The organism is Vreelandella vilamensis (assembly GCF_031451755.1).
Lineage (GTDB): Bacteria > Pseudomonadota > Gammaproteobacteria > Pseudomonadales > Halomonadaceae > Vreelandella > Vreelandella vilamensis.
Map to the genome: position 1 here is coordinate 1 of NZ_JARWAN010000028.1, position 45,551 is coordinate 45,551.

The following is a 45,551-nucleotide window of genomic DNA, read 5'->3' on the forward strand; positions in this document are numbered from 1 at the left end:
CGGTAAGACGTTAGATAGCCTCAACGCATCCACCATGCAGACATAAAGCGCTCAATAATGGCGCTACCACCGCCGCGATGAATGAGGCGGGATGATGTCTTGAATGGATTTAATCGTGGTACTAATCGCCATGATGAATCGTTATCCGTCAACGTGATCGTTGCCACCCATCGCGCAAGGCGGTAGGCAGCAACGGGGAAATAAGCGCCGTATTAGGCGGGAGTTTGGTAAAGCGCGTCTTCTAGTTCGTGAAGGGCGCGCTGATAACCGGGCTTGCCGCCAAATGCCCGAACAAGTTCCATCGGCGCACCCATCTGGCTAAAGGGTGCCAATGTCAGCACTTTGGGGTCTTCTATCGGGGCAATCCCGGCATCGGCGTATTTATCCACTAGCGATTCCAGCACCTGACGGGCTTGGCCTTCGTAGCGGTTGAAAATATCGCGTTTCTTGACCTGTTCGGCACGCTCGCGGCGCGTGAGTGGCGGGCGGTCGAACGCGATATGGCAGATCACATCAAAGGGGTCGGGCGCTTCGCCCCACTTCTGGCCCAGTTCCTCTACCAGCGCATCCCAGAAAATACCTTCCTCGGCCAACTCATCAAGGATTGCCTGCTTGCGATCAGCATCTTGCCAGCGGCGCAGAAAATCGTCCAAGGAAGCAAACTGCGCCTTCACCTGTTTGCGCGTGTAGTCGCGCAGGCTTTCGGTGATCAGGTCGCCGTTCGCGTCGAGATATTGTACCCGCTCAGCGATGACATTCACCTCCACGTCATCCACCACGTATTTGCGCTGTGGCTCCGGCCCCTCAGTGGTGCTGGGGCCATGGGGATCATCTGTTTCCCAGGTCGCATCTTCCTCGACCTCATAGTCACCCCTATCGCTCTCGACGCCCTCAGTGGCCGCTTCATCATCTTCCATGCTCTCGTCTTCTGCGCCATAAGGATCTGACTGCTCATCCTCGGGCGCAATAGGGGCGTCGTCCGAGCGAGGCTGATACACCTGAACCGGCTCCCCGTCGAACTTGGGGTCAGCAAACAGTTCGGTGGCTTTTTTGAAGTCGAGGATGGTGAACCAGTGTTTGTGGTAATCGTCGTTAATGCGCGTGCCACGGCCAATAATCTGCTTGAACTCGGTCATCGACTGGATGCGCTGGTCGAGCACAATCAGCTTGCAGGTTTGGGCATCCACGCCAGTGGTTAGCAGTTTGCTGGTGGTGGCAATCACTGGGTAGCGAGCTTCTGGATTGGTGAAATTATAAATTTCTGCCTTACCTTCCTGCTCGTCACCGGTAATGCGCATCACGTACTTACGGTTTTCGGCCACTCGCTTGGGGTTGAGGTTGACCAACGCTTGGCGCATGCGCTCGGCATGGTCGATATCCTCGCAGAAGACGATGGTTTTTTGAAAAGGATCAGTGCTTTCTAGCAGTTCGGTAATCTTGCGGGCCACCAATATGGTGCGCTTTTCCAGCACCAACTGTTTGTCAAAATCCTTCTGGTTATAGATGCGGTCTTCAATCTCTTGCCCATGCTTGTCGACTTGCCCTTTGCTGGGGCGCCACCCCTGCAGGTCTTTATCAATATCCACCCGCACCACTTTATAAGGCGCGAGAAAGCCGTCTTCGATGCCCTGCTTGAGCGAGTAAGTATAGAGCGGCGCACCGAAGTAATCGATGTTGGAGACCTCTTTGGTCTCCTTCGGCGTAGCGGTCAGGCCGATGTGGGTCGCCGCGCTGAAATAATCCAGAATTTTACGCCAAGCGGAGTCTTCCGCAGCGCTGCCCCGGTGGCACTCATCAATGACCACCAGATCGAAGAAATCCGGCGAAAACTGCTTGTAGATATTTTGCGCTTCTTCGCTGCCGGTCACCGCCTGATAAAGCGATAGATAAATTTCGTAAGACGAGTCCACCGTACGGTTAGTGACCTTGGTCATTGCCTGGCCGAAGGGTTTGAAGTCATTGTTCTTGGTCTGGTCAACCAGGATGTTCCGATCAGCGAGAAACAGGATGCGTTTCTTTTGCTTGGCCTTCCACAGCCGCCAGATTATCTGGAAGGCGGTGAAGGTTTTGCCGGTACCGGTGGCCATCACCAGCAGGATGCGGTTCTGCCCACGAGCCACCGCCTCAACGGTACGGTTGATCGCCACCCGCTGGTAGTAGCGCGGCGAACGGCCACTGCCGTCATCATAGTAGGGCTGCTCAACAACAGGGCGGGCGCTTGGTTGGATGCCTTTGTAATGGCAGTAGCGCTCCCAAAGCGTTTCAGGGGAAGGAAATTCGGCCAGCATGAGCGTGGTTTCGGTTTGTTCACCAAGGCCCGTGCGGTCGTGAAACAAAAACCCATCGCCATTGCTGGAGAACACAAAGGGCACGTCTAATGCATCGCTGTAGGCCAGCGCCTGCTGCATGCCATCCCCAAGGCTGTGGCCGTTATCCTTCGCTTCGATCACGGCAATCGGTTGGTTTTTCTGATAGCTCAGCAGGTAATCTGCCCGGCGCTTTTTTCCCCGCGTATGCAGCCGCCCCCGCACAATGATGCGCCCTGCGGTAAAGGTCACTTCTTCGCGTATCTGGGTCTGAATATCCCACCCCGACCCCTTCAGCGCCGGTGTGATGAACTTGGTGCAAATATCGCGTTCGCTAAGAGCCTTCTTATCCATGGCAGCATCCTGCTTTTCTAGCGGGTTGGGCGTTGATTACCCAAGCTTACGATACTCAGTCAATTTAAGCATCCTGTACTAGGCTGGATTGGGCAGGCTAGCTGATCAAGCCACACCTCTTTTTTGGCAAGGAGCCATTGTGTAAGTCAAATTGAGCCTGATGACAGCAGACGAGACATCTAAGCCGTAATACAGGCGTAAGGGGTCGACTAAGGTGAATGAATATTCTGGAAGCTAGCTTATGGCTACCCAACGTGTGTGCGGATAAGGTGGACACGATATGCCATCAAATGATCAACAAGCCCATGATCACCCCCTCCAACGGCTCAAGGGCTCGGTCCACGAATATAAGGCACCCTTCGAGCCTGTTGGCGTCGACGACTGGGAAGCACTGCAGCAGGAATATCTGACGTACGACACTCCCGGAGATGAAGAGATGAAGCGTCGTACTTAGAGACGCATCACGCATACCATGTAAGCCAGCCGAAACGATTGGCTGTCGAGGGGAAGAGAAACATGAAAGTTACTGAAAAAGTCGAAGTTGATGCGGTCACCGACGTGGTATGCGATGTATGTCTCACCTCAACTGGCGTAGCAGGCGGCGGACTAGAATTCGCCACACTGCAAGCGCATTGGGGCTATGGCAGCCAACACGACGGCGAACGCTACGAATTGCTGCTTCTTCAGCACGTTGGCATACTTCAAACAAGAGCGTCGCGTGCAACACCTATTCAGCGAAGATGGCTGTCCTGGTGATTTGAATGCAGGCGACGAGTTTGGGCTGGTAGCCAAAGACAACTATTTTCGCGACCAAGGTAGCCGTTGACCGTGATAGATATTGCTCCATGCTCTGCCTTAGCCTTTGGCTGCACACGACCCAAAGCAGCCTTTTAGAAGCCCCTTATGTATGTTCAATGCCTTTCTAATAGTTTCTTATAAATAACCCGCTATCTAGGCCCTCAAAACGCGAGAATTGACATACCTACATAAAACGTAACTATTCAGCAGGTTCCAGGCTGTAATCGCCAGCCTGCTGTTTTTTCTGGCATAGTAATGTCATTCGGCAACTGTCTCATCAGGTAGCATGACCATCAGCTATATCAACGTCGACGAGGCCCTGGAACGGGTCAGGCAGCAGCTCAAGGAAGACGACACGGTGTCGACGTTGCCGTCGCTGCGTACTGCTGCTGATGCTGCTGGTCAAGCTGATGGCGGACCGGTGAGCGCAAACTCGGCGTTCAGCCAGGCCATGAAGGGACGACATTGGCGCCCGTCGATGATCCCGACGAGGTCGTTACGCTGTCTGTTGATCGTCGAACGCTGCCCAAGGGGCGCACTAGGCACCATTTCCCGACGGGGTGCAGCACCCGATACAGTACGGTCCGCGTCTCAAGGCCCATGTCGTCTATCTATCTCAGTACCAACTGCTGCCCTATGCTCGTATTCATTCGCTGCTGGCCTCGCAGTGTGACTTCTCGCTGAATCTGAAAAGCACATGCTGTCCTCGTACCACCATGATGAAAACTTGTCTGTGGCGGCGTGCACGCGTCATCCTGCGTCCGGTGGCAGTTGTTTAGCGATGCGCTTTCGTCTGCGCCGCCACTGGTGGGCGAGGGCATTTCTGCTGGTCAATTCGGTCAGGAACTTGATTTCCTCGCCGCTAACCTTTTCTTTCTATTGGTAAATCCACATGGAAGGTTGTACCCACTTGTTCTTTCGACGTGAAATGCACTTGTCCTCCCATCCCCTCGGAATAGGCTTTCACTAAGGCTAATCCAAGCCCGGTGCCTGGCCTTTTTGAATCATTGCTCTGAGCTTGGCTGAATTTTTCAAAGAGGTAGGGTCTGAATTCTTCAGGAATACCGGGCCCGCGATCAATGACGCTGATCCGCACCCATTCTCCATCGTCATGGCCTTCTTCGAGGTAGTGTGCCTCGAGCCTGACCGCTTCGTCTTCAGGAGAAAACTTGATGGCGTTGGACAATAGGTTAGTTAGCACTTGCTGCAAACGGTCCGGGTCGGCAAGCACGGCCACCGGCGCCACCTCGCCAGGCTCAAGACGAACTCCGTGCTTGTGGGCGAATCCCTGGTTGGTTTCCAGGGCTTCGTTCAGCACCTCGGCGAGATCCAGCGGCTGTAGCTTAAAGTCGACCCGGCCAAGCTCCGCTTTCTCAAGATCGAGAAACTCCGTGACCAGCCGTACCAAGCGCTGGCTGTTGCGCTGGGCAAGCGAGGCCATCTCTGCAACCGGCTCGGGCACAGGTCCCGCCATGCCGGAGGTGATCACCGAAAGCGCGCCGTCGATGGAGCCCAAGGGCGTGCGCAGCTCATGGCTCACTGTAGAGATGAGCTCCCGTTGGGCACGCTCAATGGCCTTGCGCTCACTGATATCGCGCACCACGCTGGCGAAGACGGGTACGCCAGTTTTGATGATTTGAAGGCGAATCTCCACCGGATAGAGAAGCCCTCCTTTGCGTCGGCGCATCTGTTCGCTGATCACGATGTCTTTCTCGCCATTTCGCAAAGGCCTAAGCAGCGACTCAAGTGCTTCTTGGTCGAGTTCTGGCATCATGTCTATAGGTGTCGACTCTTTCAGAGTATTAAGGTCGGTACCAATCTCCTCAAGGGCGCTGGTGTTGGCATAGACATAGCGCAGGCTGTCCATATCAAACAGTGCTACTTCTTCCGACATGGCATCAAGTACCGAGCCTAGCCAAGCGAATTTCGCTTCTTGCCGCCGGGTCTGGAGCAATGTCTCGACCAGTTGAGCCAGCGCATCGATGGCCTCGGTTTGCTCTTGCTCCAGCTGCCGTGGCTTGCGGTCCATCACGCATAGGGTGCCCAGGGCTTGGCCGTCGGCGCTGTGGAGGGGTTTGCCGGCATAGAAGCGGGCATGAAAGTCGCTTTCAACGAAGGGATTGTCGTGAAAGCGTGGGTCCTTTGTAGCATCCGGCACTTCCATGAGTTCTTCACTAAGAATGGCATGGCCACAAAAGCTCTCCTCGCGCGGTGACATTTGAAGGTCCATGCCGTAAGTGGATTTGAACCACTGACGACGGGAGTCAATCAAAGCAATGAAAGCATAAGGAGTATTGCAAATCTTCGCCGCTAGCGTAGTGACGGCATCAAATACCGGCTCACTGGGTGTGTCGAGGATGTAGTGATCGGCAAGGCTGGAAAGCCTTGCAGCTTCATTGGCGGGTAGGGGCGGCGTTTGCATAACAAAATTCCCAAATTGATAGCGTATCAATGATGACCGAACATTGGCAGTCTAACCATTGTAGAAGCTCTAACGTAGACATGGGGTTTTACCCAACAGCCTGGCAAGCATTGCGTTGATGGGCCGGGTATAAAGGCACTTGGTTATAATGCTAAGATCAGTTATTAAATGTGCATTTCCACGCTTTTCATCCATATTTGATGGCAAAGGAGTGCCATAAGCCCCTTAACCCGGTTGTTGATATGCTTCAGGCTCCTTTGAACAGGCGTCTTGCTGGCCCCTGGATAGCTTTAATCACTCTCGCGGCCGTTTGGCTGGCAAGTGCCCTGGGCGTTTTCCAGTTGCCCAATGCTTGGATGCACTGGCAGTTTCACCACCTCAATCTGGGGGAGAGACCCGTGCCCCAGGTGCTATTGGTGGAGGCCGACTTTGCGCAGGGCCAGCCAGCGCAGTGGCGGGCACTGGTTGAGCGTCTTGAGCAGTTTGACCCCGCGAGCATAGGCTTTCTGCACGAACCCGCTGAGCTCTCCAATACACAGCTTGAAAGTCTGCGAGAGTCAGGCGTGGTGATTGGCCAGACGGCGGCACAAACCGCGGGCACTAATCGGGTTCTGACGCTTCCTCCCTCGCAAGCCCTCGATAGCCTGGGTGTTCATCGCCCGCAAGTGATCGACGATGGTGAGCGTTATCACAGTACTGAGGCAGTGGTGGCGAGTAAGGCTAATGATACCATTCTCGTTGAGAATTCCTTTCTGATCGATTTTCGACCGGGGATGAATTACCTGCCGGCGGTTCAGGCTGAACGGGTGTTTCGAGGGGATCTCACACGCGATCTGGTCGGTGGTCGAGTGGTGCTGGTGGGTCGAAGTATTGATCCCACCAACCCTGCGCTGCTCACTCCCTTGCCGGAGGAAGCCAATGTGTCTCGGCTGGTGTATGCCGGTTATGCAGTAGATACCCTGCTCCGAGGGCAGCCCCTTCAAGCCACCAGTTGGTGGCAGAACTTGCTGCTGTCACTTGGTATTTTAGGCATCTCGGTGTTGCTTTATTTTCGTCTGGGGGTGCGCCACTCCCTGAGTGTCTCTATCGGTGGTATTCTTATACTGCTGACCTCCGGCTGGTTCTCTTTACACCTTTTAGGTATCTTTTTGCCGGTTGCCGAGCTAATGGCCTTCCATCTGCTGCTTTGGTTTTTGCTCTCCCGGCGCGAGCGACATCGCGAATCGGCGACTGTGCGTAAGCTTCTACGGGCCAGTAGCAGTCGCCTGCAAGAACGCCTGCTTCCTGAGGAGTTTAACGCCAGCCAGGAACCCTGGGGGCAGATCATCCTGCTTACCACCCAGATACTAAATCTTGACCGCGCCATTCTGCTTGAGCGCCAGGGCAGCGCTAAGCATCTACGAGAGGTGAAGGCCTACCGCTGTTCCATTGAGGATATCGACGAGCGTCGCCGTGACTTCGAGCGTACGCCTTACTCGACCGCCCTTGAAGAAGGTGGACCCATCGTGCTCTCCAATACGTTTTTGAAGAATCCGGCATCGGGCAGCCGTCAGTTTATGGTGCCTTTGGAGTTTAATGGTCAGCTCTTGGGTTTTTTGAGCGGGGAAGTGGCCGAGGAAACCCTCAAGAATAACCCGCTGTTTCTCTCTCTGTTGCGAGACTTTAGCAATCAGATCGGCGAGCTTCTGTATCAGCGCCAGCTGTGGCAAGCTCGCCAGCACAGTGAGGCCAGCCCATGGAAGCGGCTGGTGCGTCTCGAGTCGTTGGAGTCCGAGTACGAATCCCTAAGCGAGGTATCGAAGCTATTCGAGCGAAGGCTTGCGCTTTTAGAGAACGTATTCAACTCGCTTCACACTAGCACTATTCTCTATGACCTTTTTGGCCAGGTGATGCAGGTTAATCGCAAGATGGAGGAACTGGTTAGGCGTTCGGGCCTCTCCGTCTTTACCATGACCGCCGCCGATGCCATCGCAACCCTCGGCGGAATGCCTCTTGCGACTGCACGGGAACATCTTCAGCATATGGTGCTGACCGATGAGAGCCTGACTTTTGCTGCTAATCTGCCTGGCGTAAAAGGAGCTTTTTCGCTTAACGTGCGGCCACTGAAGAGTGCTGAGGCGGAAGCATCAAGCACGCCCACATCACCCTTTCGGATATACGGTTTTCTGCTTGAACTTGTGGATGTCACCCATCTTGTACGCCTGGAACGGCTGAAAGACGAGCTCAACAATAAAGTCAGCGCGGAGCTGCGCAATCAGCTAGAGGCTGCACTTTTGGCCGCCGAACTTGGCCGCCAAGAGGATGTGGCTATGGCAGATAAAAAGGCTTTTAGTGAGCTTATCGAGAGCAAGCTGCAGCAGATGTCGCACACACTGACACGTTCCCAGAGTATTACCAACGCAGTGCGGGATATCAGCCGGTTATCTGATTTTCCGGTCAACGTCACCGCACTGGCCGAAGACCTGGCTCAGCGCTGGGAGCGTCACCTGGCTAATCGCGAACTAACCTTTGAACTCGAGCGGCCCCCCTTTAACGCCTTTGTGCGGGTGGATGTGACCCAGATCGAGAATACGCTGGATGCCGTTGTCGCCGTGCTTGCCGATGACACAACCGCCGATGGGGTAGTGCGCTTAAAACTTGAAGAGCGCCACGAAGGCAACGTCTTCTGGACGTCCTTTATCTTCGAAAATACCGGCTATGGTATGCCAAAAGAACGGCTACGGGCCGCCATGGTGGGGTCAGCACATGACACTACCCTCTCCATGCATCGGTTAAAGCAGGCCGTGAATCAGGTGACTCTCTGGGGCGGTGAGCTGAGTGCGACGACTGCCATCGGCGAGGGCATACGTTTTGAATTACGACTACCGGGGTTTTCGCTAGATGACTAATTCAAAGACGATAAATAAATACATTCTCCTCGTTGATGACGATGCCGATGTGGCGCAGCTTCTTGGTTTTGTGCTGAAGCGGGCTGGCTTTGACGTTAGGCATGCCCCCAGTACCAAGAAAGCCATGGACGAAGTCACAACCGGGTCGCTACCCGATCTCTTTATCCTTGATTTATGGATGCCGGAACTCGACGGCGAATACCTGCTGCGCTGGCTTCGAGAGGAGCAGAAAATCGATCGGCCAATCATGATGCTCACGGGTACCGTCCGGCCAGGACTCGAAGAAGAACTCAAGGCCGCCGGCGCCGATGCAGTGGCCCACAAACCCCTCGATATCCAGGCCCTTGACGCCTTGGTGCGGGGGCTTTTGGAAAAATGAGTTGGGATTTACTGCCTTTTCAAATCTTTACACGAGGGCATGCGTTTAAGCTACTACTACCGGGGTTTTCGCTAGATGACTAATTCACAGACGATAAATAAATACATTCTCCTCGTCGATGACGATCCCATTGTGGCGCAGATTCTCGTTTTTGTGCTGAAACGGGCTGGTTTTGATGTTAGGCATTTCCTCAGCGCCAAGAAAGCCATGGACGAAGTCACAACCGGGCCGTTACCCGATCTCTTTATTCTTGATTTATGGATGCCGGAACTCGACGGCGAATACCTGCTGCGCTGGCTTCGCGACGAACAGAAGATCACAAATCCCATTATGATGCTCACAGGTACTGTGCGGCCGGAACTCGAAGAAGAGCTCAAGGCCGCCGGTGCCGATGCCGTGGCCCATAAACCCCTCAATATCCAGGCCCTTGACGCCTTGGTGCGGGGGCTTTTGGGAGAATGAGTTGGGATTTACTGCCTTTTCACATCTTTCCCGAGGGCAGTCTTGCAAGCTCGGTCATTACCACCGTTTGGGTGGGAATGGCTGTTGTCGCCTTCTTGAACCTGCGCTTTGGTTGGAGCCTGGCGGGCCTTGTGGTGCCCGGTTATCTGGTACCGCTTTTGCTGATAAAACCCTGGAGCGTAGCGGTAATCATCGGCGAGGGCATGGTGACCTATCTCGTAGTTCAAGCTTTCTCGACGCTTGGCGCACGCTATCTGGGCCTTGCCGACTTCTTTGGTCGTGATCGCTTCTTTGCCTTGGTGCTGACAAGCGTCATTGTACGGGTGGTTTTCGATGCCTATTGGCTGCCAGGACTTGGAGCCTTTCTCGATTCGAATTTTGGTCTCGAGTTCGACTACGCCAACAACCTGCACAGCTTTGGCCTGATCATTGTCGCCCTGATCGCCAACAACTTCTGGAAGCCCGGGATTGTGCGCGGCACCTTCTGGCTGTTGGTCACCCTCGCCGCGACTTTCGGCTTGGTGCGCTTTGGCCTAATGGAGTTGACCAACTTCTCGGTCGCGAACCTGAACTACCTTTACGAGGACGTGGCAAGCTCGATTCTCGCCAGCCCCAAAGCTTACATTATATTGCTGACCACGGCCTTCATCGCCTCACGCATGAACTTGCACTACGCTTGGGAATTCAACGGTATTTTAATTCCCTCGCTGTTGGCGCTGCAGTGGTATCAGCCGACCAAACTGCTGCTTACCTTCGCTGAAGTGGCTGTGATTTTGACCGCCGTGCACCTGCTGCTCAAACTACCGTTTTTTGCCAATATCAACCTCTCGGGCGCGCGCAAGCTGTTTTTCTTTTTCAGCGTTGGCTTCGTCTACAAGCTCCTGCTCGGTTACGGTTTTGAGTTTTTCGCGCCCTGGGTCAAAGTCACCGATTTCTTTGCCTTTGGCTATCTTATCTCGACGCTGCTTGCGCTCAAGATCCACGACAAGGACATTGGCATTCGGGTAACGCGTGCTACCCTGCAAACTTCGCTCACTGCCGTGGTAGTGGCGAGTTTTGTGGGGTTTGCACTGAGCTTTATTCCGGCAAAACTGATCGACGAGGCCGTCGTCGATAGTGAGCCCCTAGTGATGGCGCCGCCCACCGAGGCAACGATTGGCGATTTACTCCTGCGCCAGCGAGTGATCGACTATGGCGTAGTTGGACGTGAAAATCTGCCGCAGCCCAGCGGCGCCGAGCTCGCTCGCTTTCAGGCGGCTCTTGTGGCTCTCAAACGTTACCGCGACGTGGGCGATGCGGAACAGCTGGAGCAGGCTCAGCGCGGACTACAAGAGCTTGGTTACACCATTTCAAGAGCCGAAGGGCGCTACCTCGTTTTGAGCGAAATAGGCACCCCGCGTGGGTGGGGAATCTTCGTCATCGATACCCAACCCGAAAGTCGCCTGGTGGTGGAAATACCCGCGGCCATTGGCGAACGAGGCATCACTGAAGCGGGCCTTGCGCTTTTTCGCGAACAAAAGGCCGCCGCCCTTGCCTTGAGTAGTCTGCGCCCGCGTGAAAGCACCGCTAATAACATCGATGTGACGCGCAATCCCGGCAGTTTCTTTCATCAGTTTCATCAAACCTTTGGCCCGCGCAATGTTCTTCAGGTGCGGCTGATTACTCGGACAGCGGCCCGCGAATTGCTGGGTGGCCGCACACCAGGAACGTCGAACCTGCTCGCCATGCCAAGCCAGTTGCTGGTGAAGCAGCAACTCCCCGAAGGTCTAGGGCTGCAGCCTCTCGAGGCCATGCTCGGCGAGCTTGTCGTACGCTGGGACGAGCCCACTATCCCCAATGTCCAGCGTGAGCGCACCCGCTCAGGGTTTGCCGAGCTCTACCTCAACCCGGACTCACTACGCCCCTTGCTGGCTCGTAGTCACAGTCAAGGAGTCTCGCCGACACCTCTGGTGAGTCGCGAGGGCGCTTTGAGTGACTACCTGCTGGAAAGGACCGCCCTGATCCGCGATGCGACGGGCTTAGATTTTCGCCAGCCAAGTCTCGATGAGTTGCTGTTTTTTGATCTCGAAGTGCTAAGCCCTCTGATTGAACTTGCGGCGAGCGGTGCCCAGCGAACATGGACCGAAGAAGTGCTGAATGAATTGCGCTACCTCAATGACTTGGCCCGAGGGCTTGGCTATCGCATTACTCGTTTTCACGACCGCTCGCGCAATCAACATTATCTGATTCTGGAAAATACCCAGGATGCTACGCCTTCTCAGTCTTGGGGCACTATCGTCATCCCTATCGCAAGGGCATCCTCTCAGTTTGTCCAAGTGCCACGACCGCGTTACGAGCGTAATACCTTGGAGGTCGGCACCATGCTGTTCCAGAACCTCGAGGCTCGCGCACTTTTGATCGCTGGCAGCCACCCTTTTCTCGACCCAGCAGGGGGAGCGGATGTGCTGAATCCGCGCAACCAGCGCAGCTTGTTCAATCTCATGCATCAGGTACTGGTGCGTGAAGCGGGCAGCGCGCCGCTACTTGTCACTCAGGTGCGTGGTATGGGGGAGAAAGCGAGCATACAGGCGCAAAGCCTTTTGGCCTTTACGGATGGTCTGCGCCCCGAAGCCGTGCCGATGCCATTACGTGAACGGTTGCGCAGCACACTCAAGGTTATGGGACTTGCCCCTGAGGAGGTTCTTGGAGGAGAGGCCACTGCTGGCTACGAGGTGGGCAGTAGTGCCCAGACCCGTTATCTGGCGGCCACTCGCAACACAGATTTTGCAACTGTCTGGATCGCACCTTCAAGTCGGCGCGCTTTCGAACTTGCCGCCGATGACCGCCAGCAAAACCTGCAGTTTCAGGCCCTAGAAATCGATACTCTCGATAGCCCGTTAGCTGAACAAATCGAACGGTATGCACTTTCGCCGGCGCCGTTGCCGAAGAGTATCGCGTCACTTTTGCAACATCACGTGGAAACCGGCGATATTGTCGCCCTGCGCTCACTGCAGCGCCGGGGTTATCACCTCGTTCGTGTGATGGATCCCGAATCCCGCCAGGCATTTTTGTTGGTGACTGACGTGGATGAAGCTCGCTCGATTTTAGCGATTGCTAACCTGAACCCTCTGAGCCAGGAGATCATCGATCTGGCGCCGAATAGCCTGCAGGCTGCAGAACTCGAACGCTTCATAGACCAAAGGGCTTTTCTACTGCGTGCGGGGAGCGAGCAATGAGGCTACTTGGCCGTCTGCTGCTATTGTTGCTATTTGCTATTGTAGCAGCGTTTTTTTACCAGCCCCTGCGTTCGCTGTTTCAGGTGCCAGCCTCCGCACCGGATATCATCCAACAGCTTGATTTGGAAGCGCGACCCTCGCCGGTTTATTTTCTGCCCGAGGATGGCTGGCTGACTTTTCCGATCATCAACCAGGCCGCAAGGCTGCGTGTCTTGACTCATGCTGGCGCCCATTCTGAAGCCAAAAAGGAAGCCCCGCTGCGCTATGTTTTGAAATACCAGCTCCTTGATAATGATCTAAGGCTGCTACACGAGGGCCGCTATACCCAAGAAACCCGAATCCCTCAACCGCTTTATAAGGATGGCATACCGGTTGCGCGCAATCTCTATTCCGACCAGGCGCTTGCTGTAGCCGTCGGACAATCCTTCAACATGCAGCTGGACGCACTGCCACGCACCGCTTTCGTGCGTCTGCGCCTGCAGCCCCTTGCCGCGCCTCTTAAGAACGTCGCCGTGCGAGTCTACTATGAAGAGCGTATGAGCGAGCGGCAGGCATCGGTTGCCTGGGAGCGGCTGAGCCAAGTTCAGAAGGAGCGCTTGACCCAGGGCGTCATCTACCCGCCAGAACTGCTCACCCGCCAAGAAAGGCTGAACCTGCTAGAACGTCAGTGGCAGCCGGTGGGGCCGTTGGGCACTAGCCCTGCCCAAGGAACCCTGTTCAGTATTCAGGGTGCCGAGACTTTCGTGGACCCGAACCTCGTGCCCAGAGCTCCCGGTCTTTATGCCGGTCCGGATCGCTTGGGCGTTCTACCTATCGAGGAAGAAGGGCGCTACCGCCTCCAATTCATCCCCCTTGTAGACGAAGGGCTTGATATTGAGCTTGCGATTAGCCATGTCACCGAGCAAATTGAGCAGCCTAGTAGAGAGCGGATAAGCCTTGATAGCGATCCCACATCAGGGGAGCGCGCATTTTCTCCCGGGCTTTTGGTAGTCACGCCGAACCAGCCCGGAATGCTGGATATTATTCCCCTCGACTCCCCCGAAGAGGAGAGCGCACTGCCCGAGCCGCGCTACCTGCGGGTCTGGAAAGTGCAGCCGGGGCTTGCGGTGAATTTTCAATTTCTGCCAGGTGAAAGTAGCGGCACCTCATTGCGCCTTGACCTGCGCGCCCACGGTAGCGGGAAGACCCTATCGCAAGAGAAGAGGATCCAAGCTGAGTACCGGCTGCTGAATGCCCAAGGCAAGGTAGTGGATGCGGGCAAGCTTGAGGCCAGTGTTGTGCCTTCCATGATTGATCGGGTTGCGGATACCCAGCCAGTGGCGGATCTTTCCGATCCGGCGAATTTCTATCTGCGTTTGCCGCCTGAAGCGGTTCACCTTGAGGTGACAAGCCAGCAGCAGTTGCTCGCTAATGCCTATACCCGGCCCGATGACCTGCCCCATCGTACTCGAGTACCGATGGATTACTATGCTTGGCGTGGCGATAATGCAGGTCAACCGAGCTGGTTTATTTTGCAACCACCGGCAACAGAGCCATCAACGAAAGAAGCTTCCTTGGACGCACCGGAAATAGAGGAAAGCCTGGTGCTGCATGTCCAGTCGCGCCCGCCCGGACGCAATCCCGAACTGCTGGCCGGACGCTACCAGTGGGAAGCGCTTGACCCCCAGCTTGCCGCTCGCGGCGCGCGGATATTGATCCCCCGTCAGGGCGAGGAAAACCTGCGCCCAAGGGGCCTTCCTGGCTACTTTCAGTCCCTCAAGCAGGGCACTCAAATAGTGGAATTCAACGCCCCCGGCGTCGCTCGCCGGCTCGAGCCGCAGCTTATTTATTTGCGCGAGGCGTCAGCCCCCTTTAGCCTGCGCCTGCGTATCGACGGCAGGACAGTGCGACACGAGTTGATTGGCAGGCGCGGCGAAATAAGCCTCCCGCCAGTCTCCCCAGGTCAGCATGAGGTAGAACTTGATGCCAACAGCCCGGGAACCTGGTTTATCAACTACCGCTACCCTGATGAGACGGGCTATCTACGCCGCATAGCGTTCCGGCTTCAAGACGAAGCGCTGCGCTATCCAGTCGATAAACGCGAGGATGGCCAGCTTGTGGGTGCACGCTTTTACTCCCTTGGCGAAGCCGGAGAGCCAAGCACGGTCCGCGTACGCATCACGCCCGATGCTTTGAAAGAGGAACCGGCTCAGGAATGGACACATCTTGAACGGCTTTACCAAATAGTACCCACCACCGAGGAAGCAGAGGTGGGCCATGTGCTGGACCGGCAGTATGGGCGACTTTCTCAGGGTCAACCTATCTTGATCAACCTTGGTGCGGATATAGCTGATGGCCCAGTTAAGGTGGAGTTTTCGCTTCAGAGCGGCGCGCCAGGCTACGTGGTTTTTCACGAGATACTGCCGGGACAACATTTGCGTACGCGAGGTTTCAACGAGGAAGATGATCAATGAAAAAGAGCAATGGCTACCTGCTGGCCGCAATGCTGCTGATTCCGAGCGTGATAACGCTTGCTTCCTCAGAGACGTTGAGTCTTGAGGCCTTGTTAGAAGAAGTGCGTAGCGAGGATTACGCTATACCCGATGCGAAAAGTATCGGCCAAGCACAGGCAGGGTTCAGATACTGGCTGGCTGCAGATGATCGCCTTGAAGCGGCGCATAGCTTTGAGTCCCCTGGCTTCGACACCTTGGGCTTGGCGCCAGTCGAGCTAGCGGAACCTGGCTTCGTCGCCCTGATTGAGCAGGCCGACACCCGCGACGGGCGTGGCTTATTTGCCGCCCGTGCGGAAGGTGGTACGCCGCTTCTGATTCAGGCGCCTCACCAGTACTATGACCTGCGAACCGGTACTCTCGCGCGCCAGCTCTTTCTGGAAAGCGATGCCATGGCCGCGGCATGGAACACCACTCATCGCTACCACAGTGACGACACCGACCTTGTACATATTGGTGATAGCTATCTCCATGCCCTAAGCCGTGCCTTTGCTGATATACATCCGGAAGGGCGCATACTTCAGTTGCATGGTTTCAGCACTGCCAAGCGTGACAGTTATGCTGGTCGTAGTGCCCAGGCAATATTAAGCGATGGCACCCGTTACCCTTCCAGAGCACTGGCGCAACTGGCCGCGTGCCTGGCCGACCGGCTCGATATCCGCGCGCTGCTTTATCCAAGGGATGTTCGTGAACTTGGCGCCACTACCAATACCTTGGCTGCCGACTTGCATCGTCGCAACTTTGACGGATTCGTGCACTTGGAGCTTAACCCCGATCTGCGTAAGCGCTTGGTCAGGGACAAGGATGCCCGAAATATTCTTATCCAGTGTGTAGCGGAGACTTCATCATGAGATGGCTTGCCGTGATTCTAGCCTCTGCGTTGCCCCTGAGTGCGATCGGCGAAAACCTGCCCAATGTATCCCCTTACGCCTCAGATCCGCTCTCCGAGCGTGAGCGCGCCAGTCAGGCGCCGCGGCTCTTCTGGGAAGACGCACAACGGCTGGATCACTCAAGCAACGGCCGAGTAAGGCTCGATACCGGCGAAATCGCCACCTTCGAGCTTGGCGCACAGGGCCATCTGCGCCTGCAGTTGGATGACGACCAGTCGCCACCCTTGCTTTGGCTTTCTCGTGATGGCGAGCTCTGGTGGCAAGCATCCTGGACGCCGAGCAGTGAAGGCGATGAATGGTTACACGTCCAGGACAAGCCATCGCCCTTGCGAGCCCAACTAGAGGCCGAGACGGATTTTCGCGGGCAGCTGTTTGTTGCCGCACTCGACCCCGTGGACGCACCGGATACCTATCAGGAAACCCACGCGAGGCCGGTGTTCGAGCCAGACCAACTGATTGATGATGACGGCGAGCGGCGTGACGTTCAGCGTCTGGAACAAGGTGAGGTGACCGAACTCGAGGTGGAAGGTCCGGTCGTGCTGGCCGTGTCCAGCCGGCCGGCTGAAGCAGCAAAACAGCAGCAGTACGCCTTGAGCTGGCGCCTGAATGAAGGCGCCTGGCGACAGATTAGCATTGAGCGCACTCAGTTGAGCTCACTCTATCAGGAGGCAGGCACCGTGCGCTTTCACGGTGGCATGGATCGGCACTATATAACCATTCCTGAAGGGAGACACCGACTCAATCTCAAGGCTTCACTGGCGCTTTTTGCCCGTGTTGAACAGGCCGAAGCAGACTATTTTCTTGATTTCAATGAGCCTGAGCCGACGACGGCCGAGCTTACCCAAGGGCTTCTCGAGTATCCCTTGCGCGCCAATAATAAAACGCTGGAAGAAGTTGATGCCCTGCGTCAGTCCAACCATCTCGATGGTGCGGCCGATATTGCGCTTGGATTTCTGGAACGACACCATCTCGATCAGGCGTCGAGTCCGTTTCCTGGCGCACAGCAACAGAGCGCCAGTCAGACCCTTGCTGGGGAAATCGAGCGTAACCAACGTTTTTTTCGGACTCTCTTTCCTGATGCCAGTGCGCGTCCTGAAGGTGCTCCACTGACTATGCATACGGCCTGGTTCGCGACTACCAGCCCGTTGGATATTGAGGCCGACGAGGATTATTACCTGGGAGAAGAGGTGCTTGAGCGCCTGAGCCAGGGCCTTTTTGTCGAACTAAATAAAGAACCACTGCGTTACTCCCTGCCCAAGCGAGCAGGGCCTTCAAGGTTGCGCCTTGCTGTCGCGCGGTTGCTGCATCATGAGGCCGATTTCTGGGTGCAGTTCGACGATGCACCGGCCCAGCGGCTCAGACTATCGGCGCTTGCCAAGGGCGTTATGCTTCCCACACCTGAGGATGCAGTGCTGTCACACAGAAAAGCAGCGGGGAAGGCGTTGGTGCACCCGACCCTGGGAGGGGATTTCACTGCAAGCCGCGAACCAGGACATTACTGGCCAGCTGCCAGCGCCGAGCTACCTTTGCCTGCCGATGTCGATGAAGTGCGGGTCTGGAGTGGCCAGCCGCTCTCAGTCGCGCTTCAGTACCGGGCAAGCCAGCCTTTTGAGGCCGGTGAAAGTGCTTATCGTGCGCTGCTCGAACAGGCGCCCGACGTGGGTGTTGCCCACTTGCACCGAGTATTTGAGGCGGTAATGAACCCTGCGCCGAGTCCTCTTACACTTGACCCGACGCCGGAAGAGGCGCTGGAGAATCAGTGGTATCCCATGCTGCGTTACCTGCACGCTGCCCAGACGGCCTATCTGGATGACCAGAAACCGGAAGTATCGAAGACGACAGTTAGCCATCTGGATGAGCGCTTAACAAAAGCCAGTAAAGAGGCACAGCGCGAAAACTGGGTCAGCGTATTGGAAATACTCGGCCAAGCGGGTTACGGGCATCATCCGGTGGCCTATCAACTGTCGCAGCAGGCTTTAGAGCAACTCGGTGAGCACTATCTGGCTCGTCGTCAGCGCTTGGCCACGGCGATCTTTGGGCGTGATATAGCCGCCAAGCGTCTAGCGACTGATGAGACGTTGAGGGATTACGCCAACACCCAGAGTTGGGGTAGCCAGGTTCGCCTACTGGCCGCCCGTTATCTGCGCGAAGGCGACAAAACGCTTCTCGACCCTCTGGGTGAGGCGCTGCACCGTGCTGGAGATTCTCTCTGGGCGACTCAGCTGGGATTGCTTCTCAATCATGAAGGGGCCACCCCTGAATGGCTGCCAGAAGCAGCCGAGGAGGCTGGCTGGCACGCGAGCGCGAACGGCGTCGAGCAAAGCGCCGCCAAACAAGCACTGCGTCAAGGTGACCTGGCCGCCCGAGAGGGCAATGACGCTCAGGCCATGGATCACTGGCAAAACGCCGGGGAAGAGGGACGCAAGAGAAGGGAGCGCATGCGTACCGCCAAGGGCATTGCTCGTCAGCTGAAAAAACCGAACCATGATCAGCGCCTGGCAGGTATCGAGCGCTGGCTTGATTGGTCATTGTCGTCAGAACAAGCCTTTGACTGGGTCTCGCTGAATAGCCGGATTGAACGTGCTCAAGGCTTTGCGACATTGTTCAGCGAAGTCACACAGAGGCCTCTTACTTTACCGCGCACAAGCAAGGATGCGCCGCTAGAGGTCGAGGTGGTGGGGCCTACAGTGCTGCGTGTTCAGCTACGTCGGGTAGCGCCGGATGCCCGTGAAACTGAGGAGCTCGACTGGCTTTCAGCAGAACTTGTTGATGACGCGGGCAAGACGATGACACTTAAGTCGCCTATTTTGAGTCGCGCGGAAAACCCTTACCTTCAGTCGATCCATCAAGGTATGGCCACCGCGACAAGCGAAGATAAATTGATGGTATTGCCTCCTGGCCTTCATCGTGTCCGTATCAGTCCCCAGCGTCACGCCTACCTGACCCAGCTTTGGCAGTGGCAGCCGGTTAATCCTTGGGCGGTCTTGCCGCCAGTGACGCCCTTGGGCTTGAAGGACCTGCTTCAAGCGTCTTCCAGTAGAGATGATTTCCTGACGTCTCCGCTGCCCAAATACTTTCAGGTGCTTGACGGCGAGCTTGAGCCACTAACGGTCATGCCTGCAGCGCAGCTTTATAGTCGCGAGCTTGTCCAAGCGAATACAGTTAGCCTTCAGGATTCGCTTGAAGCACTCGAGTTTCCCACGCAGGTTGATGTTGTCGCACGAACGACAGGGCCGGAAAAATGGCCGCAAGGTAGCCAGCTGGTACAAGTCGACAACATCGCGGTCGGCTCTGGTGTGCCCGTCTTGCCTGAACATGCTTATGCCGTTGCCGTGGCGCTGATTTGGCAGCTTGAGCAAACCCCTGAAAACAGGGAAATGGTGAGTGCTCGTCTGGCGCAGTTGGCTGAGGTGCATTCCAAGGTGCCCGCTATTCGCCAACTGGCCGACAGCATGCTTCAAGGCTATCGCTGGGAACGAATCAGCAGCAGCTTCGAGAGTGCAGGGGTGCGTCAATTGCCACTGCAAGAACCGATGCATTCGCCCTTCAGACGCGTGCGCCAAGCCTTGTTATCCGATATTGCCGCTAATGCCATGTTCTTGAGCGGCAGAGGTATTGAAGGCGTAGAGCTTTACACACCCGAACCTCTGACGGTTAGATTGCACCTCGCTCAGCGCGTTTTGCCTCATGAGGCGAGAGTTCCCGCTGAGGTGATGATTCAAGTGGATGAGCGCGAGCCTCGGCGGATTCGTCTACTACAACGAGAGATCACCGAGCAGATCCATCTGCAGCCTGGAGAGCATGCCCTGCGGCTGCGGCTGAAAGAACCCCGGCAGCAGCAGTATGTGACCGCCCGGCTCACTCGCGACGAGAGCGGGACACCTCTACTTGAGGAAGAAACGCGCACTTATCATATTGCCGCGCCAGATCAGCCAGCAAGCTTCTATATCAAGGGGCCTGCCTGGGTGCGCGTCAATGAATGGTCGCTATATAGCGACGCCACCTCCTACCGTTTCGTGGCGCCCGGCTGGCAAACTCTAACGTTCGAGGCGGGAAGTAAAGAGGATCGCTATTACCGCTTGCACGTGCTGCGCCAGTCGCCCAGTGTCGATGTGCCACTTGAGCCGAGTATGGTCAAGGCAAATCTTGCTGTTCCTGTTCGCGGGCCTGCGCCTCCACCGGAACCGACCGCACCGCTGGCATGGAGTGTGGAAGATCATTATCTGCCTGGTGCTGGCCTGGACAGCTGGGGTGGTTACTTGGGCTTTGTCGAGCGGATCGACGGCAGCGAAGACGACGTGGAGCCGATCCAGGGAACAACGGCTCTTGAAGCCGGTGTTAGCTATCGTTTTCGTCAGCCGGATAGACGACTCTTCAGCCGCAGTGATCTACTCTTGCGTCAACTTGAGGGCAGCCAGGAAGTAGTCGGTGCCAAACAGTGGATAGATTTTTATCCCGACAATAGTGATTGGCAACTTGGCTTTTTCGGTGAAGCCTACCTTCAGCCCGGCCGAGTGGATGACGTTGATGGCAGCAATCATTGGTCGGCGCGGTTGCAGGGGAGTGCTGAGCGAACCTACCGGTTAACGCCGCGACTTCGGCACGAGCCGGCGATTACCCTGAATCAGCGCTGGTTGAGCCTGGATTCGGAGACTTTGATAAATCTCGGCGATATAGACCCTGATATTTTCTCACCCTACAAAGACGATCACAGACGAAGCCTGATACTTTCTGATCGCCTCACGTGGTCGCCCCATCTGGATCAACGGATCTACCTTGAAGGGGCGCTAGTGAGCAATGAGTCTCTCAACCCCTTCGACCCAGATTATGGGGAGGTCTCTACCTCCGCCAGGCAGCTATTTGGTTCCGTTTCTGGAGAGTTGGGCTTACGTTGGCGGCGTTACTTTAATGATGGCGATCGCAGCAGTAGCACTGATCAAAAGCGAGTCTTCTTGGGGGCTGATCTGCTGCGCTTTGATAGTGGCACCAATGCCTGGACATTGAGTGCGCAAGGGGACTATGACGTCGAACGCAGCGACTTTGGTTTCCGGCTGGATCTAGGGTTCGAGTCTAACGAAGGGCGTCTGAGCCCGGCTAAGCGTCCGGATGAAATGGCATTTGTGCCGCTGAGACGTGCTCAGCAGCGCGGGCGTGTGAAAACCAACCGCTTGACGCCACAGGGCCCACAGGAAATGGACGTGCCAGCATTACAAAATGGGGGCGATATTGCTGTCACGCACGCCGTGGATCGCTATATCCAGGTGATGGCATTGAGTACTCAGGCTGCAGCACTTGAACTGCAGCAAACGCTTGATCAAAAGCTGGATATGCCCACTCGTCTAGTGAGTGGCGGCGGTTTTCACCGTGTGCAGGTGGGCACCCATGCGCATGGTGTCGCCTCACTGCGACAGCACTTAAACGCCCTAGGATATGTTGATACCTTCATGGTGAAGCAAGACTAAGACAAGGGCTAACCGGACAGTGGTATCAAACACGATAAAGCATGGCGAGCAGAGTGTAATGAAGCGTAAAGCTAAAGTGCAACTTGAAGACATCTTGACGAGAGGATTATCCGCGCCTTGGCAGCGGGTGAGCCGACGTCAGATTGAAGCCATCCTGGCCTTTTTGCACAAAAGCCAGCGCAGCTTGCCAAAGGATGACCCTGACACTCTGTGCCGTGTGCTTCTGGATACGCTACTGGACTGGATCGAGGTACAGCGTCGTGGGATTGTGCGCCTGCATACCAATCACCATGATTTCACGTCGCGCCTCGCTAACGCCAGGTCAGAAGAGGAGATTCGTGGACACGTACTCGATTATGCCCAGATCTTGGGGGCGGGACGGCGTCAACGTATGGGAGATCGCCAAGCCTTTAAACGTTGGTTCGGTCCCGACGCAGTCATTGAGCGTTACCAAAAGCAGTTCGCTGACTGTGAACGCCACTTGAGCTTTAGCCTAGAGCGGCTGGGGGTCTTAGGCGAGTATTACCTGTCTGCTGATGTAGTCACACCCGAGGAGGGTATAAAGCGTTGGCGCCAGCTCAACCTTGAGGAGGGTATCGGTGAGCTTCTCGCCTATGATGGCGATGTTCGTGTTCGAATTGCCGCCTTTCGTGGCCTGGCTCGCGTCGCCCGCTCTCTATCACCGGAAGGTCGAGGTAGCTATCTAGGCGACAGCAGCCTGACCTACAGTTATCGTCTGGCCATGGATCACCGCCAACCAGTATGGCTCCAGACGGAGGCACTGTCGCTCTTGAGTGTGCTGGGTTATCCCGCCGTAGTGGATATCATTGAGCGACGCCTATCGCACGTTGTCGATGGCGACGACTTTTTTGTCCGCCAGCATGCGTTGCAGGTTCTGGGGGATCACGTTGAGGATCCCAGATTTGAGACCCTGCTCAAGACCGCCCTGCAGGACCCAAGCCCTACCGTGCGCCAAGCATTGATCGACCTTTTGATTAAGCGCCGCCCAGCATCACTTGAACAGCTTCTGCCATTGCTGGCTCTGGAGGACAGCGCCCGCGAAGTTCGCGGTTATGCGATCCACGCTTTGATTCAGCTGATCGAGAGCGATACCTCTTTCGTTGATTTCAGCCGCGAGCTTGCCGAGCGAGGAGTTCGCCAGGAAAGCCTGCCCGTTACTTTGCGATTCTATTGTCACATCATGCCGGCCATCGCAGCGGTATTGCTCGAAAAAGGGGAGCAAGCAGCGCTTGGAAAATGGGCACAAACCGGTTTTGTTATTCTTACCCGTTTGCATACTCAAGCAGACGATCTGCGGGTAAGGCGCTGGGCAGCCCAGGCGCGTGAAACTCTCTGGTGCATGGCAGACCCCGAAGCACGTGACCTTCATCAAACGCTTCGTGCCCGACTCAAAGCGTCACCAGTGGGTAAGCGTCGACACCTTAAGGTGCCTGCGCAGGTAAATGATGACCGCTTGGGACGTGTGCTAAGTGCGCTGACTCAGGATGATTTTGGTCTGGATGCTAGCCATAGATCAGGCAAGCTCACATTTCGACGCTGGGAGCGTTTTCGCTTCCGGCTTTGGCGAGCCTGGTATGAACTCATTCATTCCTCGCCGGACAAGCGCCAGGCTGGCCACCATACCATCGGGCGGGTCTATTACGGCCTGTTTCAGGTGCCCTCGGCAAAGATGTCGGAGCTGAGTTCCACCAAGGTGCCTGGCGAGCCTCTACACATGAGCGACGAGGATGGCTGGCGGCCCTACTTGCCCTTGGTGGATCAGGTGATTTCGAGTCTTGATCAATCCTGGCCGACCCGGCCAATGAAACTCTACACAAGCGAAGGCGTTACCGAAATAACCCCGCCCAGCGGCCTTATTGCTCGCCTGCGCGCACGACTTCAGCTCACTTTCCGCTTTGCCTATTATGCCAGGTTACGCAACTGGGAGGCTGACAGCAGCGGTGCGGCAAACAGTTACATGACAGCGCTGCAGTCATTGGGGTTTAGGGTTGGCTTTCGTACGCATACTGATCCAGAGACTAAGCCGTTGCCCGAAGATCCGGCAGTGAGGCGCTTTTTCCCCGCTTTTGTCTTGCCGCCGTTGCTTTTGAGCTGGTGGCAAGATTATACCGAGTACTTTGTCTCTGTTTATCAGAACACATTGCGCCAGTTGAGCTTGTTTCTGGCCGGGATGCTGGCCTTGTTTGTTGGGCGGCATGTGTATGTCAACTTGACGACTCGTCGTGCCCGTAACAAGTTGCCCTTGGTGATTGGCGGCTGGGGTACCCGAGGAAAGTCGGGTACCGAACGCTTGAAGGCAGCACTCTTCAATGGCCTCGGTTTCCATGTGATTTCCAAGACCACTGGCTGTGAGGCGATGTTTTTGCATGGCTACAGCCATCGCGATCTTCAGGAAATGTTTCTGTTTCGCCCCTATGACAAGGCGACTATTTGGGAGCAGGCGGATCTGGTGAAGCTGTCTAAAAAACTCGACGCAGATGTTTTCTTGTGGGAGTGCATGGGACTTACGCCGTCTTATGTGCGCATTCTGCAAAAGCAGTGGATGCGTGATGACATCTCCACCATCACCAACACATATCCCGACCATGAGGATATTCAGGGTCCGGCGGGCATCAATATCCCCATCGTCATGACTGAGTTTATTCCTAAAAACTCCACGTTGATCACCAGCGAAGCGGAAATGTTGCCGATCCTGCAGCAGGCATCGCAGAAGCTCGGCACCGAGTGCCATCATATCGGCTGGATTGAGTCGGAACTGCTGCCTGGCGATACGCTTTCGCGCTTTCCTTACGAAGAGCATCCTACCAATATCGCCCTGGTGCTACGCATGGCCGACGAGTTTGGCATTTCGCATTTATTTGCGCTTAAGGCTATGGCCGACCATGTGATCCTCGATCTCGGCGTGCTCAAGGTCTATCCAATGGCTCATGCCCGGGGAAGAAAACTGCAGTTTACCAACGGCATGTCGGCCAACGAGCGCCTAGGGGCGCTGGGCAACTGGAACCGACTTGGTTTTGACAAGCAAGACCCTCAAACCGATCCAGGCATCTGGGTCTCAACGGTGATTAATAACCGTGATGACAGGGTGGCGCGTTCGCGGGTATTCGCCGATATCCTGGTCAATGACATCAGCGCCGATCGGCATTTTCTTATCGGCACTAACCTGAAAGGCCTGATGGGCTATATCGAAGAATCCTGGGCGGTACGCCGAGAGGAAACCACACTTTGGCCGCGATCCCAGGATAACCCCGATCCCCAGGTCGAATGGCTACGCCTGGCCTGGCAGATGCGGGTTTGCGTCACTCAAGAGGCGGTGCTAAGTAGGCTCGCTGCCATGCTTGAGGGCCTTGATGTGGTTTACGAGCGCGAGGCGCTTGTAAGTCATCTGGCCGACCCCAGTGATTACCTTAAGCGTCTCGCCCAGTCGATCCATGTCGAAGAGCAGCAAAAAAAGGCGCCACTATCTCGCTACCTTGAGAGCGTGTTGACCCAACACCAAACCTATTATCGGGAGTGGCAGGCGTTCAGTGAGCTTGAACAGCGTTTAGCACAAAACCCGGCACATTCCGAGACTATCGACGAACAGGCCCGCGATTTGCTCTGGAAGTGGTTTAGAAGCCGCATTGAGATCGTGCGTTCGCCCTTCGTGACCGGCGAGCAGCTGGTTAACCTGATCTGCGATCAGACACCGCCGGGCTACACCAATCGCATCCTCGGTATGCAGAATATCAAAGGCCCTGGGCTTGATTGGGTATACCGCTGGCAAGCCTGGGACAAGATTTATACCGCCGGTGAGATGGTTTTGAACGGTAATCGCGGCGAGGCCACTCGCGGACTGCAGTTTTTGGCAAGTTTTCAGGAGTACGGGTTGCTTTCAGCCGAGTATATGCAGGACCTGTTGCACCGAGCGCGAGAGCTGCCGGTGGCCCAGAGTGAAAGCTTTCAGGCAGAGCTTAAGCTAATCGCCGCCAATCTCGAGTCCAGAATGAAACCTGAAGAGGACGAGGGGATATCGCCCAGTGAACCGACTGGGGGGCTCTGGTTGACCCTTGTCAGCTGGGTGGAAAAGTTCCTTGATGTTGGCGACGCCGTGCGCCGCCGGCGCAAGGCGGATCAAATCTATCGCGACATGGTGACCCAACGTATTAGCACCGCGCGCGCCGCCGACGAGCTGCAGTACCTGACTAAGCGTCAGAAGGGCGGTTGGCTGATGAGGCGATAAAACGAATGAATTAAGATCGGGAAAAAAGAAAACTGCCTAGCGAGCCGTTATCGGCCGCCTCGTCGCCGAGTTGGCCAGCGCCGCCAGCAATGTTCATGCTCCCTACATCGGCCTGGACTGGGGACATCGCTCGCTCATTACCCAACCGATCAACTTGCGAGAGTAAAGGTCAATAAGCACTGTTAGGTAAGTGCCTACTCAAAATTAATCGCGTAATCAACTCCCTAGCCACCGAGTAACCGATGCACCTCATCGCATAGCCGATCAAACGTCAGGTATGCACTCAACGGCATTCATCTGTCGCCATAGAATCTCAATCAGATTCAGCTCTGGGGAGTAAGCCGATAAGTAGATTAGATGCACTCGATGCGACATCCACTCGCTATCTTCTGTCTGAAGGCCGTGGAACGATGCATGCTGGCATTGTCGAGCACTACAACGGTGAAGGTGTCGGGGTCTTTCTGGGCCACAAACTGGTCAAACGCTTCGATGACCGTTTCGGTGGTCACTGGTTCGGCGGTGGTATGGGAGACCCGTTTTCCGGCTCGGCTGAGAAATCCCAGTACATTCAATCTACGGCTGTGTGAGTAGGCAGTTACCTCGCAGGGCTTGCCGATAGGGCGGCACCGACGACGATTGTGAAAATCCCGACTCATCGACGTAATAAAGCTCGTGTGCGCCTTGGTCTTCCCGCTGGTGAAGCGCCTTGAGGAGGCTTTGTGTGTTGCGGAAATCCGTTTCGTCCCGCTGAGTCTTAAACGAGTGCTGAATGCGCTTGAAGCTATAACGATTTTTTTCAACACCCGGCAAAGGGTCACTGCTGACTGTCTTGCCGATATATTCTTGCAAACGTGCCTGCAAGGATCGAATCTGATGAGGCTGCTCGGCAACCAGTTCCTGAAGTCGATGATGGTCATGCTCATTCAAAACCAGCGTGCGGCCACTGTGGGGCTTATCGACGAGTTCCTTGAGACCGAAGGCTTCCCACTTCTGGAACTAGATCGTGAAAGTGTTTCTTCCAACTCCCAAAATATCGCTGATCTGGGCGATGGTATAGCCTTGCTCGCTCAAGAGAATCGCGTGAGCGCGACGCACGTTTCTGGCCGTACTGATGGATATGTGCCAATGCCTGCCGGTTGACTTCTGTCAGGGGAGAGATGAAGCGCCTTGCCATGCCGCCGTACCTAGGCTGAGATACTGCCGGCATTGTGCCTGAAAACATCTGCCTAGGCACTTAGCACCGTATGTAGTTGTTAACTTGCTTTATTTCATTCTTGGCCGGCGCTATATGGCATGGCGCCGATTTTTTTATAGGTGGGCCAGGCATGGCGCGCAGCGCCTAACGGGAGTGATGGCAATGGTATTCATGAATTACCCTCACAAGGTGAAATACCTAGGATGGCTCAAAATGAGTCGTTTGCTCTGAGAATTTAGTTTTAAAACGCAGCCTGTTGAAGAGAGCTGACAAGTATATGCGCAGGTGCTAAGAGACCGCTTTTGGCCGATAGCGGCTACCCAGTAGATTCAGCCGCCTTCCAGAGAGCAAAGATAGCGCTGTTTTCAACGGCCTAGTCGTTGAATGCATCATCAGTGACTTAGGGTTGGAAGCCCTTTTGCTTACGATGACCATTAATTTAAGCGCTGTCGCACTTAGCCCCGGGTTCCGTGTTTGCAAGTAGTAGGGAAAACAAAGGGGTGGGAGATAAGGCTGTAGAAAAGACGGCTTTCTACATGCTGAGGGGCATTTTGCTGGTGATTGTCGGCCTTTAAAGTGCTGTCGTAACGCGGGACTTGGCTTGCCATAACGTGCGCCGTAAGAGGTAGCCAAGGGGTGGGAGATAATGCTGCGAAAAAACCAGACTGACCTGTAAAAAAAGAAGCAAGCAGGGGTAGGTCCATTCCTTAGGTTGGCAGTTATTCCTGATAGCCTTCGTTAAGGCCACCTTTATTCGCCTTGGGAGGGAGCGGTAGGCGGATGGATGACCTCTTAGGGAGCAGGGTTATCGGCTCGCATTGCAACACTTTTGCAATTATGTAGAGCTTCTCAACGGTGATGCTTACCTCACCACGCTCGATTCTCCCCATGTAACTGCGATCAATGCCTGCTACCAATGCACAGCGTTCCTGAGAGAGACCATTCGCTTGGCGCTTTTCCCTAATGTTTTTTCCGATAGCGACTGCCAGCTCTTCCATATCTGCCTCATTGATCATGAGGCAGGACTATCTATCGTTGCGGCCTGTCAAACCACGGATTATAATCCGTATTTTCACTCCTTTGATGCCCATACCCATGTCCCGTAACCTCCCGAGCATAGATAGGCGAATTATTGAGCTCTTACTGAAGCCAGAAAATACAACATTCTGCGTCCAAAGCCTTCGGGATCAGTACATGGAGCAATGCGACGTAAACCCAGCGCATAAAGCACCACTGCGTCGCTTTATTTATGAGCGCGTCAGAAAGTTGGTTAAGGCTCAATTTGTCGAGAAAGATAGTGAAACGCGGAAGCGCGGTCAGCAGTACCATGTAAGCCCCCTCTTAATGGAAACGGATCTTGGTACTGATGAGGATGATTTTGCCTCATGGCTTCATCGTACTAACCCTCAAACATCTCAAAAGCCGGTCATCAATGACGCGCGTCAGTCACCTAGCGAAGAGGGCAGGCAAGCAGACAAGGCACCTGCCGATAGCCACTCAGTATTGGAAAAAAAGTTAAACGACGCGCAAAGCCGGTTTTTGGAGTCTTTAGGGGAAGTGGAGGGGTTTCAACAGCTTATGAGTGATCATCCAGAGCTTAAAAGCAGCCTTTCGATTGACTACCGCAGTGCTCATGAGCGTAGCTCACGACTTTTAGGGCATGTGAGCGCTTTAGAAAAGGCGCTGAACCGCCTCAACGGCTCATGACGGGACTGCGGAAATGGCAAGCGGACTGTTTGGAGCACGCCAAGTCACACTATCTGAGACACCGTGACTTTTTCGTCCAGGCCACCCCTGCTAGTGGGAAAACACGTTTTGCGGCTGAAATAGCCAAGTGGTTACTTGAAGAAAAGCTCATCGACTTCGTTATCTGCTTTGCCCCTACGCGTGAAGTGGTGGCAGGTATGCAGCGCACTTTTTCTATTGTCTTGCAGCAGCGTTTTGGAAATGTCATTGCGTCGGTGGGAGCCGCTTACACCTACCAGTCCATGGAGTACCAATCGGAAGAGTTTTGGGATATTTTTAATAATTTCCGCACGTTAGCTATCTTCGACGAAATTCATCACTGCGCTGGCCATGATCCTCTCCTCAGTAATACATGGGGACAGCAAATTATTCGGTATATTCAGGATCAAGCGACCTATACCCTCGGCTTGTCTGGAACCCCTTGGCGTTCTGATGATCTTCCTATCGCGTTGGCACGGTACTCTGATCCAGAGGGGCGGCTGATCTGTGACTATCGATATGACCTGCAAAGCGCTGTGGCCGATGGCGTTTGCAGAGCCCCACGGATCACGCTGATTGATAACCCTTTAATTAGGCTCGTCGAAGAAAAGGAGAACACTGAATCTGTTCGAGGATTTTCATGCTTCTCTCAACTATTAAGTGAGTCACCCGTAAGCTATGAAGATCTATTGCGTCACGACGACATCCTCAATGCTGTATTGGATATAGGTATTCATCAGCTCAACGCCGTCAGAAACACCACGCCTCAAGCCGGGGGGTTAGTGGTAGCCACTGATATAGAGCATGCCCAACAAATTGCTGAAATACTGCATGACAAACATCAAACCTATGTCGTGGTTACCAGCAAAACGCCTAAGGCCCAGCAGTTAATTGACCAATTTCGGCATGACCACACCAGCTGGATTGTCGCGGTGAGCATGATTTCTGAAGGTACAGATATTCAGCGTCTAAGTGTTTGCTGTTATCTCAGTCGCATTCGCACTGAGCTCCACTACAGGCAGGTTCTTGGTCGCATCCTGAGAAAGATGGGCACTGAAGACAGAGAGGCGTGGCTCTATGTGATCGCTGAGCCTACCCTGCGTAAATACTCACAAAGAATCGCCAATGATCTCCCCGAAGATCAATCGACGCTGCAGGCAAAAAAACTTCAGGATCGTCTGACAAAATCACACGCTGATAACGCCAATGGCAATACCGAAGACACAAAAGAAAATGAAGACCATCCCTTTTCCGCAACAAAGCAGAACGGTAAGCACGAACTGCAAGTGACCGAGCCTCCATTGCTGACGCTGAGCTTTTCTCAATATTACCGCCAGTATCTCTTATCGCTGATATAACCATGCCTCCCCTCGCTATCTACTCGGTCGTTAAGGTTCAAAAAGTACCTTTTGGCCTACCTCACATATCTTGGCTTCTACATGGGTCATAAATGTCGCGATGACTATATTAGTCCAGCGGACACGAGTCAGAGCTACGAGCAGCTGCTTGAAAAACATGTCAGGAAAACTATTTCCAGGTAACTGCCTTTGGAGTTACTGCTGAATGGATAATGGAACGAGAGCAGTTAATGGTATAATAATCGCATGTTGTCGGACTGGTTTTACGCTGTGCTCCAAACCAGACACAAATGTAGGCCTTAATCAGGATCGTCTGAAAATTCACTCTTGGCCGGCAGTACCCGGTCATTAACCACTTAATCCAAATGCCCTATTTTTTCGAGGGTAACCCGACCACATTATTGTTCTCCGCGATAGCTCGAAGACGCTGATTCTCCACGACCAGTGTGGCCATTTCAGAGGCCATGTCCTGGTTGAGTTGGCGGGCATGAATGTACTCCTGCCTAAGTTCGCTGTGCTTGGCTCTAAGCTCTTTAAGCTCGGTATTCTTGTCGTCCCGCTGTGTACGAACCGCCTTATTACCCGCCTCACGAATACGTTCGGCAAGACCAGGGTGATTATTATGAATGGTGGCTCGGCTGACCCCGGCTTCCTCAGCCACCGACTGAATGCTGAGCTTACGTCCCGGCTTGACCACCTTCGGGCGGCCTTTCTCAATCCGCACAATGGCCTGGCGTATGGCCTTTGCGGTCAGCTCGCCCCGAGTGGGGGCAGCGGAAGTGGTTTCAGCTTGCGACATTGGCTAAATCCTCTTTGGTTGCTCCAAGACCTTTCAGGACCGCCTCGCAGCGCCTGATGTCACGCTCGACCCGCTCAGTCCCTGCGGGTCCAATGTCGGTGAGGTCAAGCAGTTCAAGCTGCTGGACGTAAATGCTCTGCCATACGTGTTTGCGCGACTCGTCAATGACCGCATTTCCGCAGTCTCCGCAACGTGTCTTTTCGATCCCCTGGCCGCCATTGCAGCCGCCCGTGTCAGCAGTGCACCAGGCGACTCCGGTGGCCCGCAGGTGGATCAAGGGGCTCATCGTCTTGGCCATCTCAGCGCGGTCTTCCTTGGTGGCCAGCGCTTCAGTCCTAGTGCGGAAGGCCCGGATTGGCTCGGCCGCGCCACCCGTCAGGATCGCGTCAGGCTCAAGCCAGTGCTCCAGGATGTCCGTCTTGATGCCGAGTGCAGCCAGGCCAACGCTGTCGTACAGATCGGCATCCTGCAGCCGGGACATGGCGTACAGAATCGTCATGTCCAGCGACCAGTGCTTGAAGTGGTCCCGCAGGTAGCGAAGGTCGCCAAAGGCGCTGTGAGCGGCGTAGACCGCAAAGGTGCGTCGGAACTGGTGTGGCGCAAAGCGCCAGTCCAGCCTGCACAGGTCAGCAAATGAATTGATGCGTACAAGGGCCGAATCTTTTGAGAGCGTGCCAATCCGGTTGTTCTGATTCATCGTCACCCCAAGGAACAGGCGATGGCTATGCTCTCTCAGCCGGGCGATGTCAGGATCTTTCGGGTTGTTGGTGCGCAGGTCTGAAATATGCTGGTCCAGCCGCGCTTGCAGCGGACCCGCAAGACGTTCAGCCACGCCAAGGGCACGGTGAGTAATCTCCGCCACCAGCCATTCGCAGTCCCCAGCGCCGGTCTTATACGAAACGCCGCGTATCCAGTGGAAAAACTCCCCCTGATCATCCTGCGTCTTGAAGGCGCACTGATTTTTCAGAGAGAGCAGTTCGGATACCCGGATACCGCTGGTAATCAGGACGATGCACATACACGCAGTTTGCAGGTACATCTCCGCTTTGTTGACTTCACCTTCCGTCCAGCCCAGTTTTTCCAGGCGCGATCGGATGAAACCCCGGTTTCGACCCTCCGACTTCCAGTCTTCAATCTGGACGCGGACACTGATGATCTCATCGGCCCGGTCCAACCAGTCTACCGCCGACTGGAACAATGGCCCCAGGATGTCATCGGGGATGATCTCGGTCTTCGCCTCCTGAACCCGGTTCTGCCCCGTCAACCCTGCAAGATGCTTTGCTGATGATTCCGGCCAGGGGTGGGGCATGGGATCGTCGGATTGTTGGCTGAGGATATGGAGGGTTTCCAAAGCACTGAAACGGCTTGTTAAGTGGCCCGCCGAAAGGAATTTCCCTTTTTGGCCCTTCAGTTCCTTGCAGAAGTCCACATACTGCTGGCTGACCAGCGGCGTTACATCGCCCAGCCGGGCTATGCACCGATCATGGAGCCAGGTCAGAAACACTATTGCGTGCATGAAAAACGTAACTATCGTTCTACCCTTCGGCGGGGGGCGGCCTTCAATCCCTTTCAGGATGTAAACCACCATGCAGATCCGAAGCGTTTCCCGAAACTGCACAGGTGCCCGCAAGAAATTCAGTTTCTTCTGGTTGTTTCTCGTTCCAGCGGCGAAGACGGTGTCGGGCAGAGTCACAGCATCATCGCCACACCGGCTCAGGACGTGGTAGCTGCCATCTTCCAGTCGCACCCCGGTCAGGACAGCGTTCGGGTTGATAACCTCTGTTTCGGCGGCCTGGAGGGCCTTGAGCTGTTCGGCACGAAATTTGGCTTCGTTCACGCCGCGCCCTCCAATATATCCGGATCACGCCAGAAGGGGTGCGGATCAATGTTCGCCCGCTGTCTCTGAATGCTTACCGTCTCGGCGTCAAACTTCGGCGTGATCTCCTGGTCGATGATCCGGATGATGTGGCCGTAAACCCGCTTCCAGGCGCTCGTACCCATTGTCTCGCGCATCCGGACCAGTGCCCAGTAGAGGCTGAAAACCCGGTACAGATCGTCTCCCGTCACAACAAAAGACCGGCACCGGAAACAGGCCAGAAATTTTTGGCAGTGCTCGCCATTCTTGGGGGCATGCTCACCGTTCACGGTGTCCCGGCATCGGGCGACCGGCGTATTCTGAGTAGGCAGGGGCGCGACCTTACCTTGGTTTAGCAGCTCTTCGGTCCGGATCTCGCCCATGAGCCGCCAATTTTTTTTGGCGTTTTCGGGGGCTTCCAGGTAGTGGTCATTGGATACTTTCATGCTGTGCCCGCCCAGTTTTGCGGTCAGAAATGGGTCCTGGCCGGATAGGGTGAAAAGACGGTTCTCGAACGTCTTACGCAGTCGCATGACATTGAGTTTCAGAGGCTTGCCGTCCGCGTCGCTGATCTGATGCCGGTCGAGGAAAGCCTTAACGTAGTAATTGAGAATGGTTTGGGTAAGACGGCGTGGTTCTCTGGCGGTATTACTACTCCGGCTCTCGTAGACAAACAGTAGCTCCGGGTGGTTGCTCGCCTGTCGCAGGATGGCGTTACGTTCGCGGACCAGATCGATGATGCGGGCCACGTCAGGTAACGCGGAAACCATCGATTCGATATCGGTGGCCCGGCGCAGGCTCTGGATGTGCGTGGCGTTGCCCCGGCGCTTGAAGCTGACCAGCACGTAGCGGTCGGCCTTGATGGGGTGAGGTTGCAGGCAGTCAGCCAGGAGTTCCAACGCAGGGGTTGGGTTGATGCCGGTTCGCACTGCAACGGCCAGTAGACAGACGACCAGTTCCTCAGACGTCAGGGGGTCGCTCCCCTTGATGATGGCCCGCATATCGGCCTTTAGAGCCTGCAAAACGTTGCGCCGTTCGGGCTCGCTCAAAGGCGGTTGCCCCTTCGCCGATCGGTTGGAGTTCGGAAAGGGATTGCGCGGAAAAAGGTTTTTGGCAATCCAGCCTGATTGCGCCATTGCGACCAGTACCGACTTGGTCACAGAGTATCGGGTTTTCTGGGATGAGAGGCTAGCACCTAATTGCCGCACATGGGCAATGAAGTGATCCACAAACGGCCGGTCAAGGTCGTCCAGCCGTAGCTCACGTTCCAGAGCGGAAGCGATCGTCGCGCAGAACGGCAGGAAGGCTGACAGCCCATGCCTATAATAAGAGGCGATAGTGGCCGCACTGAGCGTCTTGCCGCCGCTTTCAACACAGGCCCGAGTCATGCGCTCCAGCGCTCTCTGAGCGGCATAGACCACGACATCACAGCCGTTTCCGTAGTATCTGGCGAAATCCAGATTGCGAACGCCGGCTGCATTCACCGGCAACGGTATGATGGTTATGGCTGGAGGCAGGCTGGCAAGATCCAGCGTTTCATCACTGACGGCCCGACCAGGACGGGCAGCTGTGGACTGAAGCTGTTTTCTAGGCACCGGCTGCCTCCCTGCTCATGACATCAATTTCGCTCTGGAAGTCGTTCATCAGCGCGTCTTCCAGCTCCGATATACAGTGAAGGTACTGCTCGGTGGTTGTGATCGAGGCGTGGCCCAGGCGGTCTCTCACATACAACAAAGCATGGGTCTGGGCCTTGGCCTGCATCATTGCGTACAGCGTGTGCGTGGCGTAGGTGTGGCGCAGGACATGGACGTTGACGTAGGGAATGCCAGCCGCCTTGCCAGCCTTCTTCACAATGCCCAGGAAAGATGCACCATCGTTCGCATAGGGTTGGCCGGATTCGGTCAGTAACAAAACTGACTGGCTTCGACCAGAAATGCTCTCATGCTGATGTCGCCGATCCAGAACGTATTGCCAGAGGTCTTCCATGACCGTTCGGGGTACATCGATCCCCCTAGACTGATTGCCCTTGATCGCCATATCGCGTGGATCAAGATTGACCCTGATGAATGAGCGATGCTTGGTGTAAGTAACCGGATTGATCACGTATTTCAGAGGAAACGTAGCCAGTTCCTCACGCCGCATTCCTGTCGTAAGCGCCAGTCGTACAATCAGCTTGTGTGTGGGATTACTGAGGGCATCCAGAAGGTCACGCGACTGATGTTTGCTCAGCAACCGGATTACGGTTCTTGGCGTCTTCAACATGACGTCTGCGCTTGTACGCATTCCGCCACTCGCATCGACATGAGCCAGGAAACCTTTGGGCTGACTGACTGTTATCGTTTCCATAGCATACGGCACTGTTGCTACCCAACCACTATTGGCTGCATACCGATAAAACGCACAGAGAAGCCGTAGTCGGGCGTTCACCGTTCTTGCGGCAAGGCTTCCACCCTCTGAACTCAGATTCCAATCCCGGAACTCTGCCAGGATCGTAGCTTCCCGATCATTACCCACATCTCGCCAGTCAATGCCATTAGCCTCACACCAACCAAAGAACTGATACAAGGCTTTCCCGTAAGTTACCCAAGACTTACTGGATTGCACTCTTCCACGTTTGATCAGGTACGACATACAAAAATCCAGTGCTTCCTCAACAACTTTCCCTTCCTTGGAAATCAGGATTGGAACGCCACTGTAGCTTTGGCCATTGAGCTTGAACTTGCTAGTGCTGAAGAAGAGATCCATGACTGCACTCTAACATAATATATCACTTGAGCCAGCGGTAATCATTGTCTGGGCCCGGTGTATGGCGTGGACAAGCCCGAGGATCAACGGCTGGCAGACTGCTACCGTAATGCGCTGAAACTGGCAGACGAGCACGGCATTGAGCGGCTTGCCTTTCCGGCACTCTCCACTGGCGCCTTTGGCTACCCGGCAGAGCAGGCCGCACAAGTGTGCGCGACTACCCTTGAAGCCATATTGCCCACCTTGCACAAAGTACGCCTGATCCGCTTTGTTTTATTCGATGAAGCGGCCCGGCAAACACTCCACGACGCATTGGCTCAACGCTTGACCATCGATCCAGCGGGATAGGGTCACTCCAGACGACGCACCCCTGCCGCTAGCGGTAGTTATAATTTCTTCAGCCGCAAAGTGATAATAGTGTCACTATCAATTTGGTTCAGGGTGAGCCCATGAAAGTTGAGCTTGTTACAAACCTTAAGCGCCAAGCCACAAAAATCCTGGCAGACCTGCATCTGTCCAAAGAGCCGGTACTGATCACTTGTCGGGTTCCGTGTGATTGACGCAAGAGCTTTTTACTTTCTCAACAATATGCGCCCCGATGGGGATCGCTGAGGTAGCCGCGGGTGAGGGCGCGTTGCAAACGTTGACCGTTCGCGGGGTGTTAACGAACAGGAAGTCGTCGACCAACTTGCCGTCGTCGGAGACCGCTTGGGCGCGCACACCAGCAGGGTAGGGTTCCAGGTCAGCAAGCGTTAAGCTCGGGCAGTACTTGCGAACCTGTTCCAGGTAACCTTTCTTATAGAGCGAGTTTTTTAGCTCGAAAAGCCCTGAGCGCAGGTTATCTTTCAGTACCTGGCGGATACCGCTGTGGCGCAACATCGCCCAAGTATCAGAGAGCGAGATGTCGGTTTTCCGGTAGCCCTCACGCTTCCACGCCAGTACCGCATTAGGGCCAACCGTCACGCTGCCATCGATCATGCGCGTTAAGTGCACGCCTAAAAACGGCATTGAGGGATCCGGAATAGGGTAGATCAGGTGGTTGACAATGTGATTATGCTGCGCAGGCAGGCGGTAATATTCGCCCCGAAACGGGCAGATGGTGAAGCCTGGTTCGACACCTAGCATGCGCACCACGCGGTCCGCCATCAGGCCCGAGCAGGAGACCATGTAGCGAGTGGAAAAGTCTCCCTGATTGGTCGATACCACCACCTCGTTGGCGCTTTCATTCAACCCAGTGACGGCGGTGGCGTAACGGATTTCGCCGCCAGCGTCTTCGAACTCACGACCCATGGCAGCGGCGACCTGAGCATAGTCAACGATACCGCTGGAGGGAACGAAGATGCCGCCAACGCCGGTGATGTTAGGCTCGCGTTCGTGCATCTCTTCCGCTGTTAGCCAATAGCGTTCTAGGCCATTGGCCTCAGTGCGTTCCCACAGTGCTTGCATGCGTTGCATTTCGAGGTCGTTGGTGGCAACCAATAGCTTGCCGCATTCATCATAGGCAATGTCATGCTTGTCACAAAAGGCCTTGGTGGCGATATTGCCTTCCAGGCAGAAGCGTGCCTTTAAGCTGCCGGGCGTGTAGTAAACACCCGCATGAATAACACCACTGTTATGGCCTGTTTGGTGGCGAGCCGGGCCGTCTTCTTTCTCGATCAGCAGCATCTTTTTGTCAGGGTAAGATCGGATAAGCTGCATGGCTGTCGACAGCCCCAGAATGCCGCCTCCAATGATGATGTAGTCGTACATAGGCGTCTCGGTAGTCAGGGGTGAAAAGCCACCGCCTGGGCGGTGGCTGATTGTTTTATCATTATACTTGGCGCGGCTGGCGCAATGTTTTGGCGTGGGTGAAGTAACCCCGCTGGCGCATCAGTTCACGACGCAGGTCCGGGTGCGGCGTGAAACGATCACGGCCATGCAGCCAGAAATGGTTGTTGATGAGCAGAAAGCTGCCCGTGGAAACGGGAATCGATAGCCGGTGCTCACTGGTTTCCAGCGATTCGGAAAGGTTGGCCAGCCAGTTGCCTTCCTCGAAGTTCTTCGGCTGCACGAACTGGTCGATGTACGACATGATCGGGCGGCCTTCCGTGTCCACATCGAAGACCGCGTGATAGATATCACGGTCAACATTTTTGCTCGGCGGCGCTGTCCAGCGCATTTCACGACGCGCCATCGGGTGAGTGTAGAAGGTATCAAGCCCTTCCCAGTCGTCGAGGTGTAACAATAACGAGTTGCCACCTTCCATGTTCTGTTCGTCGATTTTCATCATCAGCACGTAGTCAGTGTCCTGCTCGACGAAGGTGCCGTCGTTATGCAGCTCCATAACGCGGTGCGGCTGACGCAGGTAGCTATCGGAATTATCCACGTTTTTGACCACGAAGCGGGCATAGTACTGGCCGCTCATGGCATCGAAGTTGGAACGTCCCATCAGGTGGGAAACCGCAGTGGCGAACATCACCATGTCATCTGCCTGCTCTACTTGATCGAGTCCTTCCGGCGTGACCAGAAACGCACCCGTATTACGATCCACCATGGTATCGATCAGCAGCGGCTGCAAGGTGTTGTGGCAGATATCATCAAGAATTTTGGCGACGCGGAAGCGCAGAAAAGACTTATATTCCAGTGCCTGAACCGGCCAGTCCGATACGGCGTCAAGAAATGCATTCACCGTCTCCTTGGGGAAGCTTAGTTGCAGTAAGCGGTCCGACTGCGTCGAGCGGCCAAGGGAGAAGCCATGCTGCTGTGAGTGAATGTTGGCTGGAGCGTTCATTGGACACCTCTCTGGAGCAAAAGAATAAAAAGAACCTGCGTCTAAAAATATCTACATTTTTTAGTTTCGTCAATTTTTTATAAAAATATCGATAAATTTGCGGACGGCCAAGCGACTCCTCAGCTCGATGGCTCGAACAGGGAGAGATCCAAGGCTATTTCAGCCACGAGCGGGAAACGCTGCAGGCGGTAACTGAAGCCCGGAATACCGCAGTGTCGGGGCGCAAGGCGGCGGCGGAAAACCCCGGCAGCGCTAAGGCGATGTCTGACCATGAGCCTTATGCGGCGCGTGCTTAACTGTATGCGCTACTGCTCAGTGAGAATCAGGAGGTACGTGAGCATCAGCAAGAGATGCTGCAGAACATGGCCCTGCCGGATGGTTATGCCGAACTGAGCAAGCATGCCCCCGGATGTGATGGCGCTGGATATTCAGCTGCGCTTGCCCCATGCCGCCACTGCTTGCTGACGTTTCCTCATCCAGTAACGGGCAGGGGGGTTGAGTTGTCCCTGTTAACTCGTTTTCTTCTTGCTTCCAGAGCGTTTCCTACCTGTGGTTCCTTTCCTTTTCGGGGAGTTTTTTCCTGATCTAACCGTGCGCTTTGCCGGGCTACCGGCCTCGCCTTGGGCGGTTTGCAGGCTCTGTTTTAATTTGGCCGCATCGCTGTGGGTAAGTAAACCGCGTAAATCTTCCAGCAGCGCCTGTTGAAAGGCGCGCGCGTCGTCTTGTTGTTCGGCAATGGCGCGCAGACGCTGCTCCCAGAGCGCGGTGCGCTCCGGTGTGCTGACGGCGCTGGGCAAGGCGGCGATTAAAGCGCTGCCGAGTTGAGTGGCGCGCAGGGCTTTTTGCTTGCGTACCAGGTAGCCACGCTGCACCAGGGTTTCAATAATGCCCGCGCGGGTGGCCTCGGTACCGAGACCGTCGGTGTCGCGCAGGGTGCGGCGCACATTGGGATCATCGACGTAGCGGCCGATGTTCATCATTGCCTTGATCAGGCTGGCATCGGTGAAGGGTTCCGGCGGACGGGTTTCACGCTCTTCCACGCCTGCGCCTAATGCTTGGCAGGCTTCCCCTTGGGTAAGCGGCGGCAGCGGTGGGCTATCTTCGCGGGTGGTGAATAGCGGTTTCCAGCCGGAGTCGAGAATGCTTTGGCCGCGAGCGCGGAAGGTCTCGGCAAGCAGGGTAAATTCGGCTTTGACCTCAAAGGTACGCAGCGGACGGTAAAACTGTGCCATCACATTGCGGACGATCAGCCGAAACACATGCCCTTCGGTCGCGGAGAGCTGGCTGAAATCCGCCGGTTTGCCGCTGGGTGCGATGGCGTGGTGGGCGCCGACGTGTTTGTCGTTCCAGGCTTTGGAGCGCAGGGCAAAGTCTGCGCCATGGAGCCACTGTTTGAGGGTGTCGTCGTTCTGGCAGGCACCGGTCAAGCTGCGCTGGGCAAGCGGTAGGTGGTCTTCAGGCAGGTAACGGCAGTCAGAACGCGGATAGGTAATAAGCTTGTGTTGCTCGTAAAGCCGCTGGCAAATATCTAACACCATCTGTGCGGAAAGCCCGTGGCGGCGAGCGGCGTCGACCTGTAGTGCGGAAAGCGAGTAGGGCAGCGGCGGCGCTTGGCGTTTTTCTTGTTGATCAAGCTGGGTCAGCGAGCCATTGGCACCGGGCAACTGGGCCGCCAGTTTGTCCGCGGGGGTTCGGTCAATCAAACGGCCTTGCTCGTCTAACGGCTGGTGTTCCTTGGGTGCCCACCAGGCGCGCAGTTTCCCTTGTGCGACTTGTAAATGGACCCACAGTGGGTAGAACGGATGAGGCACAAAATCGCGTATGGCATTGTCACGGCGCACGATCAGGCCGAGCACTGGGGTTTGCACGCGGCCGATGGAGAGCACGCCGTCGAAACCGGCTTGACGGCCGGTGAGCGTCCAGGCGCGGGTCAGGTTGATACCGTACAACCAGTCGGCTTGGGCACGAGCCTCTGCGGCGTGAAAAAGAGGCTGGAAGTCAGCGTTGCTTTTCATCGTCGCCAGCGCACGGCTAACGGCGGGGCGGTTTAAATCGCTGATTAATAACCGCTGCACCGGGCCGCGATAGTTCATGTGCTCGATCACTTCCTGTACCAACAATTGGCCTTCGCGGTCACTATTACAAGTATTATTTTGTGAAAATATAACTTACTGTTTTTGATAAATTTATTCGATTTCATACTTTTTGTGTTTTTTCACAAATGCTATTCCTATCGATTTTTCTAGGGATAGAGCTTATTTAAGGATACTACGTGATGCCCGTTTCACCGTCGACTCTGAGACCTGGAAATGCTGAGCAGTTCTGCTGATACTTGCCTTGCTGTCTTTCCTCCATTGCTTTATCTCAGCGGCATCAGCCTTCTTAGGACGCCCTAGGTGTCGACCTTCTGCTTTCGCACGTCGAATGCCAGCCATCTGCCTTTCACGGATGTTCGAGCGCTCAATCTCAGCCATTGCGGCAAGCATCGTAAGCATTGCCTTCCCAATAGGGGTGTTTAGATCAAAGCCTTCACGCAAGCTGATAATCGACACTCCTTTGCTTTGCATGAATTGAACTGTATTTAACACATCGACAGTATCTCGCCCCAGGCGATCAATAGCGTAGACCACTAGCACGTCGCCTTCACGTGCATATTCTGCCAAGGCCGAGAAGCCCGCACGCTGCAGGGCAGGCAATACCCCAGAAGTTGCCTCGTCACTCCACCAACGTTCGACCTTATGGCGATTCGCAATCTCGCTACGTTGAGAGTGAGTACTTTGATCATAAGAGCTGACACGGAGATATCCGATCGTTGCCATTGAGTTGTACCCTCAATTTTTGGTCATAAGGTGGGGATCTGTTTTGAACCTAGGCCATAACCCAAAACGACACTTATGACCCACTTAGATTCAAAGATAATAGAAGTGGGTCATAAGGTACACTTTTTGAACCTTAATGATCGAGTAGATAGCGGGGAGAGGCATGGTTATATCAGCGATAAGAGATACTGGCGGTAATATTGAGAAAAGCTCAGCGTCAGCAATGGAGGCTCGGTAACTTGCAGCTCGTGCTTACCGTTCTGCTGTGTTGCGGGAAAAGGATGGCTGCCATTTTCTTTTGTGTCTTCGGTATTGCCATTAGCGTTATCAGTGTGTGATTTTGTCAGACGATCCTGAAGTTTTTTTGCCTGCAGCGTCGATTGATCCTCGGGGAGGTCATTCGCGATTCTTTGTGAGTATTTACGCAGGGTAGGTTCAGCGATCACATAGAGCCACGCCTCTCTGTCTTCAGTGCCCATCTTTCTCAGGATGCGGCCTAGAACCTGCCTATAGTGGAGTTCGGTGCGAATGCGACTGAGATAACAGCAAACACTTAGACGCTGAATATCTGTACCTTCAGAAATCATGCTCACCGCGACAATCCAGCTGGTGTGGTCATGCCGAAATTGGTCGATTAGCTGCTGTGCCTTAGGCGTTTTGCTGGTAACCACGACATAGCTTTGATGTTTGATATGCAGTATTTCAGCAATTTGTTGAGCATGCTCTATATCAGTGGCCACCACTAGCCCCCCCGCTTGAGGTGTGGTGCTTCTGACGGCGTTAAGCTGATGAATACCTATATCCAAAACAGCATTGAGGATGTCGTCATGACGCAATAGGTCTTCATAGCTTACCGGCGACTCGCTTAGTAGTTGAGAAAAGCATGAAAACCCTCGAACAGACTCAGTGTTCTCTTTTTCTTCGACCAACCTGATTAAAGGATTATCAATCAACGTAATCCGTGGAGCTCTGCAAACGCCGTCGCTGACAGCGCTTTGAAGGCCATACTGATAGTCACAGATCAACCGCCCCTCTGGATCAGAGTACCGTGCCAATGCGATAGGAAGATCATCAGAACGCCACGGCGTTCCTGACAACCCCAACGTGTAAGTCGCAGCATTTTGAACGCGTTGAATTATTTGTTGACCCCATTTATTACTCAGAAGGGGATCATGGCCTGCACAGTGATGAATCTCATCGAAAATAACCAATGTGCGATACTTTGCGAATAACACCCAGAAATCTTCAGGTTGATACTCCATAGATTGGTAAGTATAAGCTGCTCCAACCGACGCTAGTGTGTCGCCAAATCGATGATTTAACACGCTTGAAAAGGTACGCTGTACACCAGCCACTACCTCTCTCGTTGGTGCAAAGCATATAACGAAATCAACATAATTTTGATCGAGGAGCCATCGCGCAATTTCAGCAGAAAGACGTGTTTTACCGCTAGCGGGCGTCGCCTGCACAAATAGATCGCTGTGAACCAAATAGTGGTGCTTAGCCAACTCTAAGCATTCTAATTGCCAAAAGCGTAATTCTTTATTCACTTTTGACCTTTTCAATCACTTTTTCCAGTGCACGCACACGACCAATAAGTCTAGCACTGTGGTCATAAGCCTCACGATGATAGTGAGCAATACTTGACTGCAAATTGGGACATTGATTCATTAATTCCCGCAAGGTTTCCACTTCACCCATAGTGGTAAGAAATTCGCTTTGCACCTCTCTTAATTTCTTCTCCAAGGTAGAACTTTGGTTTTTATTTTGTTTTTTGTTATCACTAAAATCTTTATCGGAGTCGATCAAGAAAGACTCCGGTGCTTTACTCTTTCTCTTCTCTAAACTAGATAACTGTCTACTATGCCATGATTCAAATATTTCGCCATCTAGGTTTATTGGAATTTCATTTATAGTAGAGAGCACATGGAATATCTGATCTCTTTTACGCCGCTGATCATCTTGTTTTACAGCACCCACCCTAATCAGTTTTTTAATATTTTCGTACAGGAAGCGTCTTAGCTCTGCTCGATCTTCACTTACGATCCCATAGTGCTCCGCATACTGGTTACGTATACCGCGAACCGTAAACTGCGAGTTCTCTGGCGCCAAAAGGAGCTCAAAAACACGACGATCAATAGAAGGAAGCGATGGCAGCACATCCTTGGTCATATGAGCATACCTCTCAAAATGAGAATTATAGACTGTTGACGATAATCATTCAATAATAATTAGGGAGAGGGGGCTCGTCAAACGAAGCACGAAGAAAAATCCGCGTCCCGCATGGACAGCAGCGTCTCAAGATCGCTATCCGTACCGAGCGTCAGTAGAGGGGGGGTGGAGCACACATGAGCTGCAGGTATTCAGAGAGAAGATTCTGTCTACATAGATGACCTATGAAATGAGCCTGCATCGGCCAGGAGCATGGCACCAATCTCTACGGCCTTGTGTGACCATTAAAAACCGGTACAGCTTGATGGCGGCGACCCTGCACCCTGCAGTTAATTTCTTAAAGAACTGTCTGAATCAGGGCGGCAAAGTCTGCCTGTAAGGGCAGGCAATGGCGCGCAGCTCAATCACCTCTTACTTACTCCTGAATCCGTGATGGCGGCGCCGACACTTTTCCTATTACCGCCAGCGAGTATTTTTTGACCACCGATACCGTCTCAATCGACCAACACATGCCTGCTAGGGCCAACTCTTGTTGCATCGGTCGGCGTCGACGGCCTGTTTTGTCATGCATTTCTACCGGCCGGGCACGGTGATTCTTGCTAACGGTGTCCGTTAGCCCGCTGCCTGGCTGCCTGGCTCGATAGACGATCAGCATGGCGACTCTCTTGGGTAACGCAGCCGAGCGCGCAGGGTGTTGAGCACCGCCATACGCCCAATATCCTGCCCGAAGTCGAGGATAATCTGCCTCGCCCTGTGGATCACCAGGGCGGCGCGATGCACCAGTTCCTGTAACACGGTGCGTATTCTGCGTCGCTTTGCCGGGTGGCGGACCGGGCTCAGCTCGCCGGTCATGCCCAACTGCCCCATCAGACGCAGGATGTTGTAGGCCAGTTGAGCGAGGTGCAGGATCAGGTCATTGGTGGCGAACTTGCCCGAGGGCAGCCGTTCCAGGTCGAGATCGGTCTTGATCTCGCTATGGAATTGTTCGTGGGTCGCATGCGCCTTGTAACGCTGAATGACCGCCTCCGGCGCCTCGTCCAGGCTGGTCCACCAACCTTCCAGCTCGTACTCGGGTTCCAGCAGAAGTTGCCCATCGCGATCGGCGGTACGTTCCACCAGGCGCATCACGCGCTTGACCACATGCTCGACCTGGTCGACCGTGATTGAGACGCTCTGAACCCAAAGCGCCTGGCGCTTGCCAGGGCGCAGCTCTTCCCAATAGTCAGCAGCCACCGCACGCCAGGTGTCCTGATCGGCCTTGGCCGAGTCCCGCGGGTTCCACTTGACGATATAGTCGAGCTGGCGACCGTCGTCGGCAAACGCTTGGCAGTGCTGCTCGATCAACGCAAGATGGGCCTTGCTGTCGAAGCCGCTATCTTCTCGAAGTAGAATTGGTTGCTCGGTCAAGCCCCGGGCACGCGGCATCACCCGCTCCAGGAAAGCGTTGCTCTCCTTCATGGTGTGCTGCTTGCCGGGACGCAGTTCCAGGCCCAAGCACCAGCCTTCATTGCCCAGGTAAGCAGCAATCGGGGTATAGCCATCGACCTTCTGGTAAGTCCGCGAGACGCCTTCTTTGCTGGAGTTACTGTTGTCCATGACGAAGGTGTCGATGTCCAAGCAGACATGCCCCTTTTCGGCGGTGATGGGCACCTCGGCCAGCGACAGCAGGGTCGTGGACCACGCCGCGATGCGTGCCTGCAAGTCGTTGGCGGCGAGCTTCTCCAGTCGTTGGCGCAACGTGGCGGTGCTCGGCACCTTTTGTAAGGTCAGCAGCTGCTTGAAGGGCTTGTCACTTCGGAAGTTCTCGATAGCATCATAGTCGCTCATGCCCAGGCACAGCAGTCCTAAATAGCTCTTGAGTACGTCACTGTTGCGCATGCCCAGCGTAGTGGGGAAGCGGCCGTCGATACTGTCGACGCCGGCGATTTCAATGCACTGGCCGATGATGGATAGGCCGGCATGGCTGGTGAGGGTGCGACGACTGGCGTGGAACTTGACGTTGGGCATGGCACTGTACGGGTGAATGGCGATATCGACCATATTGCCATGCAGTTCAGTGGGTTAGAAACGTTTTAGAAGACCGGTCTCACGGATTCAGGTTACTTACTAACTAACTGTTTGGTCCCGGATGATGAAATCGCCCATAGAAGTTATCCTCTGCTAGCAGCCAGGGAGCTTCTTCATCAATTTATCCGGGAGCAGGTT

Annotated in this window: 27 protein-coding genes and 3 pseudogenes; 14 read left to right on the plus strand and 16 right to left on the minus strand. The window is 54.8% G+C overall.

Going from position 1 to position 45,551, the window contains the following annotated elements; translation table 11 throughout:
• Positions 1 to 212: 212 nt before the first annotated feature.
• Positions 213 to 2,660, minus strand: a complete 2,448-nt coding sequence (gene hsdR, locus QC823_RS14190; protein ID WP_309657004.1) for an EcoAI/FtnUII family type I restriction enzme subunit R — start codon at positions 2,658 to 2,660, stop codon at positions 213 to 215.
• A gap of 280 nt (positions 2,661 to 2,940) precedes the next feature.
• Between hsdR and QC823_RS14195 the strand changes: the two genes are divergently transcribed.
• A complete protein-coding gene (locus QC823_RS14195) occupies positions 2,941 to 3,114 on the plus strand; it encodes a hypothetical protein (RefSeq protein ID WP_309657005.1) in 174 nt (57 codons plus the stop codon).
• Between the two features lie 62 nt (positions 3,115 to 3,176).
• Positions 3,177 to 3,416 carry a hypothetical protein gene (locus QC823_RS14200; protein ID WP_309657006.1) on the plus strand — a complete coding sequence of 80 codons (240 nt, stop codon included), beginning with the start codon at positions 3,177 to 3,179 and terminating at the stop codon, positions 3,414 to 3,416.
• Positions 3,417 to 4,320: 904 nt separating this feature from the next.
• Here the strand turns inward: QC823_RS14200 and QC823_RS14210 are convergent.
• Positions 4,321 to 5,880: a GAF domain-containing sensor histidine kinase gene (locus tag QC823_RS14210; RefSeq protein ID WP_309657007.1), complete on the minus strand. Its 1,560-nt coding sequence runs from the start codon at positions 5,878 to 5,880 to the stop codon at positions 4,321 to 4,323.
• Between the two features lie 242 nt (positions 5,881 to 6,122).
• On the opposite strand from QC823_RS14210, the gene QC823_RS14215 reads away from it, so the two are divergent.
• The 8 genes from QC823_RS14215 (at position 6,123) to QC823_RS14250 (ending at position 25,908) form a co-directional block, all read left to right on the plus strand.
• Positions 6,123 to 8,768 carry a CHASE2 domain-containing protein gene (locus tag QC823_RS14215; RefSeq protein ID WP_309657008.1) on the plus strand — a complete coding sequence of 882 codons (2,646 nt, stop codon included), beginning with the start codon at positions 6,123 to 6,125 and terminating at the stop codon, positions 8,766 to 8,768.
• Complete coding sequence (locus QC823_RS14220; protein ID WP_309657009.1) at positions 8,761 to 9,147, plus strand: response regulator; 387 nt, start codon at positions 8,761 to 8,763, stop codon at positions 9,145 to 9,147. Before QC823_RS14215 ends, QC823_RS14220 begins: the two co-directional genes overlap by 8 nt.
• 75 nt (positions 9,148 to 9,222) lie before the next feature.
• A complete protein-coding gene (locus QC823_RS14225) occupies positions 9,223 to 9,609 on the plus strand; it encodes a response regulator (protein ID WP_309657010.1) in 387 nt (128 codons plus the stop codon).
• The gene (locus QC823_RS14230) at positions 9,606 to 12,824 is read left to right on the plus strand and encodes a poly-gamma-glutamate biosynthesis protein PgsC/CapC (protein ID WP_309657011.1); all 3,219 of its coding nucleotides are present in this window, start codon (positions 9,606 to 9,608) and stop codon (positions 12,822 to 12,824) included. Before QC823_RS14225 ends, QC823_RS14230 begins: the two co-directional genes overlap by 4 nt.
• Complete coding sequence (locus QC823_RS14235) at positions 12,821 to 15,277, plus strand: hypothetical protein (protein WP_309657012.1); 2,457 nt, start codon at positions 12,821 to 12,823, stop codon at positions 15,275 to 15,277. The genes QC823_RS14230 and QC823_RS14235 overlap by 4 nt, the downstream gene beginning before the upstream one ends.
• A complete protein-coding gene (locus QC823_RS14240; protein WP_309657013.1) occupies positions 15,274 to 16,164 on the plus strand; it encodes a hypothetical protein in 891 nt (296 codons plus the stop codon). The genes QC823_RS14235 and QC823_RS14240 overlap by 4 nt, the downstream gene beginning before the upstream one ends.
• Entirely contained in the window at positions 16,161 to 21,665 is a 5,505-nt protein-coding gene (locus tag QC823_RS14245; RefSeq protein WP_309657014.1) for a hypothetical protein, read from the plus strand. Before QC823_RS14240 ends, QC823_RS14245 begins: the two co-directional genes overlap by 4 nt.
• A gap of 58 nt (positions 21,666 to 21,723) precedes the next feature.
• Positions 21,724 to 25,908 carry a HEAT repeat domain-containing protein gene (locus QC823_RS14250; RefSeq protein WP_309657015.1) on the plus strand — a complete coding sequence of 1,395 codons (4,185 nt, stop codon included), beginning with the start codon at positions 21,724 to 21,726 and terminating at the stop codon, positions 25,906 to 25,908.
• Between the two features lie 224 nt (positions 25,909 to 26,132).
• On the opposite strand, the pseudogene QC823_RS14255 reads toward QC823_RS14250, so the two are convergent.
• Positions 26,133 to 27,082, minus strand: a pseudogene (locus QC823_RS14255) (IS630 family transposase).
• Between the two features lie 740 nt (positions 27,083 to 27,822).
• Complete coding sequence (locus QC823_RS14260; protein WP_309657016.1) at positions 27,823 to 28,101, minus strand: helix-turn-helix domain-containing protein; 279 nt, start codon at positions 28,099 to 28,101, stop codon at positions 27,823 to 27,825.
• Between the two features lie 196 nt (positions 28,102 to 28,297).
• Here QC823_RS14260 and QC823_RS14265 point away from each other — a divergent pair, with 196 nt between their 5' ends.
• Entirely contained in the window at positions 28,298 to 28,810 is a 513-nt protein-coding gene (locus tag QC823_RS14265; RefSeq protein ID WP_309657017.1) for a hypothetical protein, read from the plus strand.
• Positions 28,807 to 30,186 carry a DEAD/DEAH box helicase gene (locus QC823_RS14270; RefSeq protein WP_309657018.1) on the plus strand — a complete coding sequence of 460 codons (1,380 nt, stop codon included), beginning with the start codon at positions 28,807 to 28,809 and terminating at the stop codon, positions 30,184 to 30,186. The genes QC823_RS14265 and QC823_RS14270 overlap by 4 nt, the downstream gene beginning before the upstream one ends.
• Positions 30,187 to 30,556: 370 nt before the next feature.
• On the opposite strand, the gene QC823_RS14275 is transcribed toward QC823_RS14270, so the two are convergent.
• Genes QC823_RS14275 through QC823_RS14290 form a run of 4 tightly spaced genes read right to left on the minus strand, consistent with a single transcriptional unit; the run spans position 30,557 to position 35,585 of the window.
• Complete coding sequence (locus QC823_RS14275; RefSeq protein WP_309657019.1) at positions 30,557 to 30,985, minus strand: hypothetical protein; 429 nt, start codon at positions 30,983 to 30,985, stop codon at positions 30,557 to 30,559.
• The gene (locus QC823_RS14280) at positions 30,972 to 32,822 is read right to left on the minus strand and encodes a site-specific integrase (protein WP_309657020.1); all 1,851 of its coding nucleotides are present in this window, start codon (positions 32,820 to 32,822) and stop codon (positions 30,972 to 30,974) included. Before QC823_RS14280 ends, QC823_RS14275 begins: the two co-directional genes overlap by 14 nt.
• Entirely contained in the window at positions 32,819 to 34,435 is a 1,617-nt protein-coding gene (locus QC823_RS14285; protein WP_309657021.1) for a hypothetical protein, read from the minus strand. The genes QC823_RS14280 and QC823_RS14285 overlap by 4 nt, the downstream gene beginning before the upstream one ends.
• Positions 34,428 to 35,585 (minus strand): tyrosine-type recombinase/integrase, encoded by a 1,158-nt coding sequence (locus tag QC823_RS14290; RefSeq protein ID WP_309657022.1) that lies wholly within the window; start codon positions 35,583 to 35,585, stop codon positions 34,428 to 34,430. The genes QC823_RS14285 and QC823_RS14290 overlap by 8 nt, the downstream gene beginning before the upstream one ends.
• A 48-nt stretch (positions 35,586 to 35,633) precedes the next feature.
• On the opposite strand from QC823_RS14290, the gene QC823_RS14295 reads away from it, so the two are divergent.
• Both QC823_RS14295 and QC823_RS14300 read left to right on the plus strand, forming a co-directional pair.
• On the plus strand, positions 35,634 to 35,933 hold the full coding sequence (locus QC823_RS14295) for a macro domain-containing protein (RefSeq protein WP_309657029.1): 300 nt from the start codon (positions 35,634 to 35,636) through the stop codon (positions 35,931 to 35,933).
• 101 nt (positions 35,934 to 36,034) lie between these two features.
• Positions 36,035 to 36,124: pseudogene (locus QC823_RS14300) on the plus strand (type II toxin-antitoxin system prevent-host-death family antitoxin); the annotation flags it as partial.
• Here the strand turns inward: QC823_RS14300 and lhgO are convergent.
• The 8 genes and pseudogenes from lhgO to QC823_RS14340 all read right to left on the minus strand — a co-directional run bounded on the left by lhgO (position 36,120) and on the right by QC823_RS14340 (position 45,353).
• Positions 36,120 to 37,334: an L-2-hydroxyglutarate oxidase gene (lhgO, locus tag QC823_RS14305; protein WP_309657023.1), complete on the minus strand. Its 1,215-nt coding sequence runs from the start codon at positions 37,332 to 37,334 to the stop codon at positions 36,120 to 36,122. The pseudogene QC823_RS14300 and the gene lhgO overlap by 5 nt on opposite strands.
• Positions 37,335 to 37,395: 61 nt before the next feature.
• The gene (gene glaH, locus QC823_RS14310) at positions 37,396 to 38,355 is read right to left on the minus strand and encodes a glutarate dioxygenase GlaH (RefSeq protein ID WP_309657024.1); all 960 of its coding nucleotides are present in this window, start codon (positions 38,353 to 38,355) and stop codon (positions 37,396 to 37,398) included.
• A gap of 509 nt (positions 38,356 to 38,864) precedes the next feature.
• Positions 38,865 to 40,490: pseudogene (locus QC823_RS14315) on the minus strand (DNA topoisomerase); the annotation flags it as partial.
• A 120-nt stretch (positions 40,491 to 40,610) separates the two neighbouring features.
• On the minus strand, positions 40,611 to 41,174 hold the full coding sequence (locus QC823_RS14320; RefSeq protein ID WP_309657025.1) for a recombinase family protein: 564 nt from the start codon (positions 41,172 to 41,174) through the stop codon (positions 40,611 to 40,613).
• Positions 41,175 to 41,341: 167 nt separating this feature from the next.
• A complete protein-coding gene (locus QC823_RS14325) occupies positions 41,342 to 42,724 on the minus strand; it encodes a DEAD/DEAH box helicase (protein ID WP_309657026.1) in 1,383 nt (460 codons plus the stop codon).
• Positions 42,717 to 43,346 carry a hypothetical protein gene (locus QC823_RS14330; RefSeq protein ID WP_309657027.1) on the minus strand — a complete coding sequence of 210 codons (630 nt, stop codon included), beginning with the start codon at positions 43,344 to 43,346 and terminating at the stop codon, positions 42,717 to 42,719. The genes QC823_RS14325 and QC823_RS14330 overlap by 8 nt, the downstream gene beginning before the upstream one ends.
• Before the next feature lie 415 nt (positions 43,347 to 43,761).
• On the minus strand, positions 43,762 to 44,001 hold the full coding sequence (locus QC823_RS14335; protein ID WP_309657028.1) for a hypothetical protein: 240 nt from the start codon (positions 43,999 to 44,001) through the stop codon (positions 43,762 to 43,764).
• On the minus strand, positions 43,995 to 45,353 hold the full coding sequence (locus QC823_RS14340) for an IS1380 family transposase (protein ID WP_309657030.1): 1,359 nt from the start codon (positions 45,351 to 45,353) through the stop codon (positions 43,995 to 43,997). Before QC823_RS14340 ends, QC823_RS14335 begins: the two co-directional genes overlap by 7 nt.
• Between the last annotated feature and the right edge of the window lie 198 nt (positions 45,354 to 45,551).

Excerpts from the sequence above, each read along its gene's own strand:
- QC823_RS14265 (WP_309657017.1), top strand. The coding sequence starts at position 28,298 with ATGGAGCAATGCGACGTAAACCCAGCGCATAAAGCACCACTGCGTCGC.
- QC823_RS14290 (WP_309657022.1), bottom strand. The coding sequence starts at position 35,585 with ATGGATCTCTTCTTCAGCACTAGCAAGTTCAAGCTCAATGGCCAAAGC.
- QC823_RS14335 (WP_309657028.1), bottom strand. The coding sequence starts at position 44,001 with ATGCTGATCGTCTATCGAGCCAGGCAGCCAGGCAGCGGGCTAACGGAC.
- QC823_RS14210 (WP_309657007.1), bottom strand. The coding sequence starts at position 5,880 with ATGCAAACGCCGCCCCTACCCGCCAATGAAGCTGCAAGGCTTTCCAGC.
- QC823_RS14260 (WP_309657016.1), bottom strand. The coding sequence starts at position 28,101 with ATGGAAGAGCTGGCAGTCGCTATCGGAAAAAACATTAGGGAAAAGCGC.
- QC823_RS14320 (WP_309657025.1), bottom strand. The coding sequence starts at position 41,174 with ATGGCAACGATCGGATATCTCCGTGTCAGCTCTTATGATCAAAGTACT.
- lhgO (WP_309657023.1), bottom strand. The coding sequence starts at position 37,334 with ATGTACGACTACATCATCATTGGAGGCGGCATTCTGGGGCTGTCGACA.
- glaH (WP_309657024.1), bottom strand. The coding sequence starts at position 38,355 with ATGAACGCTCCAGCCAACATTCACTCACAGCAGCATGGCTTCTCCCTT.
- hsdR (WP_309657004.1), bottom strand. The coding sequence starts at position 2,660 with ATGGATAAGAAGGCTCTTAGCGAACGCGATATTTGCACCAAGTTCATC.
- QC823_RS14235 (WP_309657012.1), top strand. The coding sequence starts at position 12,821 with ATGAGGCTACTTGGCCGTCTGCTGCTATTGTTGCTATTTGCTATTGTA.
- QC823_RS14330 (WP_309657027.1), bottom strand. The coding sequence starts at position 43,346 with ATGACCAAGGATGTGCTGCCATCGCTTCCTTCTATTGATCGTCGTGTT.
- QC823_RS14230 (WP_309657011.1), top strand. The coding sequence starts at position 9,606 with ATGAGTTGGGATTTACTGCCTTTTCACATCTTTCCCGAGGGCAGTCTT.
- QC823_RS14245 (WP_309657014.1), top strand. The coding sequence starts at position 16,161 with ATGAGATGGCTTGCCGTGATTCTAGCCTCTGCGTTGCCCCTGAGTGCG.
- QC823_RS14270 (WP_309657018.1), top strand. The coding sequence starts at position 28,807 with ATGACGGGACTGCGGAAATGGCAAGCGGACTGTTTGGAGCACGCCAAG.
- QC823_RS14215 (WP_309657008.1), top strand. The coding sequence starts at position 6,123 with ATGCTTCAGGCTCCTTTGAACAGGCGTCTTGCTGGCCCCTGGATAGCT.
- QC823_RS14275 (WP_309657019.1), bottom strand. The coding sequence starts at position 30,985 with ATGTCGCAAGCTGAAACCACTTCCGCTGCCCCCACTCGGGGCGAGCTG.
- QC823_RS14240 (WP_309657013.1), top strand. The coding sequence starts at position 15,274 with ATGAAAAAGAGCAATGGCTACCTGCTGGCCGCAATGCTGCTGATTCCG.
- QC823_RS14200 (WP_309657006.1), top strand. The coding sequence starts at position 3,177 with ATGAAAGTTACTGAAAAAGTCGAAGTTGATGCGGTCACCGACGTGGTA.
- QC823_RS14250 (WP_309657015.1), top strand. The coding sequence starts at position 21,724 with ATGAAGCGTAAAGCTAAAGTGCAACTTGAAGACATCTTGACGAGAGGA.
- QC823_RS14225 (WP_309657010.1), top strand. The coding sequence starts at position 9,223 with ATGACTAATTCACAGACGATAAATAAATACATTCTCCTCGTCGATGAC.
- QC823_RS14220 (WP_309657009.1), top strand. The coding sequence starts at position 8,761 with ATGACTAATTCAAAGACGATAAATAAATACATTCTCCTCGTTGATGAC.
- QC823_RS14195 (WP_309657005.1), top strand. The coding sequence starts at position 2,941 with ATGCCATCAAATGATCAACAAGCCCATGATCACCCCCTCCAACGGCTC.
- QC823_RS14340 (WP_309657030.1), bottom strand. The coding sequence starts at position 45,353 with ATGCCCAACGTCAAGTTCCACGCCAGTCGTCGCACCCTCACCAGCCAT.